We start from the raw sequence: 56,519 nt of genomic DNA on the forward strand, positions 1-56,519 counted from the left end.
GGTAACCCGGCAGGACGCCGGGTTAGCCGCACTGGGCCATGGATGGCCCATTGCGGCGGCCCACGGATCAATGCCGGAGTTCGGGCATGCCGAGCCTAGGCGAGGCACCGAGTGGAGGGGCAGGAGCCTTTGGTTACTTTGGGCTCTTCAAAGTGACTCGCTGTAAGAGCGAAACCATAAGCAGCCGTAACCGCAGCAATGGATATGTACCCCATCCCACTCGCTGTAAGAGCGAAACCGTAAGTGGCTGCACCCGCAGGAACGGATATGTACCCACCCCCCAACCCATTACAATCACCAACCGCTCCCCCCACAGGCCCCCTCTAAATGCCCGCCCTGAACTTCAAACAAGTCGACGTCTTCAGCTCCACTCCGCTCAAAGGCAACCCCCTGGCCGTGGTGTTCAACGCCGACGACCTCAGCGACGAACGCATGGCCACCTTCGCCACCTGGACCAACCTCAGCGAAACCACCTTCCTGCTCAAACCCCGCGACCCCCGCGCCGACTATCGCTTGCGGATTTTCACCACCACTCAAGAGCTGCCCTTCGCCGGTCACCCGACCCTGGGCAGTTGCCACGCCTGGCTCGAAGCCGGCGGCGTGCCTCAGGGCGAGGAGATCATTCAGGAGTGCGAGGTGGGCCTGGTGCGCATCCGCCGTCAGGGCAATCAGCTGGCCTTTCTCGCGCCGCCGCTGCTCAAGTCCGGCCCGGTGGAGCCCGAGGTGCTGGAGCAGGTGCGCCGTGGTCTGCGCCTGGCGCCCGGGGACATCGTGCAGGCGCAGTGGGTCGACAACGGCGCCGGCTGGCTGGCGGTGATGCTCGGCGAACGCCAGCAGGTGCTGGACCTGCAACCGGACTACCCGGAGTTGGTCGGTCTGGCGGTCGGGGTGATCGCGCCCTATGACCCCGAGCGCGATGACAGCGACGCGCAGTTCGAGGTGCGGGCCTTTATCGCCGGTGATGGCATGCCCGAGGACCCGGCCACCGGCAGCCTCAACGCCGGCCTCGCCCAGTGGCTGCTGGGCGCCGGGCTGGCACCGGCTCGCTACCGCGTCAGCCAGGGCCTGAGCATGGGCCGGGCAGGGCGGATTGACGTGGAACAGATCGGCGATGAAATCTGGATCGGCGGCACGGCGCGCACCTGCATTGAGGGACACCTGAGACTTCTCCAAACCAGTGAGCAAGCGTGCGGAAATACACCTTCGCCCACTGATCCGAGGCACCCATGAACGCGCTGAGCCCTGGCGATTTTGCAGGCCCCGGCACGCACAAGCCGGCACGGCTCCGGTGCACCTGGGCCCAGGTTGGGTCCTGCAAGGGCTGGCTGCTGCGGGCCGGCCTGGTGGGTTTGCTGGCCCTTGATCCCCTGCTTTGCAGCGCAGAAACCACGGCGGTCAAACAACAGCCCGGCCCAGCAACCTTGCCTGGCAAGACACCGCGCAGTGAATCCGCGGCCTCAGCCAGCGTGGCGGCCACGCCAGGGGACCAGGGCGTGGCGCTGAATGCCACGTGCAACCTGCCGCTCAAGCCATCCGCCGGCAAGGTCGTGGAAATCTATTGGACCCAGGGCCCGGAGAATCGTCGCGTTGTGGGTCGCGAGGCTGACCATTACGTCGATCTCAATCTGATCGTTCGAACCGTGGGTTACCCGCCTGGCGAGTGCATCGAAGCGACGATTCAGTCCGAAAAGGCTGACGATGAAATTGCCGACAGGGTCAAGAAAATCGTGCTCAGGGGAAAGGTTGACGGCGGCGGCATGGCCTACTTCAAAACGCCTCTGAAGAACTACACCCTCAATTTGCAGGGCAGCGAGCCGCCGTAGTGTGCGCCACCGTGCGGGAACCAAGCGCCGCTGCAAGATTTGTCGCGCGCCGGTTTTCAATGGCGGCTGCCGCTGTTGCGTCAGATGGTCGCAGGCTGGCCGCGTCGAGGGGCCGACACCCCCCTGAATCGCGGGGCCTGGCAGGTATTGTTACGGCATCGGCAAGGCTCTCTTGAGCCGTGCGGGTTTGTACCCTGGCGGCTCTGGGCATAAGCTTTCAGCCTTTTTTCGCCATCGCTCGTGTTATCCCGCGCTCAGCCTTAGGAAAAATCATGTCCAGCCAGTTCCCAGAAGCCCGTCCCCGCCGCCTGCGTCGCTCCGAACAACTGCGCAGTCTGTTCCAGGAAACCGAATTCACCCTCAACGACCTGGTGCTGCCGATTTTCGTCGAGGAAGAAATCGACGATTTCGTGCCGATCAAGAGCATGCCCGGGGTGATGCGCATTCCCGAATCCAAGCTGGCCGGGGAGATCGAGCGCTACGCCCGCGCCGGGATCAAGTCGGTGATGACCTTCGGTGTGTCGCACCACCTGGACTGCGACGGCAGCGACACCTGGAAGGAAAACGGCCTGGTGTCGCGCATGTCGCGCATCGCCAAGGATGCGGTGCCGGAGATGATCGTGATGTCCGACACCTGCTTCTGCGAATACACCGAGCACGGCCACTGTGGCGTGATGCACGGCCATGAAGTGGACAACGACCAGACCCTGATCAACCTCGGCAAGCAGGCGGTGGCCGCGGCCCGTGCCGGCGCCGACGTGATCGCGCCGTCGGCGGCCATGGACGGCCAGGTCCAGGCCATCCGCCGGGCCCTGGACGCCGCCGGTTTCACCCAGACGCCGATCATGGCCTATTCCACCAAGTTCGCTTCGGCGCTCTACGGCCCGTTCCGCGAAGCCGGTGGCAGTGCGCTCAAGGGCGACCGCAAGAGCTACCAGATGAACCCGATGAACCGCCGCGAAGCGGTGCGCGAGTCCCTGCTGGACGAGCAGGAAGGCGCCGACTCGCTGATGGTCAAGCCCGCCGGGGCCTACCTGGACATCATCCGCGACATCCGCGAGGCCTCGCGGCTGCCGGTGGCGGCGTACCAGGTCAGCGGCGAGTACGCGATGATCAAGTTCGGCGCCCAGGCAGGGGCCATCGACGAGCAGCGGGTGGTGCGCGAAACCCTGGGTTCGATCAAGCGCGCCGGTGCCGATTTGATCTTCACCTACTTCGCCATGGACCTGGCCCTGGCCGGGATCTGACCAGGCCCCCGCCGTACCGCCACGAACGTCGTCCGGCGTTCGTGGCTCTTGCCAAGACTTCCGCCTCTACATGACAATGCGATTCATTATCAAATATGAATCCTTATTGTCATGCCCGCCGACGACTTATCCCTGCGCTGTGCCGTCACCGACCTCTACACCCATCACCACGGCTGGCTGCAGGGCTGGTTGCGCCAGCGCCTGGGCAACACCTTCGATGCCGCCGACCTGGCCCAGGACACCTTCGTGCGGGTGCTCAAGGCGCGCAATGCCCTGGAGATCCGCGAGCCGCGGCCCTACCTGTCGCGCATTGCCCGGGGCCTGCTGATCGATCTGTTTCGCCGCCGTTCCCTGGAGCAGGCGTACCTGGAGGCCCTGGCCCTGGTGCCCGAGGGCGAGCATCCGTCGCCGGAGGAGCAGAACCTGATGCTCCAGGCGCTGTTGGAAGTTGATCGCCTGCTGGACGGCCTGGGGGCCAGGGTCAAGCAGGCTTTCCTGCTGTCCCAGTGCGATGGCCTGACCTACGAGCAGATCGCCGAACGCCTGCAGATCTCGGTGCGCAGCGTCAACAACTACATGGCCAAGGCCATGGAGCATTGCTGCCTGATGCAGATGCGGATGCAGTTGTCATGAGTTTTGCCAAGCTGCAACTGAGCGTGGGCGAGCGCCAGGCCATCAGCGGCGCGGCGCGTTGGTATGCGCAGTTGCGCTCCGGCACAGCGAGCGAACAGGAACAGGCAGCCTGGCGCGAATGGCTGGCCGCCGACCCCTTGCATCGCCAGGCCTGGGAACGCATGCAGCAACTGGGCGAGCAGATGTCGGCCTTGCCTGGTGGCCTGGCCGGTTCCACCTTGCGCGGGGCCGGGCGCTCGCGCCGTGAGCTGATGCGCAACCTGATGGTGCTGGCCTCGGCCGGCTCACTGGGCTGGCTGGGCTGGCGCAGCGACAGCGCCCAGCAACTGCTGGCGGACTATCGGACCCAGGTCGGCGAACGCCGCGAAGTGCGCCTGGCGGACGGCAGTGCATTGCTGCTCAACACCGACACCTCGGTGAATGTCACTTTCGACGCTCAGCAGCGCCGGTTGCAGTTGCTCTGGGGCGAGATGCTGGTGAGCGCTGGCGTTGATGCGCTGCACAGGCCATTGCGGGTCATCACGCGCCACGGTGAGGTCCAGGCCCAGAGCGCGCGTTTCGTGTTGCGCAGCGACGAGCGTGAGGATCAGGTGGCGGTGCTGGAGCAGGGCGTGCAGGTCAGCCTGGGTAATGGGGCGCTGGTGCGTCGGGTCGAAGCCGGGCAGCAACTGGCCTTCAACACCCGGAGTTTCGCCGCGCTGCAACCCAACGATGCTTCAGTAGGCGCCTGGCGCCAGGGCAGTATCATCGCCCTCGACCGACCCTTGGGGGGCTTGCTGGCGGACCTGTCGCGCTATCGCCGCGGAGTGGTGCAGTGCGATCCGCAGATTGCCGGACTGAAGGTCTCCGGGGCCTTTCCCATCGATGACACCGATCGCGCCCTGGCGGCGCTTGAGAGCGGTTTCTCGCTGCGCATCGAGCGCTACACCCGCTATTGGGTGCGGGTGTCCCAGCGCCGCGTCGGCTGAAACCAAACGGTAAAAATAATTATTCCGGTCTTTGCACTTTTGCCCATTCTGATCCGGCTCATCCCCCAGTGGATTCATTTTCAAGATCGGGGGAAGGCAAAGCATGTCTGAAGTTCACAAGTCGAAGTTGGCCCAGGCCATCAAGCTCGGGCTCTGGGGCGCGCTGGCGGTGTATGGCGCGGCGCTGCTGCCGTTGACCGCGGTGGCGGCCAGCGAACAGACGGCGGTGCGCCGCTTCGACATTGCCGGCGGTGACCTGACCGAGGTGCTGAGCCGTTACGCCAGCGCGGCCGGCGCGGCGATCTCCTTCGATGCCCGGCAGACCGCCGGCCTGCGTTCGGCGGGGCTCAAGGGTGAATACGGGGTACAGGAAGGCTTTGCGCGGATTCTTGCCGGCAGCGGCTGGCAGGCCGAGCCGCAAAGCAATGGCAGCTATGTGCTGCGCCCCGTGCCCCAGGGCAGCGGCGCCCTGGAACTGGGCACCACCCAGGTGCAGGGCCAGGAGCTGGGGGCCACCACCGAGTATTCCGGTTCCTACACCACCGGCGCGGTGACCATCGGCAAGGGCCAGCACTCGCTGAAGGAAACCCCGCAGTCGGTGACCGTGATCACCCGCAAGATGCTCGATGACCAGAACCTCAACACCATCGACCAGGTGATGGAAAAGACCCCGGGCATCACCCTCTACGACTCGCCCATGGGCGGCAAGTATTTCTACTCCCGGGGCTTTCGCATGACCGGCCAGTACCAGTACGACGGCGTGCCCCTGGACATGGGCAGCAGCTACGTACAGGCCGACAGCTTCAGCAGCGACATGGCCTTCTATGACCGGGTGGAGATCCTGCGCGGCGCCGCCGGCATGCTCAAGGGCGCGGGCGGCACCGCCGGCTCGGTGAACTTCGTGCGCAAGCGCGGCCAGGCCACGCCCCACACCGAACTGACGATGTCCGCCGGCAGCTGGGACAACTACCGGGCCCAGGTGGACACCGGCGGGCCGTTGAACGATGCCGGCACCGTCCGCGGCCGGGCGGTGGTGACTCAGCAGACCCGGCAGTACTTCTACGACCTGGGGGAGCGCAAGGATCAGGTCTACTACGGCGCCCTGGATTTCGACCTCAGTGACGACACCAGCCTGGGCCTGGGCATGGCCTATGAAGACGTTGATTCGCGCCCGTGCTGGGGCGGCCTGCCGCGCTACAGCGACGGCAGCGACCTCAAGCTCGGCCGTTCCACCTGCCTGAACACCGCCTGGAACAACTCGCGCAGCAAGCGCGCGACCTATTTCGCCGACCTGCGCCAGCAGCTCAACGATGACTGGGCGCTGAAGGTGGCCGGGGTCTACAGCCGCAACACCCAGGACGTCGAGTACGCCTTCCCCAGCGGTTCGGTGCCGGTGGGTGCCAGCCGCTCCAGCACCCTGATGCTGGGCAGCATCTATGACTACGATCAGGTGGATTACGGCTTCGATGCCTATGTCGACGGCCACTTCCAGGCCTTTGGCCAGGAGCACGAACTGATATTCGGCGCCAACGCCAGCCGTTCGATCAAGGACGACTTCTACGCCGTGGCCGGCTTGCCGCAGCGGCAGAATGTGCTGGACCCCGATCACCACCTGCCCAAGCCCGATGCCAGCTACTACGAAAGCAACTCCACCCGGGGCGGCCCCACTGATCTGCGGATCCAGCAACAAGGGCTGTATTCCACCCTGCGCCTGAAGCTCGCCGACCCGCTGACCCTGGTCATGGGCAGCCGGGTCAGTTGGTACAAGTCGCAGAACGATTCCGTGGCCTACTGGCGCGATACCCGCACGCCCAGCAGTGCCCGCTCCAAGGAAACCGGCGAGGTCACGCCGTTCGCCGGGGTGCTGTACGACCTCAACGACAACCTCACGGCCTATGCCAGCTACTCCAGCATCTTCACCCCCCAGGGCAGCTATCGGACCCTGGACGGTGCGTCTCTCAAGCCGCTGGTGGGCAAGAGCTATGAGCTGGGGATCAAGGGCGAGTGGTTCGACGGCCGCCTGAACAGCGCCTTCAGCCTGTTCCGCACCCTTCAGGAGGATGCGCAGCAGGACGACCCGGCCTGCCCGGACAGCACCTGCTCGCTGAACTCGGGCAAGGTCCGCGCCCAGGGCGTTGAAGCCGAAGTCAGCGGCGAGGTGATCGAACGCCTGCAACTGCTGGCCGGCTACACCTACACCCAGACCAAGATCCTGGAAGATGCCGACAGCCACAACGACGGTTTGGCGTACAACAGCTATGTGCCGCGACACCTGCTGCGGGTCTGGGGCGATTACCAGTTGGGCGGTGCCCTGGAGCGCTTCAATGTGGGCGCTGGGGTCAATGCCCAGAGCGACAACTACCGGGTCTCGCCCACCAGCGGCAAGCACATCAGCCAGGCCGGCTATGCGATCTGGAACGGCCGCATCGGTTATCGCATCGACGACACCTGGTCCCTGGCGCTCAACGGCAACAACCTGCTGGACAAGCGCTACTACACCACCATCGGCACCGAAGGCTTCGGCAACTTCTACGGCGATCCGCGCAACTTCACCCTGTCGGTCAAGGCCGAATTCTAAGGGCCCTGGCGTTCGCGCAGGCTTTCTGCGCGAACGCTTCAGGCCGTGGGCGGCGCGGCGTCGAGCGCAGCCCTGACGCGGCGCAACCGCGGCTAGGGGGCCGGCGCCCATGCATGTGCAACCCGATGCCCGGTCCCGGCTGCGCAGTGCGCAGTGCGCCGAGCGCGGATCAGCGCGGTTTGACGGCGGCCGGGCTGTTCTGCGGGGAGATCTCGCGTTCGCGGAAATAGCGCTCCAGCACCCGCGGATCGGCCGAACGTTCGGCCAGGGCCACGTAGGTGTCCGGGCGCAGCAGGTACAGGGCATTGCGCGCCAGCCCCGCGCGGGCATGGGCCGAGCGCCAGTCGAAGATCCGCAACGGCACCCGGTGTTCGGCGCACCAGTCCTGCACCGCGTTGCTGGTGACGCCATAGACGTGCACCTGCCAGCCCAGATAATCGAGGCTGTCGAAGTTGTCATGCTCGCCGTCGCGAACCCAGGGCAGGCGGTCGCCGCCGTGCACCGGGCCGACGCCGCCGGCGCTCAGGGGCATGCCCCGGTAGTTGAGGGTGATCTGCGACACGGTGCGAAAGAGAAATTCCCGGGCACTGTCGAAGGCGGCGATCTTCGGCAGCAGCAGGGGCGCCAGGCGGGTGCGTACCAGGTAGGCGACCGGGCCGTCGGCGGTGGCGAAGCTGAACACCCGGTCGGTGGTGGCCACCAGGCGCCGGGCAAACTCCATGCGTTCGATTTCATAGCTGTCCAGCAGGCTTTCGGCGCTCTTGCCGCTGAGTACCGCTGCCAGTTTCCAGGCCAGGTTGATGGCGTCGCCGATCCCGGTGTTCATGCCCTGGCCGCCAGCGGGGCTGTGCACGTGGGCGGCATCGCCCAGGAGGAACACCCGGCCGCAGCGAAACTGCTCGGCCACCCGGTGGTGCACCTTGTAGGTGGAGAACCAGTTGACTTGGGTGACGTTGACCTTGAGCTGATGCATGGCGCGCTGGCTGACGTCTTCGAAACGCAGGTTTTCCGGGTGCTCGGCGCGCTCGTCACGCACGGTGCCGATCAGGCGCGCACGGCCGCTGTGGGCCAGGGGAAATACCGCAAGAAAGTCGGCGTCGTCCAGGTCCACGTGCAATTGACCGTCGATGCTCGGGCCGTCGGCCTCGACATCGGCGACGTAGAACACCTGCTGGTAGGTGCCGCCGGGGAACCCCGTGCCCAGGGTCTTGCGCACCGTGGAGCGGGCGCCGTCGCAGCCGGCGAGGTAGAAGGCCTGGCAGTGTTCCTCGCGGCCGTCGGGGCCACGCAGGCGGGCGTTGATCAGGTGGCCGTGGTCGGTGAAGGCCAGCAGTTCGGTGTCTCGCTCGATGCGCACGCCCAGCAGTTCCAGGCGCTCGATCAGCAGTTGCTCGTGCTCGTCCTGGGGAAAGATCTGCAGGAAGGGGTAGGGCGTCAGGTCTTCGCCGATGGCGTTGAACGGCAGTTGCGCGGCCCGCTCGCCGCGGACCCAGAGGTTGACCGCCGGCACGTGGTGGCCGCGTTCGACGATGGCCTGGGTCAGGTCCAGCTGGCGGTACAGCTCCAGGGTCCGGGCCTGCACCGCCAGGGCCCGGGAAGTGCTGCCCGGGCCCGAGGTCTTGTCGATGATCCGTACCTTGACCCCCTGCTGGCGCAGCCAGAGCGCCAGCACCAGGCCGGTGGGGCCGGCGCCGATGATCAGTACGTCGCTGCAGTTCATGTGTTTGCCCTCGTTAGGAGATCAACGTCATGCCTCTGGCTGCGGGCGGCGCCTGCCGCGGGGTCAACGCTGGGCGAAGGCCAGGTTCAGGCCCAGTCCCGCAAAGCTCGCGGCAAAGCTGCGGCGCAACCAGTTCTGCACCTTGGGCGACTCGATCACCGCAGTGCGGAACAGATTGGCCAGCAGGCCGTAGAGCACGAACACGAAGAAGGTCATGGCCATGAACACGCCGCTCAAGAGCAGCATCTGCGGGATCGGGTCGCTGCCGTCATGGGCGATGAACTGGGGCAGGAAGGCCAGGAAGAAAATGGTCAGCTTGGGGTTGAGGATATTCAGCAGGCAGGCCTTGAGCATCAGCGCGCCGGCGCCGTGGCTGACCGTGTTGCTGTCTACCGCAAAGGCCGAGCGATCACGCCAGGTGGCATAGGCCAGGTACAGCAGGTAGGCGACCCCGGCGAACTTCAGGCCCTGAAAGGCCAGGGCGCTAGTGTGCAGGATCGCCGACAGGCCGAGGATCGAGGCCAGCAGGTGGGGGACGATCCCGGCGGTGCAGCCGATGGCGGTGAACAGGCTGGCGCGCTTGCCGGCCACCAGGGCGGTGGAAATGGTCAGGATCACGCCGCTGCCGGGAATCAGCACGACAATCAGACTGGTGAGCAGAAAATCCAGGGTCAGCATCCGGGTGTCACTCCATTGAGGGCGGGGTCATCAAGGTACACCCAGCCACACCGCCAATAGAAGGATTTTAGCCTGTAGCCGCTGCTGAGCCTGCGAAGCTGCGCGAAGGTCCGCAGGACCTTGCCTGGCAATCCCCAGCCAAACCGCTATCGATCCTGAGAACCCTGCGTCCCTACGGGCCGTTCGCAGCCTGCGGCAGCGGCTACAGGGGCGTGGCGGGAACAGCGCTGGCATTCCTTGGTCGAACGCCTCGTGCCGCTGCTTTACTTGCACGGTCCTCGCCCAGCCATCTCGCGGAGTCCCATGATTTCCCACCGTCTTCTAAGTTGCCTCCTGGGCCTGTCGCTGCTGGCCGGTTGTGCCAGCTCGCGCGGCCCCCAGGCGCCGACGCTGACCCCGGAGCAGACCCAGGCGCGGATCCTGCGCCTGCTGCCGGCCCAGGTCAGCGACCGCCCGGGCTGGGCCCGGGATATCCAGGTGGCCTTCAGCGCCCAGGGCCTTGAGCCGAGCCCGAGCAACCTGTGCGCGGTGCTGGCGGTGACCGAGCAGGAATCGACCTTCCAGGTCGACCCGACAGTGCCGGGCCTGGGGCGCATTGCCCGGGAGGAAATCGACCGCCGCGCGGCCAAGGTGCATGTACCGGCGCTGCTGGTCAGCGCGGCCCTGCAGGTGCACGGCCCGGACGGCCAGTCCTACAGCCAGCGTCTGGCCAAGGCCCGCAGCGAGAAGGAATTGAGCGCGATCTTCGATGACTTCATCGGCATGGTGCCCCTGGGCCAGACCCTGTTTGGCGGCTTCAACCCGGTGCACACCGGCGGGCCGATGCAGGTCAGCATCGAGTTTGCCCAGCAGCATGCCCAGGGCTATCCGTACCCGGTGCAGGGCACGATCCGCCATGAAGTCTTCAGTCGCCGTGGCGGCCTGTACTTCGGCATCGCCCACCTGTTGGGCTATCCGGTGGACTACCCGCAACCGCTGTACCGTTTTGCCGACTTCAACGCCGGCTGGTACGCCAGCCGCAATGCGGCGTTCCAGGCCGCGGTCAGCCGCCTCAGCGGGATCAAGCTGGCGCTGGATGGCGACCTGATCCGCTACGACTCGCTCCTGCCTGGCAGCACCGAACTGGCGGTGCGCAGCCTGGGCAAACAGCTGGGGCTGCGCAACCCGCAGATCCGCGCCCAACTGGAAAAGGGCGACAGCCAGGCCTTTGCACAGACCGAGCTGTACCGCCAGGTGTTTGCCCTGGCCGATCGAGCGGCGGGCCGACCCGTGCCGCGCCAGCAACTGCCGGGCATCGAACTCAAGAGCCCGAAGATCACCCGCCAACTGACCACCGCCTGGTTCGCCAAGCGCGTGGACGAGCGCTACCAGCGCTGCCTGCAACGGCCGCTGTAACCCCAAGGGCCTGCCCGTTGTCGGAGCTGGCTTGCCAGCGAAGGCGTCCGTCAGGGCGCTGCAAGGCTTGCGGTCCTGTTCGCCGGCAAGCCGGCTCCTGCGGTTGGGCGCAGAGGTGTGCCTGCCTGCCGTAGGAACTGGCTTGCCAGCGGAGACGCCCTTGACAGCGCAGCAGGACTCACAGGCCTCTTCGCCGGCGAGTGCCGGATGATTGAGCCGCTTGTCAGGCACTTGGGCCGCGTGGCAGGATGCGCCATGAATTTTTTCCGCCTCGACTCCCGCCTTCATCACCATCGACCTCATTTCAGGGGCCGTGGTCGCTTGTGCGCGTCGAGCCGTCAGTTATCGAGAGAACGCGATCACTGACCGTCGATGAAAAAAACCAAAGGCGCCCTGTAAGGCGCCTTTTTTATTGCCTGTCAAAAACCAAGAGGAAACACCCATGACCATGCTCCGTGGCACTCGAATGATCACCGGCCCGCAAGCTGCCGCCCTACGCACCCTGGAAGGACGCTTCCGGAGCTGGCTTCATCGAAGCGGGTGCTGAAGAAGTCATAGTCCCGGCGCTGTGGGGCCAGGACACCTTTATCGAAAAGGCCGGCGGCAGTGAAGTCATCGGCCAGATGTGGGCCTTCAATGACAAGGCCGGACGGCCCTGCTGCCTGATTCCGGAAGCCACTGCACTGTTCCAGGAAACCGCCCGCGAGCTGTTGGCAGGACGGGAGCAGGCGATCTTTTTCTACGTCGCTCGCTGTTATCGCTATGAACGGCCGCAAGCCGGGCGGTATCGAGAATTCACCCAGTTGGGCCTGGAGATACTGGGGCCCGAACCCTTGCAGGCGCTGGAGCGCGCGCGGGAACTGTGCGTTGGCTTTCTGGATGCCCTGGGCCTGGAGTACGAGCTCAACCTCGGGGTCAAGCGCGGCCTGACCTACTACCTCAATGGCGAAGGTTTCGAGGTGCGTTGCCCGCAGTTGGGTGCGCAACAGCAAGTGGTAGGTGCCGGCGCCTACCGCGAAGGTGCCGGATTCGGCATCGGCCTGGAGCGCCTGCAACTGGCGCTGCAACCCCAGCCGTAGGCGCTGGCTGGCCAGCGAAGGCGCCGTTGGGAGCGCTGCAGGATTCGCCGGCCTCTTCGCCGGCGAGCCGGCTCCTACGTGGCCTTGCGCGGTGTGTGGGCTAACCGTAGGAGCTGGCTTGCCAGCGAAGGCGCCCGCAAGGGTGCCGCAAAACTCAGGGGCGGCGACGCACGAACTTGCGCCATAGCCAGACCCACAGCAGTGCCAGCGGGAAGGCCAGGATCACGAAGGGCAGGGCCTGGCTGCCTTTCTCCAGGGCTGCGGCAGTGCCCTCGGCCAGGTTGTCCGGCAGGTCGCGCAGGGCGCGCTTGAGGCTTGAACCGCGTTCTGCGCCGTCACTGGGCAGGAAGTTCAGGGTCAGGCGGTTGGTGTCCAGGCGACGCTGGTGTCCGGCGGCGGTCTGGGCCAGGGCCTGCAGGTCATTCTCGATGCCCGCCTGCTCCTTGCTCAGGGCGATCAGGTCGCTGACGCTGATGTCCTTGCGCGCCGCCAGTTCATCCAGGCGCTGTTGCTGGGCCTTGAGTCGCTGTTGCTGGCGTTGCACATCGGCCACGGCGTCGGCCAGGTCTTCGGCGCTGGTGACCCGCTCGCCCAGTTCGGCCCCTTCGGACGCCTGCTTGACGATGGGTTCGACACCGTCCGGGGCGATTCGCAACACCACCCGAGCGCGGTACTTGCTCTGTTCCAGAAGCAGGATGTTGCAGGGGCCGAACTGGGCCTTTTCGCAGGACTCGCGGGTTTGTTCCAGGTGCGGGCCGATCTGTTCGGCGGGCAGGGACAGGGTCAGTTCGTGTTCGTAGGCCAGCAGGGCGCCAGCCTTGCCCTGGGCGCCGCCGAGGGCCACCGCGGAGCTGTTGTGATCACTGGGGGAACAGGCACTGAGGGCCAGGGCGCCGAAGAGGGCAAAGGCCAGTCGACGGCGGATGGCAGGGTGATCGTCCTGATGTTGCATGGAGGCTCCTTGAGTACTTGAAACTGCGGCTAGGGCGCAGGTGCGCATCTTACTGCTGTTCCCAGGATCACCACGATCGCGGCGCAACTTATTTTCGCCAATTTGCCTGGCTGATGCTCATAGGCATCGTGGTCAATCAGGGCTACACCTGTCGTCCTGGGCAACCCTCTGTCACCCAGCGGTTCAAGGAGAGCCTCATGAGCCAATCGGACATTCCCCCGGGCTTCAGTCCCTGGCCTCGCAGCAGCCCGATGCTGGAGCTGATCGGCCCGGTCTATGGGCGTGGCAGTGGCCGTGAACTGCGCCTCGGCCTGCGCGCCGACACCCGCCACGCCAACGGCCGGGGTACGGTGCATGGCGGCATCATCGCCACCCTGGCGGACATCGGCATGGGCTACGCCATGGCGTTCTCCAGCGAGCCGCCGTTGCCGCTGATCACCGCCAGCATGACCCTCGACTACCTGGGGGCGGTGCAGGTCGGGGAATGGATCGAGGTGCGCCTGGAACATGCCAAGCGCGGCCGGCAGATGGCCTTTGCCACCGTGGTGCTGCGAGTCGGCGAGCGTGAAGTGGCCCGGGCCAGCGGCGTCTTCGCCGTCCCAACCGCAGCCCTGTAGCCGCTGCTGAGCCTGCGAAGCTGCGCCAAGGTCCGCAGGACCTTGCCTGGCAATCGCCAGCCAAACCTCTATCGATCTTGAGCACCCTGCGTCCCTACGGGCCGTGCGCAGCCTGCGGCAGCGGCTACAGTTGCTTCCAGTCCAGGCCGAAGCGCGCCAGGTATTTGCGCAGGCGGTCGGCGTCGTTGGGGTTGGCCTTGCCCAGGCGTGACACGCCGAATAGCCGGCGCCCGGCGTCCGACAGGCTGTCGGCGCGACGGCATTCGGCAATCACCGCCTTGAGCTGCAGACGGTCGAACAGGTCCAGCTCTACCTCGTCGCCCAACAGCGCCTGCAGTTCATCCTCGGCATTTTCCAGGCCCCAGGCGTGGCGCAGGCGCTGGATTTCCTCCTCGACCTGGGCCTGGTCGATGCGTCCGCTGTCGGCCAGGGTGGCCATGCGGGTGATGGAGGCCGACAGCTCGCGGAAGTTGCCCAGCCAAGCTGCTTCGCTGGAGCTGGCAAAGGCCAGGTAGCGGCGCCGCGCCTCCAGGTTGAAACGCACCAGTTGCCCTTGCTCCCGGGCGTGACGCTCCAGTTCGAAATCGATGTTCGGCTCGATGTCCTCGCGGCGTCCCGCCAGCCCCGGCAGGTTGAAGGTCCAGAGGTTGATCCGCGCATACAGGTCTTCGCGGAACAGGCCCTGGGCCACCCGGCCGCGCAGGTCGCGGTGGGTGCCGGCGATGATCAGGAAGTCACTCTCCACTTCCTGGTCCGCGCCCATGGGGAAGAAGCGTTTTTCCTCGATGGCCTTGAGCAGCATCGCCTGTTCGTCCAGTCCCAGCTCGCCGATCTCATCAAGAAACAGCATGCCGCTGTGGGCCGCCCGCAGCAGGCCGTCGCGGGCGTTCTGGGCGCCGGTGAAGGCGCCCTTGATATGGCCGAACAGCGCCGACATGGCACCGTCGCCGCGCAGGGTGGCGCAGTTGACTTCAACAAAGCGTCCCTGCACCTGGTGCCGGCCGCGCTTGAGTTCATAGATGCGCCGGGCCAGGAACGACTTGCCGGCACCGGTGGGGCCGATCAGCAGCATCGGCGCCTTGGAGCGCACGGCGACCCGCTCGATCTGCTCGATGGAGCGGTTGAACGCCGGGTTGCGAGTGGCGATCCCGGACTTGAGGAAGGCCAGGCCTTCCAGGCGCTTGTGGGCAAAGCGCGAGGCGATGCGGTCGTAGCGCGACAGGTCGAGGTCGATCAGCGCATGGGTGCCGGTGGCGTGTTCGCTGGGGTCGCGGCGCCGGGCTGGCGAGGTCTGGATCAACCGGGCCGGAAGGTAGCGCGCCTCGGTCAACAGGAACCAGCAGATCTGCGCCACGTGGGTGCCGGTGGTGATGTGCACCAGGTAGTCCTCGCGCTCGGTATCGAACGGGTAGGCGTTGGTGAAGTCGTGCAGGGCGCCGTACACCTCTTCAAAATCCCAGGGGTTGTTCAGGCCCATGGGGTGCAGGCGCACCTCGGTTTCCGGCGACACCTGGCGCACGTCGTTGGCCACCCGTTCGGCCAGGCTGATATCCCGGGCGTCCAGGCCGTGGATCAGTTCCAGGCGGTTGATCAGCACGTCCTGCTGCTGGCACAGGCCGACCGTGGGCCGCCAATGGCTCCAGCGGTTGGCACCCTTGCCGACGCGATCGAGGGTGGAACCGACAAAACCAATGGCGACCGTGGGCTTGCTCGACATGTTTATACCTGAAGATAAAAAGCGATAAGCAAAGATATAAAATTATCGAGGCGTTTGTCTTGTTGAATGCTCAGTGAAAAAGCGATTAAAAATAAAAACGTTATAAATCAATAATTTAAAAAATAATTTGCCGGAAAAACAAAACCTGGCACAGCAGCTGCAATGTATCTGGCAACGAACGAGACAACAGAGCGAGACGCCAAGATGGCCAACTTCCAGCTGTTCAACACCCAACAGGCAAAAGCGCCAGTGAGCACCACCCTGAACGCTTCCAAGGCCGGGGCTTATGCCTACAACGCCAAGCATCGCCTGGCCCAGCTGGCGGTCACCGGTTGCCTGAACTCGACCTTCTACACCTCGCCTGAAGGTCAACTGGACGCGGTGCTGCAACTGGTGAGCCAGCTGGACAGCCGCTTCGTCGCCCAGGCCGCCCGTTACGCTCGGCAGCAAGGCCATATGAAGGACATGCCGGCGCTGCTGCTGGCGGCGCTGACCGCACAACGCTCGGCCCTGGTGCCGGAGCTGTTCGCCCAGGTGGTGGACAACGGCAAGATGCTGCGCAACTTCGTGCAGATCCTGCGCAGCGGCGTGACCGGGCGCAAATCCCTGGGGTCGCAGCCCAAGCGCCTGGTGCAGAACTGGTTGAACAGCGCCAGCGAGCGTCAGCTGTTGCAGGCCTCGATCGGCACCAAGCCGTCCCTGGCGGACGTGCTGAAGATGGTTCATCCCAAGCCAAGCGATGCCTGGCGCGAAGCCTTCTTCGCCTGGGTGATCGGCAAGCCGGTGGATGTGCAGGCGCTGCCTGAGCTGACCCGCGACCTGCTGGCGTTTCGCAGCGGGGCGATAACCCAGGTGCCGCAGGTGCCGTTCCAGTTGCTCGGCAACGAGACACTGAGCGCCGAACAATGGGCGGCGCAGGCCCGCAACATGGGTTGGCAGGGGCTGCGCATGAACCTCAACACCCTGGCCCGCCACGGCGCGTTCCAGGTGCCGGGTTGCAGCGAGTACGTGGCGGCGCGGCTGGCGGATGCCGATGAAGTGGCCAAGGCCCGGGTTTATCCGTACCAACTGCTGGCGGCCTACCGCATGGCTGGTGAGGACGTACCGCAAGCGGTCCGCGAGGCGCTGCAGGATGCCCTGGAGCTGTCCCTGGCCAACGTCCCGGCGCTGGCGGGCCACGTGGTGGTCTGCCCGGATGTCTCGGGCTCGATGCACAGCCCGGTCACCGGCTATCGCCAGGGCGCCACCACCGCGGTGCGTTGCATCGATGTGGCGGCACTGGTGGCGGCCGCGGTGTTGCGCAAGCAGCCGGCGGCGCGGGTCATGCCGTTCGAGCGGGGGGTGGTGAACATCCACCTCAACCCGCGGGACAGCGTGATGAGCAATGCGCAGAAGCTGGCGAACATCGGCGGAGGCGGGACCAACTGCTCGGCGCCCCTGGCGCAACTGGCCAACGCCAAGGGCCGCGTGGACACCCTGATCCTGGTCTCGGACAACGAGTCGTGGATCGATGCGCGGCGCCACGGCGCCACGGAAACCATGCGCCAGTGGGAGCGGATCCGGGCCATCAACCCGCAGGCGAAGCTGGTGTGCATCGATATGCAACCCGGCGCCACGACCCAGGCGCCAGACCGCGAGGACATCCTCAACGTCGGCGGCTTCAGTGACGCGGTGTTCGATGTGATCGAGCAGTTCACCGCGGGCAACTACGGTGCGCAGCACTGGGTCAAGGCGATCGAGGCGATGCCGCTCTGATCGCTGGAACATGAGATAAACCGTGCGCCGGCCAGCCGGCGCACACCACAGATTTTTTTGCTCATTGGCCCTGAATGCCGCTGTGACTACATCCAAAGGCGTCTCAGCAACTCTTGTCAGGGCCGGTGACGGTACGAATGCCAGTGGCTGTACATATTGGTTAAGCCGGTTCGAATCCGGCGATCAGTCACTCCTTTTGTCGTGCCACCTTTTTTGCAGTTTTTGCGACGAATGCGGATGGAACTACATCCAAGGTTCGAGATGCGGGTTCGATTCCCGCCGGTGCTGGAAAACGGCGCCGTGGTTCAATGGTCAGAACGCGAGTGCACCGTTTCATCGACTCCTTGTCGTCGCATCTTTTCCCCCCGCCTCGGCGGGATGGCAGCGAATGCCACGGGTACTACATTTTGTCGCGGGTTCGAGCCCCGCCAGCCGCAAGGCTGTAGCTCAGTCGGTAGAGCAAATGTGCCCGTTCCCTTGTCGCTGCCCGCAGGCCAGGCCTGCACCGATTGACCCGGCGAATGCCGGTGGAACTACAGGACAGCGTGGTCGCGGGTTCGAGTCCCGCGCACCGCAAGGTGCTAGCTCAGAGGCAGAGCGCGCTGCATGTTCCACCTTCACTGGTCGCCGTCTGTACCGAACACCGCAACGCCGTAGGAGCTGGCTTGCCGGCGAAGAGGCCCCTGAGACCGTCTGCTGCGCCCCGGCTCCTGCACACCCTATTGAACAAGGCCGAATCAGCGGCCACAGGAAAAAGAGTCAACGACATGGAACACAAGACCTACCAACTGCTGGAAGTCGCCAACGGCAAGCCGATCAAGATGTGGACCCAGGGCGTGCCCGTGGAAAACGAAGCGCGCCAGCAATTGATGAACACCGCGAAGATGCCGTTCATCTTCAAGCACCTGGCGGTGATGCCCGACGTGCACCTGGGTAAGGGATCGACCATCGGTAGCGTGATCCCCACGGTGGGCGCGATCATCCCGGCGGCGGTCGGGGTGGATATCGGTTGCGGAATGATCGCCGCCCGTACCTCGCTGACCGCCTCGGACCTGCCGGATAACCTGGCCGGATTGCGTAGCGCCATCGAGGCGGCGGTGCCTCACGGTCGTACTTCGCCCCGTAGCGGTCGCGATAAGGGCGCCTGGGGTGACGTACCGAATCAGGCCGACCAGGCGTGGGCGGCGTTGCATCCGCGCTTCAAGGCGATCACCGATAAGTACCCGGCCCTGGCCAACAGCAACAACCGCAAGCACCTGGGAACCCTCGGCGGCGGTAACCACTTCATCGAGGTCTGCCTGGATGAGGCCAACCGGGTCTGGTTCATGCTCCACAGCGGTTCCCGCGGCGTCGGTAACGCCATCGGCAACCTGTTCATTCACCTGGCCCAGGCCGATATGCGCCAACATATCGCCAACCTGCCGGACCGCGACCTGGCCTACTTCGAGGAAGGCAGCCAACACTTCGACGACTATGTGGAAGCCGTGGCCTGGGCCCAGGATTTCGCCCGGCAGAACCGCGAGCTGATGATGCAACTGGTGATCCAGGCCACCCGCCAGGTGATCAGCAAGCCCTTCGAAGTGGCGCTGGAGGCCGTCAACTGTCACCACAACTACGTGCAGAAGGAGCGCCACTTCGGTGAAGAGGTGCTGGTGACCCGCAAGGGCGCGGTGTCGGCGAAGAAGGGCGAGCTGGGGATCATCCCGGGGTCGATGGGGGCCAAGAGCTTCATCGTTCGCGGGCTGGGTAACGAGGAGGCGTTCTGCTCCTGCAGCCACGGCGCGGGGCGTACCATGAGCCGCACCAAGGCCAAGAACACCTTCACCCTGGCCGACCAGATCCGCGCGACCGCCCATGTGGAGTGCCGTAAGGACGAAGCGGTGATCGACGAAATCCCGATGGCCTACAAGGACATCGACCAAGTGATGCACGCCCAGCGCGAGCTGGTGGAAGTGCTGCACACCCTGCGTCAGGTGGTGTGCGTTAAGGGGTAGAACAATGGACGACATGGACGCCTTGATAGCGGCGCCGCCCGGCTGGCAGTACCAACTGAGCGACTACGAAGCCCGCCGCGTGCGGGAGGTGATGGAGGAGTTGGACCGGCACAGCGCCTGGCTGGAACTGAGCCGCTTTGGCAACGGTTTCGTTCGTCAGGCCGCCGTGCGCGGCCTGGCCGCACAGCCTTCGGCCGAGGCCCTGGCGGCCTTGCTGGAGCGCCTCAACGATTGGGTGCCCCAGGTACGCCAGGAGGCTGCCGCGGCGATCGAGGGGTATCTGGCACCCGAGCGCGCCGAGCTGCTGTTGCAGAGTCTGAAGCCGCTGCTGGCCCTGGCCGGCAAACAGCGCGCGGACCACGGCGCGACCCTGGAACGGGCGCGTGCGGTGCTGCAGCTGGCCCAGGTACGCGAAGAAGTTGAAGCGGCTTTTGCCGCTTGCCGTGGCAAGGCCGCGCGCTTTGTCTTCGAGCTGTTGCTCGAAGGGGCGCCGGATCGGACGGCGCTGCTGGCCCGGGCTTTGCGCCACAGCGAAGTCAGTGTGCGGCAGATGGCGGTGGATGCCTGCGCCGAGCTGCCGGCCGCACAGGCCGTGCCCCTGCTGGAAGAGGTGATGCACAGCTGCGGCGCCAGTGTGCGGGTCAAGGCGCTGCGCTTGCTGCTGCCGTTGCTGGCCGATCCTCGCGAGTATCTGAGTCAGGCCTTGCTGGACCCTTCGGGGGCCTTGCGTTGCCTGGCCCATTGGGCCGCGCCCCGTCACGGGCTGGACCCGCACGAGGTATTGCTGCAGCGGCTGCAACAGCCGGCACCACGGAACAAGCGTGCTTGGCTGGGCCTGTTGGGGCTGGTCAAGGAGCTGCAGGAACCCATGGCCGACGCCATGGTGCGACAGGCCCTGGCCTCGCCGGCCCCGAGTGTGCGCCGGCTGGCCCTGCAGACCCTGGGCGAGCGTGGCATGGCCGAGCAACTGGCGGCCCTGGACGACGCCTCGGACAAAGTCTTCAACTGCGCCCTGGGCCTGTTGCACGAGCAACCCTGGGCAGTCTTCGACGAGGTCCTGGAGCAGCGTCTGGACCAGCACTGGCACGACCTGCCGAAGGCGCGGCGCTGGGCCCTGCTGGCTCTCAAGCCGGGCTGGCGCCAGTTGGAATACCTGCTGTGGCGCCTGGGGCAGGGCGGCAGCGAGGCCGCCTATTGGCGTGAGACTCTGGCGCGCTGGTGCGATAGCCGCTACGGGATGTTCGATCCGGTCACCCCCAAGCCGCTGCGCGAAGCCATGTTGCAGCGTGTGCAGGCGATGGAGGCAGCCGGTGAATTGCCCGCAGGTTCAGCCAAGCGCCTGCTTTGAAAAATGGAGAGAGCCTTTATGCAGCCGCGGCCACTGTTGACCCGGATGGAAGATGAACACTGCCGCGCGCTACGCCAGCTACTGAAAGAGGTGTACTGCGTCTTCGATTTTGTGGTGCTGGCGGTCGAGCCCGAGGCTGAGGTGGATCAAGCCCTGCATCGCCAGGGCTTGCAGCACCTGTACCTGCAACTCATGGCCGAGCGCCGCGAGCGCTGGGAAATACTGCGCCAGGACCCGCGCTATGCCGACGTCGGCCTGACGTCGATGCGCTGGGAGCAGGAGCGGGCGGTGCCTGAGGCGCTCGGCCAAGAACAGGTCCGGCAGCTGGTCTGCGAAAATTTGGAGCCGCAGGAGTGGGCCTTGTTCCAGGCGTTTTACGACCCGCCGTATGGGACGCAGTTCCCCGGCGGCATCGAGCAGGCCCGGCAGGCGTTCGGCCACTGGTTGCAGGTGTTGGGGCTCGACCCCGCCGAGGGGCCGCATGTCATCAACTGGGTAGGCAACCTGGAACTGGACTTTCTGGCGCCGGACATGGGCCCGCACCTGCTGCCCTGGAGTGACTATTTCGACGAAGGCCTGGAGTGGTGGGGCGTCTGGTGCCTGACGGTGTGGAACCCCGTGCGCCGGACCCTGAGTGTGCTGGCTGCCAGCGCCACGGATTGAACAAGGAAAAAGGATCATGGAACACCTGAAGCACCATCCCCTGAGCCGCGCCATGCGCGAACGGGTATTGGCCGAGCTGGCGCGGATCGAGCGCGAGCGCAATGTGCAGGTGCTGTACGCCTGCGAATCCGGTAGTCGGGCCTGGGGCTTTGCCTCCACCGACAGTGATTACGACGTGCGTTTCGTTTATGTGGAAAAGCCCGAATGGTTCATCCAGGTGGATGCCGGGCGCGACGTGATCGAGCGGCCCCTGGATGACGAGCTGGACATCAGCGGCTGGGAACTGCGCAAGACCCTCGGGCTGTTGCGCAAGTCCAACCCGACCCTGCTGGAATGGCTGGATTCGCCCCTGGTGTATCGCAGCGAGCCGGCCGCCGCCGCGCGCCTGCGAGAGCTGGCGGAGGCGTTCTACAGCCCGCCGGCGGCGCGCAATCATTATCTGTCGATGGCCAAGAAGAACTTTCGCGGTTACCTGCAAGGCGAAAGCGTGCGTTTCAAGAAGTACTTCTACGTGCTGCGGCCGTTGCTGGCGGTGCGCTGGATCGACCAGGGTCGCGGCCGACCGCCGATGACCTTTGCCGATCTGCTGACCACGGTCGAGCATCAACCACTGCTGGACGAGGTGGCCGAGCTGCTGGCCTTGAAACGCAGCGCCGAGGAGTCCGCCTACGGGCCACGACGCCCGGCACTGCACGCCTTTATCGCCGCCGAGCTGGAGCGCCCGGTGCCGAAGCTGGCGCGCACCCATGAAGACAACGCGTTGCTGGACGCTTACCTGCGGGAAACCGTCCGGCACTACGCCTGAGGAATGAGATGAAACAGGATGTAATCGAACTGGACGGCGCCATCGGCGGCGGCCAGGTACTGCGCAGCGCCTTGAGCCTGTCGATGCTCAGCGGCAAGACCCTGCGTATCCATAATATTCGTGCCCGGCGCAGCCGCCCGGGGCTGCTGCGTCAGCACCTGACGGCGGTGCAGGCCGCGGCCCAGGTCTGTGGCGCCAAGACCTCGGGGGTCGAACTCGGCTCCCAGGCCCTGACCTTCGAACCGGGGCCGATCCGTGGCGGCGACTACCGCTTTGCCATCGGCACTGCGGGCAGCTGCACCCTGGTGCTGCAGACCCTGCTGCCGGCCTTGTTGCATGCGCCGCAGCCCAGCCGTGTGAGCATCAGCGGCGGCACCCACAACCCCCTGGCGCCACCGGTGGATTTCCTCCAGCAGGCCTGGTTGCCGTTGCTGCGGCGCATGGGCGGGCGGGTGGAACTGCAATTGCTGCGCCACGGCTTCGTCCCGGCCGGCGGTGGTGAGCTGGAGGCCTTTGTTCAACCGTCGGTGCTGCAGCCCCTGCACCTTGAGGAGCGTGGCGCTCTGTTGGGGAGTCGGGCCTGGGCGCTGAGCGCGGGCCTGCCCGAGCATGTGGCCGAGCGCGAGTTGCGTCGGGTGCACAATCGCCTGGAACTGCCTCGGGAGCACCTCACCCCGGTGCAGCTGGATGAACAATACGGCCCGGGCAATGTGCTGTTGCTGGAGTTCACCTTCGAGCACCTGACCGAGCTGTTCAGTGGTTTCGGCCAGAACAGCCTGCGGGCGGAAAAGGTCGCCGACATCGCCATCGATCAGGCCCGGGACTGGTTGGATTCCGGCGCGGCGGTGGCCGAGCACCTGGCCGATCAACTGCTGCTGCCCATGGCCCTGGCCGGTGGCGGCAGCTTTACCACGCCGCGCATGACCGAGCATCTGGAGAGCAATATCCGGGTGATCGAAGCCTTCCTGCCGGTGCGCATCGAGTCGCGCTTGCTGAGCGAGCAACGGCTGCGCGTGGAGTGTCACGCGCTGGTTTGACCTGTGTAGAGTGCTTCGGTCATCAAGGAGGTTGTCGCTATGTATCACTTGTACGGAGGCCGGGGCAGCGGTTCGGCCATCGTCGAGATCGCCCTGGAGTATTGTCGGGCGCCGTATCGCAGCATCGAGGCTGCGCCCTGGGAGGACAGCCCCGGGCGCGAGGCCCTGGCGCGGCTCAATCCACTGTTGCAGATTCCCACCTTGCAACTGCCGGATGGCAGCATCCTCACCGAAAGCGCGGCGATCCTGATCCACCTGGGCCTGGAGTTTCCCGACTCCGGGCTGCTGCCTGCCCAGGCATCGGCCCGGGCTCAGGTGATTCGCGGCCTGGTGTACATCGCCGCCAACTGCTATTCGGCCATCGGTATTCTCGACTACCCGGAGCGCTGGATCAGCGACGCCGACGAGCCGCTCAAGGCGCGAGTGCGCAGTGCCACGGCCGATCGCCTGTTGCGCAGTTGGGAGGTGTTTGCCCAGCAGTTCGCTGCACGACCCTTCCTCGGTGGCGCGGCGCCGGGTGCCCTGGATATCCAGGCGGCGGTGGTGTCCCGCTGGTCCGGCGCCCGTGAACATCTGCGCGGCAGCCATCCCGATTTTTTCGCCCTGCTGCAACGCATCGACCACGAGCCGCCCATCGCCGCGATCCTGGCCCGCCACTGGCCCTGCGCATCCTCATCGTAGGCGCTGGCTGGCCAGCGGAGGCGTCCCTTACAACGATGCAGGGCTCAAGGGCCTCTTCGCCAGCAAGCTGGCTCCTACAGGTGTGTGCGGTGCGGCGGATGATCGTAGGAGCTGGCTTGCCAGCGAAGGCGCCGGCAAGAACGCCGCATAGCCCAGGGCTCTGTTCGCCGGCAAGCCGGCTCCTGCAAGGGGCGGGCAGTAGTCAGGAAGTGGAGGGCAGTGGGTGAAAGTCATCGGTATGCGGGCGCAAAACTCTTATACTCCGGCGCTTTATTTTCCCTAGCCAGCCAGAGGAACGCACCGTGGCCAACGAACCCGATCAGGATTTCTTCAACCGCGCCGACGCCATCATCGAGTTGACCAACTCCCACATCGCCGACAGCAGCCGCGGCAAGGCCAGCGCCTCGCTGATGTATGCCAACGCGCGCTTCAGCGCCTGGGTCAGCGCTTGCGGTTGCCGCAATGTCGAGGAACTGGTGGCGGCCAGGCAACAGGCGGTGGACTATTTCGTCGAGGAATTCCGCCTGATGCTGGAAGAGAACCTCACCGACTACGTCGAGAACTTCGGCCGGTACATGACCGGCACGCAGGAGTGAAAGACCCGCTGCCGACGTTGCCAAAACAGCGGATTGTGTGATCCGCGTCACTCTTTGCTCAAGTGATCCGTGCTCCTGGTCGATAAGCTCTGATTGCCTATTGATATGGAGTTCGTCATGGCCTTGCTACCGGTTCGTCTGTCTCATCGTTTGACCCTCGGCAGTGTCCTGCTGTTGCTGTTCACGGCGTTGGCGGTTTTTGCCGTGATGACCTTGCGGGGGCAGCCCAGAGTGGTGGCGGCGAGCTCGGCATTGATTGAACAGACCGGCAGCGCCATCGTCCGCCAGCTGGCCTTGCAGTTGGCGGGGATCGAGGGCGTGACCGCCAGCATGGCCCATCTGCTGGAAGGGCTGCCCAAGGAGCAGGCGCTGGTCATGGCCACCTTGCCCAAGCTGATCGACCACGAAGGCGACAAGGCGATTGCCGGGGGCGGTATCTGGCCGGAACCCAATGCCTTCACCCCTGGGGTCGAGCGCCGCAGTTTCTTCTGGGCCCGCAGCGACGCCGGGCCCCTGGCGTTCTCCGATGACTACAACGCTGCCGGCAGCGCCGGCTATCACCATGAAGCCTGGTACACCGGCGCGCGCAACAGTGCGCCGGGGCGTTGCCTGTGGTCCGAGGCCTACCAGGACCCGGTGACCCGGGTGCCGATGACCACCTGCAGCGTGCCCTATCGCCAGGATGGCGCCTTCGCCGGGGTCGCCACCATCGACCTGCGCCTGGATGACCTGGCGCGCTTCCTCAAGGAGCAGGGCTCGGTCACCGGCGGCTATGCCTTCGCCCTGGATCAGGCTGGCAACGTGCTGTATTTCCCCGAGGCCCAGGCTGGCGCCGACGGGCAGATGCTCAGCTTCGAGGCCTTGAGCAAGCAGCAGCCCTGGTTGCATCCGGTGGCCGAGGCCCTGGCCAAGGCAGCGCCTGGCGGGCAGGTGCGCAGCCTGGATCTGGCAGAGGATGGCCGACTGCGGGAAGCGGCGCGGGTCAGCCTGTTCAGCATGCCCGGCAGTGGCTGGACCATTGGCCTGGTGACCCCGGAGCAGAAGGTCACCGGCCTGGCCCGGGCCATGACCACCGAGATCCTGGTGTTCCTGCTGCCGTTGCTGGCGCTGCTGTTGTTCTTCGCCTGGCTGGTCGGGCACAAGCTGATTGCCCAGCTGGAGGAAACCACCCAGCAGATCGATGCCCTGGGCCGTGGCCAGGCCACGGACAACGCCGAGTTACACGTGGCCCGGGCCGATGAGATCGGCGCCTTGCGCGGCGCGGTCAACCGCTATGCCGGGCAACTGCGGCAGATGCTGCACAAGATCGCCAGCGAAGCCCAGCAGTTGCAGAACGAAGCTGCGCGCCTGGGGGAGCTCAGCAGCACCCTGGCCCAACGCGCCGAGCAGCAACGCCAGGAAAACACCCAGTTGGCCACGGCCATCACCGAGATGTCCTCCAGTGCCCTGGAAGTGGCGCAGAACACCAACAATTGCGCCGACACCGCGCGCCAGTCCCTGGTGGTGGTGCAGGACGGTCAGCAGCGGGTCGCGGCCAACAGCCAGTCGATCCAGCAACTGTCCACGGAAATGGCCGAGGCCACCGCGGTGATCCAGCGCCTGGAGCAGGACAGCCAGCAGGTCGGCGCGGTGCTGGATGTGATCAAGGCCATCTCCGAGCAGACCAACCTGCTGGCCCTCAACGCCGCCATCGAGGCGGCCCGGGCCGGCGAGCAGGGCCGCGGCTTTGCCGTGGTGGCGGATGAAGTGCGGACCCTGGCTGGCCGGACCCAGACGTCGGCCAACGAGATCAGCGGCATGATCAGCGATTTGCAGCAGGCGTCACGTCAGGCGGTCCAGGCGATTCAGGCCGGTGAGGCGCGGACCCGTGAAGCGGTGGGCGAGGCCTCCGGCGCGTCGCAGGCACTGTCGAGCACCGTCACCAGCTTCGACGATATTTCCCAGCGCGCGCAGCAGATTGCCGTGGCCGCGCAGCAGCAGAGCCATGTGACCCAGGAGATCAACGAACTGGCGGTGCGCATCCACGGCATCAGCGAGGACAACGCCCGGGACGCCCAGGCCCTGGACAAGGTCAGCGAGGCCATGCAGGCCCTGTCCGGACGCTTGTCGCACCTCAGCCAGGGCCACAGCTGAGGCATTGCCTGCCCGGGCCGTCAGTGGTCCGGGCGGGTTTCAGTCCCCCCCGGGCCGCAGTCGCTGGCCCGTTTCAGGCCTGGCTGGACATCATCAGCTTGAGGTTCAGCAACAGCCCCAACGACACCCAGCCGACCCCCAGCAGGCCATTGATCAGGGGCTTGCCGGGAGCCACGCGGGTGGCCAGGAGACGGGCGATGGCGGCGCCGATCAGCGCGCCGGGAAAGTCCAACAGGTAGAACAGCCAGCCCATGGTGTCCTCCGGGGAGCTGATCCACAGGCTGAACAACTGCAGGTGCGCGGCCAGGGCCAGGGCCACGCCGGTGAACAGCGCCGGCGTGGGCCGGGTGCACAGCAGCAGGCCGAGGATCAGCCCCTGGGGCAGCCAGTAGGCGGCGAAGTTTTCCCAGAAGTACTCCATCGGTTGCCCGGCCCGGACGATGGCCAGGGACAGCCCCCAGAGCAGCGCGGCTGCAGCGGGCAGATGATTTGGGGAGAGCAGACGCAAGGTGCGGGCAGGCATGCAGGATCTCGGTAAGGCGACAGGGGATCAACCGTGCTTGCGGTTGGGAATCATGGCCATCAGCGCGAAGCTGCGGCTCCGGGCCGAGGGGGGCAGACGCTCGGCAAGCCGCGCCACCCTGGCTTGGCTCAGGAGCGTGCCCAGGGTGATGGGGCGCTTCAGATCGGCTGCGGACGGCGGCGGAATCTATCACAGTGCGATCGCTGACATGGCGTTACCTGCATGAGTCTGCTGGGGTCTGATGTGCCGCCTGCTCCGACCGGCTGTCAGAGCCGCTCGGCGAGGCTTGTCGGCCGCCGCGGCCGCGCTAGGCTTTGCCTGCACCCCCCACCAAGGAGCAGGTCACCGTGAGCACACTTCGCACCCCCTCTTTAGGCCCGATCGTCGGGCACACCACCGACAAGTCCTGCCGTCTATGGATCGCCGCTTCCGATGCCCTGGACGAGAAGGGCGTGGCGGAGGACATCCGCACCATCGGCGTGATTGGCGTGGTGAGCAGCAACGGCCGGGTCGCGGCGGACAACATCTTCTACTTTCGACTGCGACGCGAGTATCACCGTACCGGCACCTTCAATCTCGGGGTCGACACCAGCCTGTGGGGCAGCGAGGCCGCGCGCAAGCAGCTCAAGCCCTTTGAGCTGACGCCGGGCACCCGTTATCGGGTGCGCATGGCATCGCTCAACGTCGATGACGCGGGCAACAACGATGATGATGTGTCCAGCGAGTCGGTGGTGCAGCGCCTGCCCGACCCCGGAGCCTGGGCCAATGACCTGAACCGCACCGGGGCCGACAAGATGTACGTCGAAGCCGAGTTCACCACACGGGCCAGTGCGGTGCCCGGCAAGGCCTCGGCCCTGAGCTTTCTGCTGGGCTCCTGCCGCTACCCGGGGCTGCTGTGGAAACGCAAGAACTCCGACACGATCTTCGGTCCGATGCTGAGCGAACACGCCGACGCGCAGATGGTGCTGATGGTCGGCGACCAGATCTATGCCGACCTGTTCAACCGCCTGGTGCCGGTGGGGCTGGCGGACACCTTCGAGGAGTTCGAGGAGCGCTACCACAGCGCCTTTGGCTCGCCGAACATCCGCCAGTTGCTGGCCCACATGCCCACCTACATGATCCTTGACGACCACGAGATCGAGGACAACTGGACCCAGGACCGGATCCGCAAGGACCGTGACAAGCGCCTGCTGTTCAACCTCGCCATGGGCGCCTACATGAGCTACCAGTGGAGCCATGGACCCCGCTTTGCCGACAGCTATGTGCATGGCCGGGCCATGACCGGTGACGACAGGTACCTGCAGCAGTTGCAGACCAACCAGCTGTTCTACGACTTCTCCTGTGGCCACTACCCGTTCTTCGTCCTCGACACCCGTACCCAGCGCTTTCTCGACGATGTGCCGGACGCCCTGGAGGACAACCACCTGCTGGGCCGCCCCTCACTGCACCCCAGCGAACCGGGTCAGCTCGACCGCTTGTGCGCCTGGCTGCGGCACATGCAGGAGGATCGCGGCAACGTGCCCAAGTTCGTGGTCACCTCCAGCGTCTTCGTACCCAATGGCGTGGACACCGTGGGCACCGACAGCGATGCCGTGCGCCACAAGAACGACAGCGACTCCTGGTCGGCTTTCCCCACCACGCGCCGCGCCGTGCTGGAAACCCTGGTCGAGCATCAGGTGCAGAACGTGGTGTTTCTCTCCGGGGACATTCACTGCTCGAACATTTCCCGCTTGCAGTTCAGCGCCGCGGGGCAGGGGCTCAAGTGCTACGCGGTGACCTCGTCGGCGTTCTACTGGCCGTTTCCCTTTGCCGACGGCGATCCGGCCGGGTACGTGCACGACTCGACGGCGCCGCAGACGCCGGACAGCTTTGCGCTCTTCGACGGTACGCAGAGCATGGACTACCAGACCTGGGCCTTCACCCAGGCGGACAACTTTGCCCGCCTGGACCTGAAGCCCGATGACGCCCAACTGGTGGTGCAGTTCTACGGCGCCGACGGTGAGCCGCTGGTGACCCGCAAGCAGGACGACAGCGTGGACAACCAGGCGCAACGGCTGCAGCTGGAACCCTGGTAGCGGGGCGTTACAGCCCCAGTTCCAGCGCCAGCAGGTCCGCCAGCGGCTGGCGCCGGCGGATCAGCTTCGGCTGGCCGTTGGCGAACAGCACTTCCGGCAGCAGCGGCCGGCTGTTGTAGTTGGAGGACATGCTGGCGCCGTAGGCGCCGGTGTCGTGCAGCACCAGCAGGTCGCCGACCTGGGCCTGGGGCAGCAGGCGCGGGGTCAGGCATTCGTCGTCCTGGGTGAAGATATCGCCGGACTCGCACAGCGGGCCGCCGACCACGGTCAGCTGTTGCGGGCGCTGCACCGGCTGGCCGCTGGCGTCCAGCAGGCTCATGCCGTGGTAGGCGCCGTACATGGCCGGGCGCATCAGGTCGTTGAAGCCGGTGTCCACCAGCACGAAGTGATGCTGGCCGGCGGTCTTCACCACCCGCACTTCGCTGACCAGGCAACCGGCCTCGGCCACCAGGAAACGTCCCGGTTCGATCTCCATGCGCACGCCGTGGCCCAGATAGGCCTCGATCTCCTGGCGCGCGACCTTCCAGGCATTGGCGTAGCGCTGCACGTCCACCGGGGTGTCGCCCTCGCGGTAAGGCGTGGACAGGCCGCCGCCAATGGAGAACGCCTCGATGTCGTGGTCCAGGGATTTCACCGCCGCCACCATGGCCGCGCCCACTTGCTCCAGGTGGTCGTAGTCGACCCCGGAACCGATGTGCATGTGCAGGCCCACCAGATGCAGGCCGTGCTGGCGGATCACCGCCAGGGCTTCGCCGACCTGATCGTGCCAGATGCCGTGCTTGCTGTTCTCGCCGCCGGTGTTGGTCTTGCGGCTGTGGCCGTGGCCGAAGCCCGGGTTGATCCGCAGCCACACCCGATGCCCCGGGGACTGTTCGCCGAGTTGACGGAGCATGTCGATGGAGCCGGCGTTGACTTCCACTTGCAGCTCCACCACGCGCTTGAGGGTGGCTTCGTCGAACAGGTCGCAGGTGAAGACGATGCCGGCATCCAGCGGGCTGAAGCCGGCCAGCAGGGCACGTTCGATTTCTCCCAGGGACACCGCATCGACCCGCACCCCGGCTTCGCGGATCAGGCGCAGCAGGTGCAGGTTGGACGAGGCCTTCTGGGCGTAGCGCACCACGTCGAAGGCCTGCAATTGGGCGATGCGCGCCTGGATGGTGGCGGCGTCATAGCACCACAGCGGGGTGCCATATTGACGGGCGGCGGCAGCGAGTTGAGCGGGGGCGAAAGGAATGGCCATGGGGATTGCTGTCTGTGGTCAGTGAGAGTGGTTGCAGCATGCCGATGATTGGCTATTCAATAAAATATCTATTCTTTGTTGCTCGATTCAGTTTTGATATGGGCTGATCGATCGAACGAGCCTCTGTTGATGGACATCTCCCTGCGCCATATCGAAGTCTTCCGCGCCATCATGCAGGCCGGCAGCGTCACCGGCGCCGCGCGCCTGCTGTTTACCTCGCAACCCACGGTCAGCCGCGAACTGGCGCGGCTGGAAAGCCTTTCCGGGCTGCGCCTGTTCGACCGCGAAGGCGGGCGCCTGCTGCCCACGGCCCAGGCCCTGCTGTTGCTGGAAGAAGTGGAGCGGGCCTATGTGGGGCTGGAGCGAATCAACAGCGTGGCCCAGTCGATTCGCCGTTTCGAACACGGCCAGTTGAGCCTGAGCTGCCTGCCGCTGTTCTCCCAGACCTTGCTGCCCCGAGTCTGCAAGCGCTTTCTGCAACAGCACCCGGGGATCGGCCTGAGCATCACTGCCCAGGAATCGCCGCTGCTGGAAGAGTCCCTCAGCGCCCAGCGCCATGACTTGGGCCTCACCGAAAGCGAGCACCTGCCCCGGGGTACCCAGGGCGAGTTACTGTTCTGCGCCGACATGGTCTGCATCCTCCCGGACGATCATCCGCTGCTGGCCAGGCCACGGCTGGCTTCGGAGGATTTTCGCGGGCAGAACTTCATCAACCTCTCGGGCCTGGATATCTACCGCCAGACCCTGGACGAGCACTTCCGCCAGGCCGGGGTCGACCGCCGGGTGGTGGTGGAAACCACCAACGCCGCCTCGGTGTGCGCCATGGTGCGGCAGAAACTGGGGGTGGCGATCATCAACCCCTTGAGCGCCATGGAGGAAGTGGGGCGTGGCTTGGCGATTCGTCCGCTGCAGCTGTCGGTGCCGTACCGGGTGATGCTGATCCGCCCGGATTACCGGCCGTCATCGAGTTTTGTCGAGGGCTTCTGCGAGTCGTTGCGGGGGGAGGCGCGGCGCCTGGATGAGCAACTGAGCAGGCTAGTGCAGGCGCTGTAGCTTGTATTGTGGCGAGGGAGCTTGCTCGCGCTCGGTCGCGTAGCGGCCGCAACAGCTGAATTCGCGACAGGTCGGATGAGACGCGAATTCAGTGCTTGGGAAGGCTGTGCCTTCCCGCGGGAGCAAGCGCCCTCGCCACAGGGGAAACCCTAGCGTTCGATGGCCAGCGCCACGCCTTGACCGCCGCCGATGCACAGGGTCGCCAGGCCTTTTTTGGCGTCGCGCTTGAGCATTTCATGCAGCAGGGTCACCAGCACCCGGCAGCCCGACGCACCAATCGGGTGGCCGATGGCAATCGCGCCGCCGTTGACGTTGACCTTGCTCGCATCCCACGCCAGCTCCTTGCCCACCGACAGCGATTGCGCGGCGAAGGCTTCGTTGGCTTCGATCAGGTCCAGCTGGTCCAGGGTCCAGCCGGCCTTGTCCAGGCAGCGGCGGGTGGCCGACACCGGGCCGATGCCCATGATCGCCGGATCGACCCCGGCGTTGGCGTAGGCGGCGATCCTGGCCAGGACTGGCAGGCCCAGGGCCCGGGCCTTGCTGGCGCTCATCAGCATCACCGCGGCGGCGCCGTCGTTCAGCGCCGAGGCGTTGCCGGCGGTCACCGTGCCATCTTTCTTGAACGCCGGCTTGAGCTTGGCCAGGGCCTCGGCGGTGGTGCCGGGGCGTGGCTGCTCGTCGGTGGCGAAGGTCAGCGGTTCGCCCTTGCGCTGGGGAATCTGGATCGGGGTGATCTCGTCGACAAAGCGCCCAGCCTCGATGGCGGCCGCGGCTTTCTGCTGGGAAGCGGCGGCGAAGGCGTCCTGGGCTTCACGGCTGATGCCGTACTTGTCCACCAGGTTCTCGGCGGTGATGCCCATGTGGTAGTCGTTGAAGGCGTCCCACAGGCCGTCGCTGATCATGCTGTCGATCATCTGGCTGTGGCCCATGCGCAGGCCGGTGCGGGCGCCGGGCAGCACGTAGTTGGACAGGCTCATGTTTTCCTGGCCGCCGGCGATCATCACTTCGGCATCGCCGCAGCGGATGGCCTGGGCAGCGAGATGCAGGGCCTTGAGACCAGAGCCGCAGACCTTGTTCAGGGTCATGGCCGGCACGGCGTGGGGCAGGCCGGCCTTGATCGCGGCCTGGCGCGCGGGGTTCTGCCCGGCGCCGGCGGTGAGCACCTGGCCCATGATCACTTCGTCGACCTGGGCCGGGTCGATGCCGGTCTGGGCCAGCAGTTGGCGGATCACCGCGGCGCCCAGGTCAACGGCGGGAATGCCCGCCAGGGAGCCCTGGAAACTGCCCACGGCGGTACGGGTGGCGGCAACGATAACGACGTCTTGCATGGTGGGGCTCCTTAGGCGAACTGCATTTCAGGCACGTGGTCCGGCACGATCAGCTTGCCGGCGGTCTTGCTGACGATCTCCTCGACGCTGACCCCGGGGGCGCGCTCCTTGAGGATGAAGGCGCCGTTCTCGATCTCCAGGTAGGCCAGATCGGTGAGCACGCGCTTGATGCACTGGGCGCCGGTCAGCGGCAGGCTGCAGCGGTCGAGCAGTTTGGATTCGCCGTCTTTCGAGGCGTGGGTCATGGTCACGATGATGTTCTCGGCACCGGCCACCAGGTCCATGGCGCCGCCCATGCCCTTGACCAGCTTGCCGGGGATCATCCACGAGGCGATGTTGCCTTGCACGTCCACTTCAAAGGCGCCGAGCACGGTGAGGTCGATATGGCCGCCGCGGATCATCGCGAAGGATTCGGCCGAGGAGAAAATAGAGGCGCCGATGCGCGCGGTCACTGTCTGTTTGCCGGCGTTGATCATGTCGGCGTCGACTTCGTCCTCGGTAGGGAAGGCGCCCATGCCCAGCAGGCCGTTTTCCGATTGCAGCATCACTTCCATGCCGTCGGGGATGTAGTTGGCCACCAGGGTCGGAATGCCGATGCCGAGGTTGACGTAGAAGCCGTCCTGCAGTTCGCGGGCGACGCGCTGAGCCATTTGTTCGCGGGTAAGAGCCATGTTTGTTGTCCTTTTAGTCGGGCTGGGGAAGGGCGATCACTTGCGCACGGTGCGCTGTTCGATGCGCTTCTCGAAGGTGCCGCAGATGACCCGGTCGACGTAGATGCCGGGGGTGTGGATCTGCGTCGGGTCCAGCTCGCCCGGCTCGACGATTTCTTCCACTTCGACCACGGTGATCTTGCCGGCGGTGGCCGCCAGGGGGTTGAAGTTCTGCGCGGTGTGGCGATAGACCACGTTGCCGAAATGATCGGCCTTCCAGCCCTTGACGATGGCGAAGTCACCGGTGATGGACTCTTCCATCAGGTAGGTGCGGCCCTTGAATTCGCGGGTTTCCTTGCCTTCGGCCACTGGGGTGCCGACGCCGGTGGCGGTGAAGAAAGCCGGGATGCCGGCGCCGCCGGCGCGCATTTTTTCCGCCAGGGTGCCTTGGGGAGTCAGCACCACTTCGATCTCGCCGCTGAGCAGCTGCTTCTCGAACAGGGCGTTTTCCCCGACATAGGAGGCGATCACCTTGCTGATCTGGCGGTCTTCCAGGAGCACGCCCAGGCCGAAACCGTCGACCCCGCAGTTGTTCGACACCACGGTCAGATCACGGGTGCCGCGACGCTTGATCTCGGCGATCAGGTTCTCGGGGATCCCGCACAGACCGAAGCCGCCGGCGATCACGGTCATGCCATCTTGCAGACCTTCCAGGGCTTCCTTGTAGGACGCCACGCGCTTATCGAAACCTGCCATTTGCACCATCCTCTTTCTTGTTCGTTGGCGGCTGGCCAGCCGTTTGCGGATCAGTGTTGCGCTGCACGATTGATTTGTTAAGTTGATTTTTAAGGTTGATTGATTGGAGAAGCAGCATAATCAGCTGCAAGCTGCAAGCTGCAAGCTGCAAGCTGCAAGCTCCAGGCTACAAGCTTGCGGCTTGAAGCTTATAGCTTGCCGCTGCCCTTCTGAGGATGAGAGATGACGGTTAAACAGATTCGGGCCTTTCTGGCGGTGGCCCACAGTTTGAGTTTTGCCCTGGCCTGCGAGCGGCTGCATCTGTCGCAGTCGGCCTTGAGCCTGACCATCAAGGCTCTGGAAGAAGGCTTGGGTGGGCGCTTGTTCACGCGCAATACGCGCAATGTGGCCCTGACTCCGGAGGGCGAGGCCCTGTTGCCGCTGGCGCGGCGTTTGATCGCCGATTGGGACAACGCCGAGGATGAGTTGCGCCAGCGGTTCACCCTGCAACGCGGGCGGGTGACGGTGGCGGCCATGCCGTCCTTTGCCGGTAATCTGCTGCCGCCGATTCTCAAGCACTTTCGCGCGCGCTACCCCCAGGTCAACGTCACGGTCAACGACGTGGTCAATGAGCAGGTGCTGGAGATGGTCCGCGACCGCGAGGTGGAGTTGGGGGTGGCCTTCGAGCCGCAGGACAGCACTTCCTTGCTGTTCACGCCGTTGTATATCGACCGTTTCGTGGCCGTGGTACCCAAGGATTCGCCCCTGGCGCAGCGCAGCCGCATCGACTGGCAGAGCCTGCTGCAGGAGCCCTTTATCACCCTGCAGCGGCCGTCCACGGTGCGGGTGATGCTGGAGGACCATCTGCGGGCCCGGGGCGTGCAGTTGCCGGTGGAATTTGAAAGCCATCAGTTGGCGACCGTGGGGCGCATGGTCGCCAGCGGCCTGGGCGTCAGTGCCGTGCCGGCGCTGTGTGCCCAGCATATGCGCGAGTTGGGCGGGCATTGCCTGACCCTGGACGAACCGGTGGTGGAGCGGGCCATCGGTATCCTCACCAAGCCGGGGGAGGAGTTGTCCACCGCGGCCCAGGCGCTGTTCGACATCCTCCGCCAGGACAATCTCGGCAAGCGCCTGGGCGCCGCCGATTCAGCGCAGCAGGCGCTCGGCCAGTAGCGGCAGGAGTTGGTCGCAGGGCTCGCCGAGCTTGAGGTCCAGCAACTCGTCGGCGCGGGTCTTGCCGAAGTTGATGGCCAGCAGTGGCTTGCCCTGGTCCGCCACCGCCCGACACAGGCGAAACGCCGAATACGCCATCAGTGACGAGCCCACCACCAGCAGGCCGGCGGCCTCGTGTACCGCATTCAAGGCCCGGGCGGCGGTGATCTGGGCCACGTTCTCGCCGAAGAACACCACATCGGGCTTGAGCCGCTGGCCGTTGCAGTAAGGGCAGCGGGGCACCTGGAAGCGTTCCTCGAAGGCCGGGTCCAGCAGGGTGTCGCCATCCGGTGCCGGCACCGCGTCGACACCGGTCAGGTACGGATTGAGCGCCTGCAACTGCTGCTGGATGGCATCGCGCTGGCTGCGTTGGCCACAGTCCAGGCACAGCACCCGGTGCAGGCTGCCGTGCAGTTCGATGACGTCCAGGCTGCCGGCCTGATCGTGCAGGGTGTCGACATTCTGGGTGATCACCCCGGCGATGCTTCCGGCCGCCTGCAATTGCGCCAATGCCTGGTGCGCGGCGTTGGGCCGGGCCTGGCGGATGCGCGGCCAGCCAAGCATGGCCCGGGCCCAGTAGCGGCGGCGGGCTTCGGGCTGAGCGAGGAACTCCTGGTACATCATCGGTTGGCGGCCGCGGCGCACGCCGTCGTTGTCGCGGTAGTCGGGGATGCCCGAAGGGGTGCTGATGCCGGCGCCGGTGAGGACCATGAACGGCTTGCCGTGCATGGCGGCGGCCAGTTGTTCGAGCGGCGCGGCGGTGGGTCGATCAATCATGGAAGGCGCTCGTCTGCAGAGGGGACGGCTATCAGGAATAGACGCAAAACCCCGGGGATGCCAGGGTTTGCGTCGACCACCGGGCGCTCGGGCCGGTGGGCGTCAACCTACAGGCGGAACACGCTCACCTGCTGCTCCAGGTTCTGCGCCAGTTGCTGCAGGGAGCGGGCGGTTTCGCTGGTTTCCTCCACCGCCTGGCTGTTCTGCTGGGACATCTGGGCGATGCGCTCGACATTGCGCGCCACATCCTGGCTGGCGGCGGTCTGCTCCCGCAGGGCCAGGGAGATCTGGTCCACCACCCGCACCACATTGCCGGACGAGGTGCGGATATTGACGATGGCCTCACCGGCCTGCTGGGCCAGTTCGACGCCGCTTTTCACCTGATTGACCCCCACGTCCATGCTACTCACCGCTTCCCGGGTGCCTTGCTGGATCTTGCCGACCATCTCGGTGATTTCCTGGGTCGAATTGGCGGTGCGCTGGGCCAGCAGGCGCACTTCATCGGCGACCACGGCAAAGCCGCGGCCCTGTTCCCCGGCGCGGGCGGCTTCGATGGCCGCGTTCAGGGCCAGCAGGTTGGTCTGCTCGGCGATGCCCTTGATCACCCCGACAATGCTGGAGATCTGCTCGGCGTGCTGGCCCAGTTCACCGATCTGGGTGGCTGAGGCCTGCACGGTTTCGGCGATCAGGCGCATGCTGCCCAGGGTGTCCTGGATCACGCTGCCGCCTTCCTCGGACTGGCGCCCGGACTCGCTGGACAGGGCGTGGGCATCCCCGGCGTTGTCCGCCACATGGTTGATGCTCACGGTCAGTTCTTCCACCGTGGCCGCCATGGAAGAGGCCGAGTGGGACTGTTCCTGGGCCGAGGCCGAAAGCTGCAGCGAGGCACTGGAAATGCTCTGGGAGGCGCTGACCAACTGGTCGGCCCCCTGCTTGATCTGACTGATCATGGTCCGCAGGCGCTCCTGCATGGCGGCGAAGGCGTGCAGCAGGTTGCTCACTTCATCACGGCCGGTGGCGCTGATGCTGCTGTCCAGGCGTCCGGCGGCGATGGCCTTGGCCACGTCCACGGCCTGGCGTATGCGCCCGACCAGGGTGCTGGACAGCGACCAGGCGACCAGCATCGCCAGCACCGCCGCCAGCACGCCGCCGCCGATCAGGATCGCCAGGGCCGAGGCCTTGGCCTGGTCCATGGCCTGGCTGCGGGCGTCTTGCAGGCTTTTTTCTGCTTCGCGCAATTCACTGGTGAGCTGGCGCATGGCGTCCATCTTGGCCTTGTCGCGCCCGGCGCTGATCTGTTCGGCCATGGCGGCGGCCGGCTGGCTGCCGGCATTGATCGCCCGGCGCAGGGCCAGGTTGGCCTGGATATCGTCGCGCAGCCACTGATCATGCAGGGCCTTGAGTCGTTCCAGGCGCGCCTGCTGCTCGGGATTGTCGGCGGTGCTGCTCTTGATCCGCGCGTAGTCCTCGGCAAAGGCCTTCTCGCCTTGCTCCAGGGGTTCGAGGAAGCTGTCGCGGCCGGTCAGGGCATAACCGCGCATGCCGGTCTCGACATTGATCAGGCTGCGCAGCAAGGCATCGGACTGGTTCAGGACCTCGTAGCTGTGGATGTTGCTTTTGACACTGCTGCTGACCTGATCGAAGCCGCGCAGGGCCGCCAGCACCAGCAGCAGGAGGATCAGCAGGACGACGCCGAAACCGGCATAGAGCTTTTGCGAAATGCTCAGATTGGAAAACATAGGAAGGAGCGCTCCTAAACCGTTGACTGAATGCTTCACAGGGCTGTGTCTCGACGAGGCAGCGTGATAGCTCAATGATGTTCAAATGACATCAACGGTCCGACTTTTCCTGTACAAAAAAAGTTTCATGTACAAGAAAATATTTTTTGTGGAGCTTGTAGAAGGGCGCATCGAGCGTCACCCGAAAGGGCGCCGCTCGATGCTCGGCGGGGTCAGCTGGAGTGGGCGTTGCTGTCGTCCTCGGGGTCGACGCCCTCGGCCTGTCCGGGCAACTCGGTGATCACGCTGAAGTCGCTGACTTCCACCGCGCCCAGGCCGTAGCCCAGCAGGTGGAAGGAGAAGGCCTTGCGGGTTTGCGGGTTGTCGAAGCTGAAGTCCATCTGCAGCGGCTGGTCGGGGGTCACCAGCATTTCTTCCGGCAGGCCCAGGGGCACGTCCTGCTCCAGTTCCTTGCCCTTGAGCAGGATGTAGGCGTTCTGCTGCGGGTCGGCGGAGCGCACGGTGAAGCGCACCCGGGTTTGCGAACCCTTGGGCATTTCCAGGTACTGGGCGCCGATCAGGTTGTCGGCCCAGTCGTCGTTGATCTGCGCCTTGAGCGGGATGATCGCCGGGCTGCCGAACTGATAGTGCTGGTTCAGTGGCGACTGCAGCAGGCTGCGGTCCAGGTGCGCGGCCCGGGCAGTGATCTGCCGAGCCCGCAGGCCGCCGTACTGGCCCTGCAGGCTGGCGCTGTCGGCGATGAAGCCGCTGCTTGAGTAGTAGCGGCAGCGCTGCTGGAAGTCGCACTCGGTGAAGGTGCCCTGGCCGTCGTGGTAGCGCAGCTTGCCGTTGGTGTAGGACATGATTTCCCGGCCCTGGGCGTAGTCGCGGAACAACGAGCGGCCGCTGAGGCTGGCGGGCACCGGCAGGCCGAAGTAGTCCAGCACCGAGGCGCTGAGGTCGACGTGGCCGTAGGTCCCGGACTTGAGGTGGGGCAGCAGGTCCTGGTCCGGGGCCAGCATCAGGTTGAAGCCCCAGGACGAGGCCAGACGCACGCCGTCGATGCCGTGGGATTCATCGGAGGTGATGATCACCAGGGTGTCCTTGAGCACGCCCTTGCGCTCCAGCCCCGTGAGGAACTGGTCGATGGCGTCGTCCAGGTAGCCGACGGCGGCTTGCTTGGGCGTGTCATAACGCTCCAGGTAGTCCTCGGGGGCCGAGTAGGGCTGGTGGGTGCCGACGGTCAGCAGGGTGAGCATCCACGGCTTTTTGTTCTTCTTCAGTTGATCGACGTAGCTCAGGGCGCCTTCGAAGAAGGCCTTGTCGTCCTTGCCCCAGGGGAACTCCAGGTAGTTGTCGTTCTTGAACCACTCCAGGCCATGGGTCGAATCAAAGCCGATGTGCGGCATGATCTTGTCCTTGGCCATGAAGCGCAGGCCGGCGCCCTGCAGGTAGTGGGTGTTGAAGCCGAACTTGTGCATCTGCGCCGGCAGGCAGGCCTGGTTGCGCTGGTTCTGGGTGAGCATCTCGACGCCCTTGGGGGTGCCGTTGTCGAGCTTGTCGTAGTCGCCGCAGAGCATGGCGTACAGGCCGCGAATGGTCTGGTGGCTGTGCAGCACGTAGTCCGGGGTGTTCATGCCGCGCTCGGCCCAGGCGCTGAGCTTGGGCATCAGGTCTTCCTGGTAGCGGCTGTTCAGGGCCTCGCGATTGGTGCGGATATAGGCCCCGGGAATGCCTTCCAGGGTGATCAGCAGCACGTTGCGCGCGCGCCCGGCGCTGGGCAGCAGGGGTTGGCCTTCAAGGTCCAGCCGGGTCAGGCCGGTCATCACCGGTGGCACGTCGGCGACATCACCTTGCAGCCAGTCTTCGATGCGCATCTGCGCCTGGCCGGTGGCGGTGGCCAGGGCCTGGTGGGGCAGGTTGAACAGCTGCCACTGATCGGCTTCGCTGGGTTTCAGGTACTGGGTGGTGCCATGGGCCAGGAGCAGGCCCAGCGGCAGGGCCCACAGCGCCCGTGGCAGGGCCGGGAGTCGCACCCCGCGACTGCTGCGCTGGACCACCAGCCACAGCACCAGCCCCAGCAGCAGGCTCAGCCCCAGCTCGGGGTGGGTCAGGCCGCCACCGGTGGAGTTGCCGACAAACTGCGGGTCCACCAGGTAATGCAGGTCGGCGAGGTTGGGCATGCGCCCCACGGCGCTCACCAGCTCGGCGCTGACCAGGGTCAGCAGCGCCCACACCAGCAGCACCGGCAGCGCCAGCCACCAGCGGCGGCGGTACAAGAGCAGGGTCAGCAGGCTGGCGCTGGCCAGGTCCGACAGATAGCCCTGCGGGTTGGACCAGCCCAGGGCCAGGCGCGCGCCCATCGGTACCAGCAACAGCAGGCCGAACAAGGTGCACAGGGGAGCAAGAGGGTGTTGTAGGCAACGACGGATCAACTTCACAAATAACCTGCCTGTCATCAAAGCTTCACGCAAATGTGCGCAATGGTAACAAGAGCGACAGCTCAGACGTTTCTTATTAGTGGGGGGAATTTATTTCCAGGCGGCCTGAGAATTAGCCTGGAGATGCTCAAGATCGGGCTGAAGGCCCGTATTCAGGTGTCTTATTGCGGCTGCGGCCGGGTCTGATGGTGGCGGGATTTACTATTTCAGGGTGTTAAAAAGCCGCCGTCTACGGATCAGCTCAGAAGCGCAGACGGCCGCACGGGCGGTGCATGGCGTGCGGACCCGTTCGCCTGCGGGGTCAGACCACGGTGCCGAAGGCGCTGCCCACGGCGGCGGTGAGGCCCATGGCCAGGGCGCCCCAGAGGGTCACGCGCCAGGCGCCCGTTAGCACCTTGGCGCCGCCGGTGTGGGCCGCCACGGCGCCCAGGCCAGCGAGGAATATCAGGGACATGCCGGCGATCCACGGCACCACGCTGTGCGTCGGGGCAATGAAGGTCACCGCCAGGGGCAGCGCCGCGCCCACCACGAAGCTGGCCGCCGAGGCCAGGGCCGCCTGCAGTGGGTTGGCCGCCAGGGCCTCGCTGATGCCCAGTTCGTCGCGGGCGTGAGCTCCCAGGGCGTCGTGGTCCATCAGTTGCACCGCCACCTGGCGGGCCAGTTCCGGGTTGACCCCGCGGCTCTGGTAGATGTGCGCCAGTTCGTTGAGTTCGGCCTGGTGATCGCTGGCCAGTTCGGCCCGTTCCCGGGCCAGGTCGGCCTGTTCGGTATCGGCCTGGGAATGCACGGACACGTATTCTCCGGCGGCCATGGACATGGCCCCCGCCACCAGCCCGGCCATGCCGGTGACCAGCAGCGTGCCGTGGCTGGCGCTGGCGGCGGCCACGCCGATCAGCAGGCTGGCGGTGGAGACAATGCCATCGTTGGCCCCCAGGACGGCGGCCCGCAGCCAGCCGATACGGTCGTTACGGTGCAGTTCGCGGTGTCGGTGCATGAATTTCATCGGCAATGGACTCAGGTAGAGAGGACTGAACAACGGGTTGGGGTGGACCTTGGTATCAGCGGGTCTGGATGTCGGCCTGCAACTGTCCACCGACAATCGACACTTCCCGCAACTGCTCGCCGTCGCGGATCACAAACAGGGCATCCATGCCGCGCTCCTGGGCCAGCTGTGGCCCTTCGATTTCGCCCAGCACCAGCAGCGCGGTGGCCCAGGCGTCGGCCAGCATGCAACTGCTGGCCACCACGCTGACCGAGGCCAGACGATTGCGCAGGGGTTCGCCCGTCGTCGGGTCAAGGGTATGAGCGTAGGCCTGTCCGGCGATGTCCACCCACCGGCGGTAGTCGCCGGAGGTGGCGATGGCCGCATCTTCCAGCTCCATCACCCCCATGACCTGGCGTTCGCCGCGCAGGGGTTTTTCAACGGCCACGCTCCAGGGCTGCCCTCCGGGCTTGCGGCCGCGGGCGCGCATTTCGCCATCGATCCCCACCAGGTAGTCGCGGATGCCCGAGGCTTCCATGGCCCGGGCCAGTTCATCGACGCCAAAGCCCTTGGCGATGCCGTTGAGGTCCAGGCGCAGTTTGCTGCGCTTGCGCAGGCGGTGGCGCCTGGGTTCCAGCACCAGGGCGCTGGCGGCCGGGCTGCGGCGCTGCCGGCCCAGTTCACGCAGTGCCGGCAGGTCCAGGGTCCGCGACACGGGACCAAAGCCCCAGCTCTGGACCAGATCCCCCACGGCGATCTCGAAGGCCCCATGCGATTGCTCGCTGACCCGCAGCGCGGTGGTGATGACGTTCATCAGCTCCCGCGGCACGCTGATCCAGCGATGCCGGGGCGCGGCGTTGATGCGGTTGAGATCGGACTGCGGGTTCCAGCCCGACATCTGCTGCTCGACCCGCGCCACGGCCTGGGCCAGACGCTCGCCGAGGTCCTGGGTGGCGAAGCCCGGGGCGGCGTAGAACAGCGCGCTGTAGCGGCTGCCCATGGTCGGGCCGTTGAGGCTGTAGCGCTGCAGTCCGGTGGTTTCAGTAGACATCTTCACGGTAACGTCCTTGGGCCTTGAGGGTCAGTACGCTGAGGTCGAGCGGGGCCAGCACTTCGTCCAGGGCCTGCATCACGCCCTTGGCCATGTCCCGGCTGCCGCAGACCAGCACCTGGGCGCCTGTTTCCACCAGGCGGCGCAGGGCCAGGGCATCGGCCAGCAGCCGGTCCTGCACGTAGCCGCGCTCCTGGACCTGGGAGAAGGCCGCGCGCAGGGCGGTCAGGCGCCGGTCGGCCAGGTAGCCCTTGAGCTCCGGCTCGTAGAGAAAATCCGAGGCTGGGTGGCGCCCGCCCCAATACAGGTGCATCGGCTGCCGGGCCCGATTGCCGCGGATGAACCCCGCCAACGGGCCGATGCCGGTGCCGGCACCGATCAGGATCACCGGTTGCGCGCCTTGGGTGGGACGAAACTGCGGGTTGGGCTGGATGAACCCCGCGATCCGCGCGCCCGTCTGCAGTTCATGGAGAAAGCCCGAGCACAGGCCGCCCGGGTGCTTGCGCACGCAGATCTCCAGCACCCCGTCGGCGCGGCTGCTGGCCAGGGAATAGAAGCGGGGCTGGGTCGTGCCGGGAGGCAGGATGCCCACCAGATCGCCGGCCTGGAACTCGGGCAACGGCTGCCCGCTGCCGTCGGCGGCCTTGAAGCGCAGGATCCGCGTCGGCGCCTGGACCTGATCGCCATAGGCCACCGACTCCACCAACTGCCACTCATGGCAGGGCAGGGCACGGGCCTGATGCTGCAGGTCCAGGGGCAAGCCCAAGGCCTGTCCCAGGGCCTGGCCCCAGCGCTGGAATGCCTGGGGCGACTGGCGATGGATGCTTTCCAGGGGCAGCAGGCACTGCGCGGTAGTGGCCTCCAGGGCGTTTTGCACCTGCTCGGCAAAGCCGCAGAAACGTGGGAACTGCCGGTCGCCAAAGCCCAGCACGGCGTACTCCAGGCCGGGCGCCAGCGGCTGCTGTTGCAGGCGCGCGAGGAAGCCTTGGGCCGAAGCCGGGGCATCGCCGTCGCCGTGGGTGGCGGTGAGGATCAGCAACTGCCGGGCCTTGGGGTAGTCGCTGCGCAACTGGTTCATCGGCGCGCTGTGGACTTGGCGTCCCGCCGCCGTCAGGGCCTGTTGCAGGGTCCGGGCAAAGCCCCAGGTGCTGTTGCTCTCGCTGCCCACCAGGATCACGCAGTCGGCGGCGTCGGCCGGGCAGTTGTCGTCGATCGCCACCGCGTCGCGACGTCGGCGCCACCACAGCCACAGGCCGGTGAGGCTCATCAGGGGCACCCCCAGGGCGCCCAGGCCCAGCAGCAGGCCCAGCCACCACAGGCCTTCTCCGGTGTGCAGTTGATAGATGAACCCGGAGAGCTGCTGCATTCCGCTCTCGGGCTGGAAGGCCAGCAGGGCGCCGTTGGCCGGATCCACATAACCTTGGCCGCTGCGGGTGTGCAGGCTGAACAGATCCTGGGGGCTGTCAGGGTCGGGGTAGACCAGCTCGCGCAGGTCGTTGAGGTTCACCGCCTGCAACGCCGTGAGGCTGGCCACCGGCAAGGCCGGGCCGGTGCTGATCGGGGGCAGTTGGCCCTGGCCGTCGTCGGCGATCAGGCCCAAGGTGCCGGCCGACAGGTACAGCCCGCTCAGGGCCGAGAGCAGCAGGCCAAGGATCGTCAGGCGTCCGACCTCGGCGTGCCAGCGCTGGCTGAAACTGCCGCGCAACGGCCGCAGCAGCTTGCCCCAGCCACCGGCGCGGCGGGCCAGCAGCACAGCGCCGGACGCCGACAGCAACAGCATCGCCAGGGCGCCCAGGGCCGCCACGATATGCCCCGGGGTGTCGAGAAACAGCGAGCGGTGCAGTTCCTTGACCCAGCGGGCCAAGGCCGAGGGCGTGTAGGGCGCCAGCAGCGCGCCGGTCTGTGGATCGACGCGGCTGGCCAGGATCTGGCCATGCTCGCGGTGATAGACGATCAGCGTGCCCGAGGGCGTGCGGCGGATCTGCTCGATCCCGCCCAGCTGGCCGGCCACGCGCCCGGCCAGTTGCGCCACGCTGATGTCGGCCGCCGCCGCGGGCGCCTGCAGGCGTTCCAGGGCCGGGTTCAGCGCCAGGGTTGCGCCGCTGATGGCCAGCAGCATCACCAGCAGGGCGGCCAGCAGTCCGGGGATTGAGTGCAACGAGCGCAACATGGTCGGGCCTCCTCGGGGCGCAGGGCTTACAGGTCGTAGCGCAGCGACTGCACGTAGGTGCCGCCGCTGGCGGGCTGGCCGCTGCCCTTGAGGGTCAGGGGCAGGACCATGTCGGCGCGGACATCGCGCTGATCTTCCACGGCGCTGTCGATGCGGATCTGATACCCGGCATCAATCAGGCTGTCCGCCAGATCGGCGCTGACGGTCAGGGTTTCGCCGCTGCCGACGCTGGCGCCGGTGACGCCGTCGTACTGGCCGGCGGCCGCGCCGCCACTGCGGGCCCATCCCGACAGATGCTTGTAGTACTTGGCCTTCTTGCCGGCGACCCACAGGGTCTTCTGGTAGGCGCCGCTGGCGTCGGTGAGGTAAATCGCCAGGTAGGCGCCGTTGCCGCTGTAGGGCTTGAGCTGGGTGGTCAGGGTCACTTCACGGGCCTGGGCCAGTGTCGGCAGGGCCAGGGCCGCGGTGAGGCACCCGGCGATCACGAGCTTGTTCATGAGGCTGTCCTTTTTGCTGAATGTGGCCGCAGCCTGGGCCGTTTAGCTGACAGCAACCTGAAGGCCTGGAAAAAACTTCGGCCCCGGCGCTGTCGCGTACCCGGGCTTTTGCTGATCTGTCTCGCATCGCGCGGGCGCGCCACTGGCTACCCTGAGCGGGCTGGCGGTTTCTTCAGATTCGCGTCAGGTTCAGCGGTTAAGGTGCAGCACCACACAGGTCAAGGGAGAGCGTCGATGCGGGTGTTATTGGTCGAGGATGCGGCAGGGCTGGGGGACGCGGTGCGTGAGCAGATTGCCGACGATGGCCACGCCGTGGATTGGGTGCAGCGTCTGGAGCAGGCCCGGGCCAGCGTCGCCAGTACGCCCTACGACCTGATCCTGCTGGACCTGATGCTGCCCGACGGGCGCGGCCTGGAATTCCTGCGCCAGCGCCGCAGCGCGGGGGACGTAACGCCGGTGATCATCCTTACCGCCCAGGACCAGATCTCCGAGCGCATCGCCGGGCTCAATGCCGGGGCCGACGACTATCTGGTCAAGCCCTTCGACCTGTTCGAGCTGTCGGCGCGGGTCGCCGCGGTGGCCCGGCGCTACAGCGGCAACCCCAACCCGCAGATCCGCCTTGGCGAGCTGCAAGTGGACCTGAACGCCCGCACCGTGCAGCGCGGCGGCAGCATCATCGACCTCACAGCACGGGAATGGGCGGTGTTCGAAGCCTTTGTCCAGCGCCCCAGCGCCTTGCTCTCCAAGTCCCAGCTGGAGGAGCGGCTGTATGCCTTCGGTGCGGAAATCGAAAGCAACACCATCGAGGTCTACATCAGCCGCCTGCGCAAGAAGCTCGGCCGCGAACTGATTGAAACCGTGCGCGGCATGGGCTACCGGCTGATGCCCGCATGAAGCGTCCCATCAGCCTGCAAAAACGCCTGAGCCTGGGCCTGACCCTGGGCATGACCCTGCTCTGGCTCGGGGCCACCGCCGGCACCTGGCTGGTGGTCCAGCACGAGCTGGACGAAACCTTCGACAGCGCCCTGGAAGCCACTGCCCAGCGCATCCTGCCGCTGGCCGCGCTGGAGATCGGCAACCGCCGTGGACCACGTCGGGCGCGGCACGTGGCGACCCTGAAGATGGACAGCGAATACCTGACCTATCTGGTGCGCGACGCCGAGGGGCGAATTCTCATGCGTTCCCACGACGCCAAGCTGAAGATCTTCAGCCACCGCCCAAGCCCCGGCTTCAGCACCACGGACAAGTACCGCCTGTACAGCGCCAGCATCGAGAACGGCTCGATCGTCATCGAGATCGCCGAGCCCCTGGCCCACCGCCGCGAGGCCTCGCGGGAGGCGTTGCTGGCCCTGCTGTTGCCCCTGCTCGGGCTGATTCCCATCAGCCTGCTGGGCACCTGGCTGTTCGTGCGCATCAGCCTGCGCAGCGTGCTGGCTTACCGGCGTGCGGTGGAATCCCGCGGCGTGGGCGACCTGTCGCCGATCCAGGTGGCGCACCTGCCAGCGGAAATCGATCCCTTGGCCGAAGCGGTCAATCATCTGCTGGAGCGCCTGCGCAAAGCCCTGGAAGCGGAGCGCAGCTTTACCGCCAACAGCGCCCATGAACTGCGCACGCCCCTGGCCGCGACCCTGGCGCAGATCCAGCGCCTGCGCCAGGAAGCCCCGCAGGGGCCGTTGCAGGTGCGGGCGGCGAAGATCGAGAACGCCCTGCGGGAACTGGCCAGGCTCTCGGAAAAACTCATGCAACTGGCCAAGGCCGAAGGCGGCGGGCTGCTCTCGCAAACCCCCGAGGACCTGATTCCGTTGCTGGCCCATGGCGTCGAGGAATGGAATCGCGGCGCGGCCGCGCGGATCCGCCTGCAACTGCCGGAAGCGGCCCGGGTGTGCACTGCCATCGACCCGGACGCCTTTGGCATCCTGCTGCGCAACCTGATCGAGAACGCCTTGAAGTACGGCGATCCGGCCCAGCCGGTGGACGTCAGCCTCAGCGCCGACGGTTGCTTGCGGGTGATCAATGGCGGACCGCTGGTGCCGGCGGACGTGCTGCAACGCCTGACCGAACGTTTTGTGCGGGGCAACAGCGAGGCTAGCGGTTCCGGGCTGGGGCTGGCGATTGCCCAGAGCATTGTCCACGGCGTCGGTGGCCAACTGCACCTGGCCTCACCGGCCAACGGCCGTGACGAGGGTTTTGAAGTTCGCGTGCATTTTCCCCTGGAGGGGCCGACCCAACCTTAGGCGCTGGCTGGCCAACGAAGGCGTCGGTTGGAGCGGGGCCCTGTTCGCCGGCAAGCCGGCTCCTACGTGAGCGGGCGTCTGTAGGAGCTGGCTGGCCAGCGAAGGCGTCGGCTGGGGCGGTGCAGGGCTCGCGGGGCTCATTCGCCGCGGATGTATTGCTCCAGCTGGCGGATCAGGTCGGCCTGTTCGGCAATGGCTTCCTTGACCAGGTCGCCAATGGACAGCAGCCCCAGCAACTGGCCGTTCTCCACCACCGGCAGGTGGCGCAGGTGGTGGTCGGTCATGATGCTCATGCAGGTTTCCACGTTCTGGTGGGAGTCCACGGTGATCACCGGCGAGCTCATGATGGCGCTGACCGGGGTGCCCACCGAGGAGCGCCCGTGCAGCACCAGCTTGCGCGCGTAGTCACGTTCGCTGATGACCCCGACCACTTGACCGTTCTCCAACACCGGCAAGGCGCCAACGTTTTTTTCGGCCATCAGCATCAGCGCTTCCAGGACCATCTGGTGCGGGGCTATGGTGTGCACTTGCTGGTTGTGCTTGGCCTTGAGTTTCAGCAGTTCTGCGACGCTCTTCATGGGGCGCTCCGGTGGTTCTACGTGGGGCGGCGATGCGCCGCCCTGAGGGGTTTCTAAAGAATCGTAGAGACTCGGCCAACCGGCAAGGCTGAAAACGGCAGATAAACGGCGAAAAACGTCAGCCCGGGGATTTTTTTTCAGCACGGCCCCGATAAAGGGGCCGCGGCCGTCAGTGGAAGCGTTGCAGGGAGAAGCTTTCCAGGTCGATTTCGCTGCGCCCGTCCACCTGCAGCTGGGCCAGGGCTTCGCCAATCGCCGCCGAGTGCTTGAAGCCATGGCCGGAGCAGGCACTGACCACGGTGACGTGGGCCATGTGCGGATGGCGGTCGATGATAAAGCCCGAATCCGGGGTCACGGTGTAGGCGCAGACGCTGGCCTTCACCAGCTCCGGCGCCAGCCCGGCCATGTGCGGGGCCACCAGCTCGCGGAACAGGCGCTGGGCATCGGCATCGCTGGGTTGGCGGTCGAGGCTGTCCGGCTGGCTGCTGGCGCTGTACTGCTCGGTGGCGATCTTCACGCTGCCTTCGCCGGGAATCGGCGGGAAGCCATAGCAGGTGTCGACATCGTCGGCGCTGTGGAGGATGAAGCTCGGCGAGCGGGCCGGGTAGTGTTGCGGCTCATCGAGGCGGAACCAGTACAACTGCTGGCGACAGACCCGCAGCAGCGTATCGAAGGGCGCCCCCAGCAACTGCGCCGACCACATGCCGGCACTGACGATCACCTGCCGGGCGCGGACTCGTGAACCGGCGCAGATGACCTCCGCGCCCTCGGCGTCGGGCTTGAGTTGCAGCACCGTCTGGCCGGTGATCAGGGTCGCACCCAGTTGCCGGGCCCGGGTCAGTTGCGCGTCGATGCAGCGTTCCGGGCGGACAAAACCGCCGCCGGGTTCGAAGTAGCCCCGGGCGCTGTCGGCCAGCGGGGCGAACTGCGGGAAGCGCCGGCGGATCTCGGCGGCGTCCAGCACCTGGTGCTCGATGCCATAGTGCCGGGCCAGGGCGATGCTGTTGTCGGTGAAGTCGCGGGCATCCGCCGGGCGCTGCGGGTCGGTGCTGGCGGTCATCACCAGCACCCCGCATTGCTCGAACAACGGCACGTCCAGTTCGGCCTCCAGCTCGCGCCAGATCTGCTGCGAGCGGATCGCCAGGGGCACATAGGCCGCGCCTTCGCCCACCGCCTGGCGGGTGATGCGGGTGTCGCCATGGCTGGAACCCTGGTCATGGGGCGGGGCGAAGCGGTCGATGCCCGCCACCTTGACCCCGCGCTTGGCCAGTTGATAGAGGGTGGCGGCGCCCATGGCGCCCAGGCCTATGACGACCACATCGAATTGGGGTGTCTGCACGACAAGATCCTTGAAAAGTGAAGGCTCAGCGACGGTTGAGAGTGGCCAGGGTCATGGGCGCGATGATCCGGTGGAACGGCGCCACCGGCAGCATGTACAGGCGCCCCAGGCGGTTGTGCGGGTGCACCACGGTGCTCAGCACCACCGGGCGCAGGCCCTCGGCGGTCAGGGGTTGGAGGTTGAGCGACAGGTGCACGTCCAGGTGCTTGTCGCGATCCACCACCAGCACCTCGTCGGGACTCTGGGAAACCAGGGTAAAGATGCCGACCCGGTCGCCGGGCTGGTAATCCGCGTCCGGGCGCGCCAGGTCGATGCGGGTCAGGCGCCCCAGGTCCTTGAGGCCGAACAGCTGCACCACGCGGTTGCGCAGGCCCATCAGGCGGTCGATCCAGGCCGGAGTCTGGCTCATCAGGTTCAGCAGGTGGCGCATGGCGCTGCGTTCGGCATCGTTGGCGAATGTGCGGCGGCAGTCGATGAAGGTCGCCCCCGGGGCCAGGGCGGCGATGCTCGAGTCATGGGGCAGCGGGCAAGGGTGTACGGCGGACTTCATCGGTGCAGCTCCCTGAAGGATGGCGGCCTTGGCTGGATGCCGATCAGCCGCGCCGGAAGCGGCAGAAAATACCACTTCCTGGGGCGCGGAACTTGCTGTTGTGTCGCGGCCGGTTGTCGCTGGGCCATGGTCGCCATTGCCGACGCGCAGGGCTTCGGCGGTTATCCGCACGGCGCGGGCCGGTGCATGCACGAGCAGGTGATCCTGCGACCGGCCGCGCGGCTTCAGTGCTCGGGCGGGTGCTTGCGCTCCAGCCAGCCGATGCTCTGCTTGCCGTAGCCGGTGCTGTCCAGCAGGCGCCGGGCATCGAACCATTGCTGGCCCTCGTGCTCCTGCCATTGCTGGCCCCAGCTGTTGAGTACCTTGAGGCCCTCCTGGCACTGGCCCTGGGGCGTGCACAGGCGAGCGTGACCATAGGCCACCAGGCTGTGCTGGTACTGCTCGGGGCATTTTTTCTGCTTGGCATCGCGGTACAGGCAGACGTTGGCGATGATCACCGAGTTGCCGGCATCGATGGCCTGGGTCAGCGCCGGGTACAGGCCGGCGAAGTGCTTCTGTTGGCTCGTTTCCGGCAGGGCGCGGATCTGCAGCTTGTCCTTGAGTTCGAACAAGGCCCGGCGGCTGAGGCGCCGGCATTCAGGGGGGATGATGATGGCCGAGAAAAAGCCGCCGAAGTGCGGCTTGCCCAGGGCCTGGGCGATGCCTCGGGCGTCGCGGGGGGTGGCATAGATAGCCTGGAGCTCGGCCACCTGGGCTGGGCTGGCGACACAGTCGGTACAGGGGGCCTTGAGCCGATGCTGTTGGTAGAAGTCCTCCAGGGCTTTGAGCACCGCGCGCTGGGCCTTGACGTCCGCGGCGGTAATGGCGCCGCTGGGCACGAACTTGTCCTTGAACAGTTTCTCCTCGGAAAAGCACGCCTGGGACACCACGGTGCCGACCATCAGCGCGGCGTTTTCCAGGGTGTAGAGCGGGTCGCCGCCCTCGTCGATGTCCTCGTAGCAACTGTGTTCCTCACGCGATTTGCGCAGAAGCCTGCAAGGCTTCGCGCATTCGCGCGTTCAAGATAGTGACGAGCTTGCGCATGGCTGCAACCAGCGCCAGTTTCTTCGACTTGCCTCGACCAACCAGCCCCTCGTAAAACGCTTTGAGGACAGGGTCATATCGAATCGAACTCAAAGCCGCCATGTAGATCACCGCTCGTGGACTAGCACGCCCACCCCAGGTAATCCGTCTTCCATGGGACCTACCGCTATCCCTGGCCAGGGGCGCCACACCGTATAGCTTGGCGATAGCCTTGCGATCCAAATAACCCAGTTCAGGCATGTCGCAAACAAGCGTCGAGAGAACAACTGGACCAACGCCTTTGATCGTCGAGGCTACTTGCGCTTGCAGCGTCCCTTTGAGCTGCTCGGCAATCTTAACGTCCAGCTCATCTCGATCAGCTTCCAAGCGCTGGATGTTGCGCTCGAGCATATGGCGCATGGCCGGATGCTCAGTCAGACGACGCCGCTGCTTTTCAGCAGCCAACATTTGTACCACTTGCTGACGGCGCCGATGACAAGCGTGCAGGAACTGAGACTTTTCGCTCAGCGGCTGATAACGATTGAGCTTGAGAACACTGGCCATATGGGCAAGCACGCTGGCATCCAAGCGGTCCGTTTTGGCCAACTGGCCTGTGGACCGCGCAAAGTCCCGGGCTTGTCGAGGATTGACCCTGACCATGGGTAAACCTGCGTTATAAAGGGCTTCCAGTGCCTTCAGCTCATAGCCGCCGGTGGCCTCAAGTACGACTTGCTGAGGAGCAAATGGGGCTAGCCAGTCAATGATTCGCTGCCATCCTGCTGGGTCATTGGTGGTGAGCAGTTGGGGCTTATGTCCGTCCACCTTTACATCCAGGGTGTCCTTGCTGACATCGATACCGGCACCTATGCAGCCCATGATGATCTCCTCTAGTCTTGAGACGTCGAGAGTTCTCCTCGGCAGCCCAGCCTTATCTTCGAGTGTCGGCTCGAGCAACTGTACGGGCGTCGCTGAGGAGATATCGGCGTGGAGACCTTGCTACGAGGCGATCGTTTGGATCTAGGAGCTAGCGATCGTCCACGCCGACTCTCGACACCTAATTTGGCAGACCTAGAACAGATAAGGAGCCGACGCTGTCCACCTCGCCCGTGGGCTTGCGGCCATAGCGCGCCATGTCCAGGGGTGCTGCCAGCTGGTGCTTGTCGATCCGCGTGCAATCTTCTTTGGCCGCCTGGCATTGGTAGTAGTTGAACACCGCCGCCGCGCTGTGGCTGAAGCACAGGCCCAGGCCCTGTTGGGAGGTGGCCAGGGGCATGTTGTCGAGGAGGTGCAGGCTGTTCGGGGCGGGCGTGGCCGCCGCCGGCAGGGGCACCAGCGCCAGCAGCGGTGGTGCGGCATGCAGGTGCAGCGGAATCAGGACCGGAATCAGGGCTGGAATCAGCCAAGGCGCGCGCCGGGGTGCAGGCATGTCGAAGGACCTGTGTTGCAAAGTGGACGAGGTGGGGTTGGAGCCATGTCGGCTGAATCTAGCCAAGGCACTGGTTCGCTGCCAGTGGGTGGCATGAGGGTTGGCGGTTTTTGTGTGCCTGGCGAGTACGCGGACCTTCCCCGCAGGACCCTCTGCTGCCTGGATCGTCTATGCCGGGCCAGCTATTCGTGCCTGCGCCAGCGGCTGCAGGGAACGCAAAAAAGGCGCCCGAAGGCGCCAAGGATTCACCCCAACCGAGGGAGCCGGGTGAAGCCGTTCGCAGGAGTGTCGCGGTGGTAAGGCGCGACGTGAACGGAAAAAGGGGAGCGCTGCCCGCCAGCGGCGGGCGGCTTGAGTCATTTGCCCAGCTTGATCCTGGTCCAGCCGCGGTTCATCACGCGTTGGATGGCAATCGGCTGGTCTGGCACCGCGTACAGGGTGGCCAGCACCTCTTGCGGCGGGTAGGACGCCGGGTCGTTGCGGATCGCTTCGTCCACCAGCGGCGTGGCCGCGGCGTTGGCGTTGCTGTAGCCGAGGCTGTTGGTGACTTCTGCGATGATGTCCGCGCGCATCAGGAAGTTCATGAACAGGTAGGCGTTGTCGACGTTGGTGGCGTCCTTGGGGATGGCCATCATGTCGTAGAAGCTGCCGGCGCCTTCCTTGGGAATGCTGAACGCGACCTTCTCCTTGTTGCCGGCCTCTTCGGCGCGGGAACGGGCTTGCAGCACATCGCCGGAGTAGCCCACGGCCACGCAGATGTTGCCGTTGGCCAGGTCCGAGATGTACTTGGAGGAATGGAAGTAGGTCACCGAGGGCCGGATCTTCATGAACAGTTCCTGGGCTTCGAGGATCTGTGCCTTGTCCTTGCTGGTCACCGGGTAGCCCAGGTAGTGCAGGGCGGCCGGGAGCATTTCGGTGGGCGAGTCGAGGAAGCTGATGCCGCAGGCCTTGAGCTTCTCGGCGTTCTCTGGCTTGAACAGCAGGTCCCAGGAATTGATCGGGGCATCAGTGCCCAGGGCCGCCTTGACCTTGTCCGGGTTGTAGCCGATGCCGATCGAACCCCACATGTAGGGGAAGGCATGGGCGTTGTCCGGGTCGCTGGCGGAGGCGTTTTTCAGCAGCACCGGGTTGAGGTTCTTCCAGTTGGGCAGCTTGGACTTGTCCAGCTCCTGGTAGACCCCGGCCTTGATCTGCTTGGCCAGGAAGCTGTTGGACGGCACCACGATGTCGTAGCCGGACTTGCCGGTGAGCAGGCGCGCTTCCAGGGTTTCATTGCTGTCGAAGACGTCGTAGGTGACGTGGATGCCGGTTTCGGCCTCGAACTTCTTCAGGGTGTCCGGGGCGATGTAGTCCGACCAGTTGTAGACGCGCAGCACCTTGTCGTTGGCTTGAGCGCCGGTAATCAGTGCGCCCATCAAGGACACCGAGAGCAGGGTTTTGGCGAACAGTGTCCTGCCAGGCATTTTCATTACTACAACTCCATTTCTTATTGTGCAGATTGCTGCGTGTGCAAGGTGGATATCGGTGTGGAGGCTTTCGCCAGCAAGCTGGCTCCTACAGGTTTGTGTTGTCTGTAGGAGCCAGCTTGCTGGCGAAGAGGCCGTCAGGCCGTTGCCGGCGCTCGTACCGCGGGTTTTTTCGCCGCCGGTGGCTGCCAGGATTCGTTGGCGGTGAACTCCATGGCTTCCTGGATCGCCCGCTTGCGGGCCGCTTCGGCGCGGCGGCCGAAGTACCAGACCAGGAAGGTCACCAGCGATACCGCCAGCAGGATCAGGCTGGCCACGGCGTTGATCTCGGGTTTGACCCCCAGGCGCACCGCCGAGAACACTTCCATCGGCAAGGTGGTGGAACCCGGACCGGAGACGAAGCTGGCCAGCACCAGGTCATCCAGGGACAGGGCGAAGGACATCATGCCGCCGGCCGCCAGTGACGGCGCGATCATCGGGATGGTGATCAGGAAGAACACCTTGAACGGGCGCGCGCCCAGGTCCATGGCCGCTTCTTCGATGGACAGGTCCAGCTCCCGCAGGCGCGCGGAGACTACCACGGCTACATAGGCAGCGCAGAATGTGGTGTGGGCGATCCAGATGGTGACGATCCCGCGCTCCATGGGCCAGCCGATCAATTGCGCCATGGCCACGAACAGCAGCAGCAAGGACAGGCCGGTGATCACCTCGGGCATCACCAGCGGCGCGGTGACCAGGCCGCCGAACAGGGTGCGGCCCTTGAAGCGGGTGACTCGGGTCAGCACGAAGGCCGCCAGGGTGCCCAGGGCCACCGCGGCAATCGCGGTGTAGCAGGCGATCTCCAGGGAGCGCGCCACCGAGCCCATCAGTTGCTGGTTGTCCAGCAGGCCGACGTACCACTTGATCGACCAACCGCCCCAGACCGTCACCAGCTTGGAGGCATTGAACGAGTAGATCACCAGGATCAGCATCGGCAGGTAGATGAACAGCAGGCCCAGCACCAGCATCAGTTTGGAAAATTCGAAGCGTTTCATGCCCGTGCCTCCATCTCTTTGGCCTGGCTGCGGTTGAACAGCAGGATCGGAATAATCAGGATCGCCAGCATCACCACCGCCAAGGCGGAGGCCACCGGCCAGTCACGGTTGTTGAAGAATTCCTGCCACAACACGCGGCCGATCATCAGGGTTTCCGGGCCGCCCAGGAGTTCCGGAATCACGAACTCGCCGACCACCGGGATGAACACCAGCATGCAGCCGGCAATGATGCCGTTCTTGGCCAGGGGCACGGTGATCTTCCAGAAGTTGTTGAAGTTGCTCGACCCCAGGTCGGAGGCGGCCTCCAGCAGGCTCTGGTCATGCTTGACCAGGTTGGCGTACAGCGGCAGCACCATGAACGGCAGGTAGGCGTAGACCACGCCGATATACACGGCGGTGTTGGTGTTGAGGATTTCCAGCGGCTGGCTGATCAGCCCGGTCCACAGCAGGAAGCTATTGAGCAGGCCGTTGTTGCTGAGGATGCCCATCCAGGCGTAGACGCGGATCAGGATCGCGGTCCAGGTCGGCATCATGATCAGCAGCAGCAAGACGTTCTGCGCTTCCTTGCTGGCCTTGGAAATGGCGTAGGCCATGGGGAAACCCACCACCAGGCACATCAGGGTGCTCAGCAGCGCCACCTTCAGCGAGCCCAGGTAGGCCGAGAAATACAGCTCGTCGCCGGCCAGCATGGCGTAGTTGCCCAGGTTCAGCAGCAGCTGGAATTTCTGTTCGGCGTAGCTGTAGATCTCCGAGTACGGCGGGATCGCCAGGGCCGCTTCCGAGAAGCTGATCTTCATCACCAAAAAGAACGGCAGCATGAAGAACAGGAACAGCCAGAGGAAAGGAACGCCGATCACCAGCTTGCGACCGCTGGGCAGCATGCGGAACAGTTTCTGATTGAAAGTGCTCATGCTCGAAGTCCTCATGCCCGCAGTACCACGCCGCTGTCGTCTTCCCACCAGACGTAGACTTGGTCGTCCCAGGTCGGCCGCGCGCCACGGCGCTCGGCGTTGGCCATGAACGACTGGACGATCTTGCCGCCGGGCAGCTCGACGTAGAACACCGAATGGCCGCCCAGGTAGGCGATGTCGTGCACCTTGCCCTTGGACCAGTTGTAGCGGGCGTCGGGCTTGAGGGTGGTGACCAGCATCTTTTCCGGGCGGATGGCGTAGGTCACCGACTTGTCCTGCACCGAGGTGCTGACCCCGTGGCCGACGTAGATCTGCTGCTCAAGGTCCGGGCAGTCGATGATGGCGTAGCCTTCCAGGTCTTCGGTGACGGTGCCGTCGAAGGCGTTGACGTTGCCGATGAACTCGCACACCAGGCGGCTTACCGGCGCCTCGTAGATGTCCACCGGGCTGCCGGTCTGGGCGATCCAGCCCAGGTGCATGATGGCGATGCGCTGGGCCATGGTCATGGCCTCTTCCTGGTCGTGGGTCACCATCACGCAGGTCACGCCCACGCGCTCGATGATTTCCACCAGTTCCAGCTGCATCTGCGAGCGCAGCTTCTTGTCCAGGGCACCCATGGGTTCGTCCAGCAACAGCAGCTTGGGGCGCTTGGCCAGGGAACGGGCCAGGGCCACGCGCTGGCGCTGGCCACCGGAGAGCTGGTGCGGCTTGCGCCGGGCGTACTGGGTCATGTGCACCAGCTTGAGCATTTCCTCGACCCGGGCCTCGATCTCGGCGGGTGGCAGGCGGTCCTGCTTGAGGCCGAAGGCGATGTTCTGGGCCACGGTCATGTGGGGGAACAGGGCGTAGGACTGGAACATCATGTTGATCGGCCGCTCATAGGGCGGCATGTCGGTGATGTCCACGCCATCCAGCAGGATGCGGCCTTCGGTGGGGCGTTCGAAGCCGGCGAGCATGCGCAGCAGGGTGGATTTGCCGGAGCCGGAACCGCCCAGCAGGGCGAAGATCTCGCCCTGGTGGATCTCCAGGGACACATCGTCCACGGCCA

General features: G+C 65.6%; 49 protein-coding genes (1 of these 49 running past the window's edge). 23 read left to right on the forward strand and 26 right to left on the reverse strand.

Translation table 11 applies throughout. The features are described from left to right. The first annotated feature begins 327 nt into the window (after positions 1-327). From GWQ44_RS25605 to GWQ44_RS25630, 6 genes are all read left to right on the forward strand, one after another. Positions 328-1,230, forward strand: coding sequence for a PhzF family phenazine biosynthesis protein (locus GWQ44_RS25605; protein WP_275928533.1), 903 nt, complete (start codon positions 328-330; stop codon positions 1,228-1,230). Next, positions 1,227-1,823: a hypothetical protein gene (locus GWQ44_RS25610; protein WP_275928534.1), complete on the forward strand. Its 597-nt coding sequence runs from the start codon at positions 1,227-1,229 to the stop codon at positions 1,821-1,823. The genes GWQ44_RS25605 and GWQ44_RS25610 overlap by 4 nt, the downstream gene beginning before the upstream one ends. A 272-nt stretch (positions 1,824-2,095) precedes the next feature. Next, positions 2,096-3,070, forward strand: a complete 975-nt coding sequence (gene hemB, locus GWQ44_RS25615; RefSeq protein ID WP_047303488.1) for a porphobilinogen synthase — start codon at positions 2,096-2,098, stop codon at positions 3,068-3,070. A gap of 111 nt (positions 3,071-3,181) precedes the next feature. Then, entirely contained in the window at positions 3,182-3,703 is a 522-nt protein-coding gene (locus GWQ44_RS25620) for a sigma-70 family RNA polymerase sigma factor (protein WP_016962996.1), read from the forward strand. Further along, positions 3,700-4,671 carry a FecR domain-containing protein gene (locus GWQ44_RS25625; RefSeq protein ID WP_275928535.1) on the forward strand — a complete coding sequence of 324 codons (972 nt, stop codon included), beginning with the start codon at positions 3,700-3,702 and terminating at the stop codon, positions 4,669-4,671. Before GWQ44_RS25620 ends, GWQ44_RS25625 begins: the two co-directional genes overlap by 4 nt. 103 nt (positions 4,672-4,774) lie before the next feature. After that, positions 4,775-7,249 carry a TonB-dependent siderophore receptor gene (locus tag GWQ44_RS25630; protein WP_275928536.1) on the forward strand — a complete coding sequence of 825 codons (2,475 nt, stop codon included), beginning with the start codon at positions 4,775-4,777 and terminating at the stop codon, positions 7,247-7,249. A gap of 169 nt (positions 7,250-7,418) precedes the next feature. Here the strand turns inward: GWQ44_RS25630 and GWQ44_RS25635 are convergent, their stop codons facing one another. Then, positions 7,419-8,969: an FAD-dependent oxidoreductase gene (locus tag GWQ44_RS25635; protein WP_275928537.1), complete on the reverse strand. Its 1,551-nt coding sequence runs from the start codon at positions 8,967-8,969 to the stop codon at positions 7,419-7,421. A 63-nt stretch (positions 8,970-9,032) separates the two neighbouring features. Next, entirely contained in the window at positions 9,033-9,647 is a 615-nt protein-coding gene (locus tag GWQ44_RS25640; protein WP_016962992.1) for a LysE family translocator, read from the reverse strand. 303 nt (positions 9,648-9,950) lie between these two features. On the opposite strand from GWQ44_RS25640, the gene GWQ44_RS25645 reads away from it, so the two are divergent. Both GWQ44_RS25645 and GWQ44_RS25650 read left to right on the forward strand, forming a co-directional pair. After that, on the forward strand, positions 9,951-11,042 hold the full coding sequence (locus GWQ44_RS25645) for a DUF1615 domain-containing protein (protein WP_275928538.1): 1,092 nt from the start codon (positions 9,951-9,953) through the stop codon (positions 11,040-11,042). Positions 11,043-11,527: 485 nt separating this feature from the next. After that, on the forward strand, positions 11,528-12,121 hold the full coding sequence (locus GWQ44_RS25650; protein ID WP_275928621.1) for an ATP phosphoribosyltransferase regulatory subunit: 594 nt from the start codon (positions 11,528-11,530) through the stop codon (positions 12,119-12,121). A 154-nt stretch (positions 12,122-12,275) separates the two neighbouring features. On the opposite strand, the gene GWQ44_RS25655 is transcribed toward GWQ44_RS25650, so the two are convergent. Further along, complete coding sequence (locus GWQ44_RS25655) at positions 12,276-13,073, reverse strand: DUF4349 domain-containing protein (protein ID WP_275928539.1); 798 nt, start codon at positions 13,071-13,073, stop codon at positions 12,276-12,278. 197 nt (positions 13,074-13,270) lie between these two features. Between GWQ44_RS25655 and GWQ44_RS25660 the strand changes: the two genes are divergently transcribed. Further along, positions 13,271-13,690 (forward strand): PaaI family thioesterase, encoded by a 420-nt coding sequence (locus GWQ44_RS25660; RefSeq protein ID WP_275928540.1) that lies wholly within the window; start codon positions 13,271-13,273, stop codon positions 13,688-13,690. Between the two features lie 124 nt (positions 13,691-13,814). On the opposite strand, the gene rtcR is transcribed toward GWQ44_RS25660, so the two are convergent. Beyond that, on the reverse strand, positions 13,815-15,407 hold the full coding sequence (gene rtcR / locus GWQ44_RS25665) for an RNA repair transcriptional activator RtcR (protein ID WP_275928541.1): 1,593 nt from the start codon (positions 15,405-15,407) through the stop codon (positions 13,815-13,817). A 204-nt stretch (positions 15,408-15,611) separates the two neighbouring features. Here rtcR and GWQ44_RS25670 point away from each other — a divergent pair, with 204 nt between their 5' ends. The 9 genes from GWQ44_RS25670 to GWQ44_RS25710 all read left to right on the forward strand — a co-directional run bounded on the left by GWQ44_RS25670 (position 15,612) and on the right by GWQ44_RS25710 (position 26,419). After that, positions 15,612-17,162: an RNA-binding protein gene (locus GWQ44_RS25670; RefSeq protein WP_275928542.1), complete on the forward strand. Its 1,551-nt coding sequence runs from the start codon at positions 15,612-15,614 to the stop codon at positions 17,160-17,162. Between the two features lie 767 nt (positions 17,163-17,929). Continuing rightward, positions 17,930-19,156: an RtcB family protein gene (locus GWQ44_RS25675; protein ID WP_275928543.1), complete on the forward strand. Its 1,227-nt coding sequence runs from the start codon at positions 17,930-17,932 to the stop codon at positions 19,154-19,156. Positions 19,157-19,160: 4 nt separating this feature from the next. After that, positions 19,161-20,504 carry a PBS lyase gene (locus GWQ44_RS25680; RefSeq protein ID WP_275928544.1) on the forward strand — a complete coding sequence of 448 codons (1,344 nt, stop codon included), beginning with the start codon at positions 19,161-19,163 and terminating at the stop codon, positions 20,502-20,504. Positions 20,505-20,522: 18 nt separating this feature from the next. Then, a complete protein-coding gene (locus GWQ44_RS25685; protein ID WP_273923151.1) occupies positions 20,523-21,167 on the forward strand; it encodes a hypothetical protein in 645 nt (214 codons plus the stop codon). Between the two features lie 16 nt (positions 21,168-21,183). Beyond that, on the forward strand, positions 21,184-21,972 hold the full coding sequence (locus GWQ44_RS25690; protein WP_275928545.1) for a nucleotidyltransferase domain-containing protein: 789 nt from the start codon (positions 21,184-21,186) through the stop codon (positions 21,970-21,972). A gap of 8 nt (positions 21,973-21,980) precedes the next feature. Then, entirely contained in the window at positions 21,981-23,009 is a 1,029-nt protein-coding gene (gene rtcA / locus GWQ44_RS25695) for an RNA 3'-terminal phosphate cyclase (RefSeq protein ID WP_275928546.1), read from the forward strand. Positions 23,010-23,048: 39 nt separating this feature from the next. Then, complete coding sequence (locus GWQ44_RS25700) at positions 23,049-23,690, forward strand: glutathione S-transferase (RefSeq protein ID WP_253165993.1); 642 nt, start codon at positions 23,049-23,051, stop codon at positions 23,688-23,690. Positions 23,691-23,992: 302 nt separating this feature from the next. Beyond that, positions 23,993-24,286 carry a DUF3144 domain-containing protein gene (locus tag GWQ44_RS25705; protein ID WP_016962980.1) on the forward strand — a complete coding sequence of 98 codons (294 nt, stop codon included), beginning with the start codon at positions 23,993-23,995 and terminating at the stop codon, positions 24,284-24,286. Between the two features lie 117 nt (positions 24,287-24,403). Beyond that, on the forward strand, positions 24,404-26,419 hold the full coding sequence (locus GWQ44_RS25710; protein WP_275928547.1) for a methyl-accepting chemotaxis protein: 2,016 nt from the start codon (positions 24,404-24,406) through the stop codon (positions 26,417-26,419). Positions 26,420-26,492: 73 nt separating this feature from the next. Here GWQ44_RS25710 and GWQ44_RS25715 read toward each other — a convergent pair whose 3' ends face one another. Next, the gene (locus tag GWQ44_RS25715; protein ID WP_275928548.1) at positions 26,493-26,942 is read right to left on the reverse strand and encodes a hypothetical protein; all 450 of its coding nucleotides are present in this window, start codon (positions 26,940-26,942) and stop codon (positions 26,493-26,495) included. A 347-nt stretch (positions 26,943-27,289) separates the two neighbouring features. Here GWQ44_RS25715 and GWQ44_RS25720 point away from each other — a divergent pair, with 347 nt between their 5' ends. Then, positions 27,290-29,017, forward strand: a complete 1,728-nt coding sequence (locus GWQ44_RS25720) for an alkaline phosphatase D family protein (RefSeq protein WP_275928549.1) — start codon at positions 27,290-27,292, stop codon at positions 29,015-29,017. A 7-nt stretch (positions 29,018-29,024) separates the two neighbouring features. Here GWQ44_RS25720 and lysA read toward each other — a convergent pair whose 3' ends face one another. After that, complete coding sequence (gene lysA / locus GWQ44_RS25725; RefSeq protein ID WP_275928550.1) at positions 29,025-30,257, reverse strand: diaminopimelate decarboxylase; 1,233 nt, start codon at positions 30,255-30,257, stop codon at positions 29,025-29,027. A 129-nt stretch (positions 30,258-30,386) separates the two neighbouring features. On the opposite strand from lysA, the gene GWQ44_RS25730 reads away from it, so the two are divergent. Further along, positions 30,387-31,310 (forward strand): LysR family transcriptional regulator, encoded by a 924-nt coding sequence (locus GWQ44_RS25730; protein ID WP_016962974.1) that lies wholly within the window; start codon positions 30,387-30,389, stop codon positions 31,308-31,310. A gap of 149 nt (positions 31,311-31,459) precedes the next feature. On the opposite strand, the gene GWQ44_RS25735 is transcribed toward GWQ44_RS25730, so the two are convergent. From GWQ44_RS25735 to GWQ44_RS25745, 3 genes are read right to left on the reverse strand one after another with little or no spacing between them, the layout of a single operon-like run. Then, positions 31,460-32,638: an acetyl-CoA C-acetyltransferase gene (locus tag GWQ44_RS25735; protein WP_016962973.1), complete on the reverse strand. Its 1,179-nt coding sequence runs from the start codon at positions 32,636-32,638 to the stop codon at positions 31,460-31,462. An 11-nt stretch (positions 32,639-32,649) separates the two neighbouring features. After that, positions 32,650-33,309, reverse strand: a complete 660-nt coding sequence (locus GWQ44_RS25740; RefSeq protein ID WP_016962972.1) for a CoA transferase subunit B — start codon at positions 33,307-33,309, stop codon at positions 32,650-32,652. 36 nt (positions 33,310-33,345) lie between these two features. Continuing rightward, positions 33,346-34,044 carry a CoA transferase subunit A gene (locus GWQ44_RS25745; protein ID WP_275928551.1) on the reverse strand — a complete coding sequence of 233 codons (699 nt, stop codon included), beginning with the start codon at positions 34,042-34,044 and terminating at the stop codon, positions 33,346-33,348. A 222-nt stretch (positions 34,045-34,266) separates the two neighbouring features. Between GWQ44_RS25745 and GWQ44_RS25750 the strand changes: the two genes are divergently transcribed. Further along, the gene (locus tag GWQ44_RS25750; protein ID WP_275928552.1) at positions 34,267-35,196 is read left to right on the forward strand and encodes a LysR family transcriptional regulator; all 930 of its coding nucleotides are present in this window, start codon (positions 34,267-34,269) and stop codon (positions 35,194-35,196) included. Here the strand turns inward: GWQ44_RS25750 and GWQ44_RS25755 are convergent. From GWQ44_RS25755 to GWQ44_RS25785, 7 genes are all read right to left on the reverse strand, one after another. Further along, positions 35,170-36,012, reverse strand: a complete 843-nt coding sequence (locus GWQ44_RS25755) for an NAD-dependent protein deacetylase (RefSeq protein WP_199011627.1) — start codon at positions 36,010-36,012, stop codon at positions 35,170-35,172. The two genes, GWQ44_RS25750 and GWQ44_RS25755, sit on opposite strands and share 27 nt — an antisense overlap. Before the next feature lie 107 nt (positions 36,013-36,119). Then, complete coding sequence (locus tag GWQ44_RS25760; RefSeq protein ID WP_275928553.1) at positions 36,120-37,751, reverse strand: methyl-accepting chemotaxis protein; 1,632 nt, start codon at positions 37,749-37,751, stop codon at positions 36,120-36,122. 212 nt (positions 37,752-37,963) lie between these two features. Then, positions 37,964-40,189 carry an LTA synthase family protein gene (locus GWQ44_RS25765; protein ID WP_275928554.1) on the reverse strand — a complete coding sequence of 742 codons (2,226 nt, stop codon included), beginning with the start codon at positions 40,187-40,189 and terminating at the stop codon, positions 37,964-37,966. 283 nt (positions 40,190-40,472) lie between these two features. After that, positions 40,473-41,174, reverse strand: a complete 702-nt coding sequence (locus tag GWQ44_RS25770; RefSeq protein WP_275928555.1) for a VIT family protein — start codon at positions 41,172-41,174, stop codon at positions 40,473-40,475. A gap of 55 nt (positions 41,175-41,229) precedes the next feature. Next, complete coding sequence (locus GWQ44_RS25775) at positions 41,230-42,204, reverse strand: FAD:protein FMN transferase (RefSeq protein WP_275928622.1); 975 nt, start codon at positions 42,202-42,204, stop codon at positions 41,230-41,232. Next, the gene (locus GWQ44_RS25780; RefSeq protein WP_275928556.1) at positions 42,194-44,374 is read right to left on the reverse strand and encodes a PepSY domain-containing protein; all 2,181 of its coding nucleotides are present in this window, start codon (positions 44,372-44,374) and stop codon (positions 42,194-42,196) included. Before GWQ44_RS25780 ends, GWQ44_RS25775 begins: the two co-directional genes overlap by 11 nt. 26 nt (positions 44,375-44,400) lie before the next feature. Next, on the reverse strand, positions 44,401-44,871 hold the full coding sequence (locus tag GWQ44_RS25785) for a DUF2271 domain-containing protein (RefSeq protein ID WP_275928557.1): 471 nt from the start codon (positions 44,869-44,871) through the stop codon (positions 44,401-44,403). A 234-nt stretch (positions 44,872-45,105) separates the two neighbouring features. Between GWQ44_RS25785 and GWQ44_RS25790 the strand changes: the two genes are divergently transcribed. Together GWQ44_RS25790 and GWQ44_RS25795 are read left to right on the forward strand one after the other, a co-directional pair. After that, a complete protein-coding gene (locus GWQ44_RS25790; RefSeq protein WP_047303545.1) occupies positions 45,106-45,765 on the forward strand; it encodes a response regulator transcription factor in 660 nt (219 codons plus the stop codon). Then, positions 45,762-47,105: an ATP-binding protein gene (locus GWQ44_RS25795; protein WP_275928558.1), complete on the forward strand. Its 1,344-nt coding sequence runs from the start codon at positions 45,762-45,764 to the stop codon at positions 47,103-47,105. Before GWQ44_RS25790 ends, GWQ44_RS25795 begins: the two co-directional genes overlap by 4 nt. 137 nt (positions 47,106-47,242) lie before the next feature. Here GWQ44_RS25795 and GWQ44_RS25800 read toward each other — a convergent pair whose 3' ends face one another. The 10 genes from GWQ44_RS25800 to potA all read right to left on the reverse strand — a co-directional run. Beyond that, on the reverse strand, positions 47,243-47,683 hold the full coding sequence (locus GWQ44_RS25800; RefSeq protein ID WP_016963450.1) for a CBS domain-containing protein: 441 nt from the start codon (positions 47,681-47,683) through the stop codon (positions 47,243-47,245). A 169-nt stretch (positions 47,684-47,852) separates the two neighbouring features. Beyond that, positions 47,853-49,022 carry an N-methyl-L-tryptophan oxidase gene (gene solA / locus GWQ44_RS25805; RefSeq protein ID WP_275928559.1) on the reverse strand — a complete coding sequence of 390 codons (1,170 nt, stop codon included), beginning with the start codon at positions 49,020-49,022 and terminating at the stop codon, positions 47,853-47,855. A gap of 25 nt (positions 49,023-49,047) precedes the next feature. Further along, positions 49,048-49,572 (reverse strand): DUF2867 domain-containing protein, encoded by a 525-nt coding sequence (locus tag GWQ44_RS25810; RefSeq protein ID WP_016963448.1) that lies wholly within the window; start codon positions 49,570-49,572, stop codon positions 49,048-49,050. Positions 49,573-49,796: 224 nt separating this feature from the next. Then, positions 49,797-50,513 (reverse strand): hypothetical protein, encoded by a 717-nt coding sequence (locus tag GWQ44_RS25815; protein ID WP_275928560.1) that lies wholly within the window; start codon positions 50,511-50,513, stop codon positions 49,797-49,799. Between the two features lie 70 nt (positions 50,514-50,583). Then, positions 50,584-51,510, reverse strand: coding sequence for a transposase (locus GWQ44_RS25820; protein ID WP_275928561.1), 927 nt, complete (start codon positions 51,508-51,510; stop codon positions 50,584-50,586). Positions 51,511-51,688: 178 nt separating this feature from the next. Beyond that, a complete protein-coding gene (locus tag GWQ44_RS25825; RefSeq protein WP_275928562.1) occupies positions 51,689-52,060 on the reverse strand; it encodes a hypothetical protein in 372 nt (123 codons plus the stop codon). A 356-nt stretch (positions 52,061-52,416) separates the two neighbouring features. Next, complete coding sequence (locus GWQ44_RS25830; RefSeq protein ID WP_345894556.1) at positions 52,417-53,523, reverse strand: polyamine ABC transporter substrate-binding protein; 1,107 nt, start codon at positions 53,521-53,523, stop codon at positions 52,417-52,419. A gap of 140 nt (positions 53,524-53,663) precedes the next feature. After that, the gene (locus GWQ44_RS25835; protein ID WP_275928563.1) at positions 53,664-54,560 is read right to left on the reverse strand and encodes an ABC transporter permease subunit; all 897 of its coding nucleotides are present in this window, start codon (positions 54,558-54,560) and stop codon (positions 53,664-53,666) included. After that, the gene (locus tag GWQ44_RS25840) at positions 54,557-55,438 is read right to left on the reverse strand and encodes an ABC transporter permease subunit (protein WP_164990763.1); all 882 of its coding nucleotides are present in this window, start codon (positions 55,436-55,438) and stop codon (positions 54,557-54,559) included. Before GWQ44_RS25840 ends, GWQ44_RS25835 begins: the two co-directional genes overlap by 4 nt. Positions 55,439-55,482: 44 nt before the next feature. Beyond that, positions 55,483-56,519, reverse strand: the 3' portion of a protein-coding gene (gene potA / locus GWQ44_RS25845; protein WP_060838662.1) for a polyamine ABC transporter ATP-binding protein. 106 nt of this gene lie beyond the right edge of the window; 1,037 of the gene's 1,143 nt are visible here — the last part of the coding sequence; the start codon falls outside the window, past its right edge — the gene reads right to left on this strand; it ends in the stop codon at positions 55,483-55,485.

This window comes from Pseudomonas sp. 3MA1 (assembly GCF_029237275.1).
GTDB lineage: Bacteria > Pseudomonadota > Gammaproteobacteria > Pseudomonadales > Pseudomonadaceae > Aquipseudomonas > Aquipseudomonas fluorescens_AP.

Bases quoted from the DNA above. Each gene is read 5' to 3' on its own strand.
- GWQ44_RS25605 (WP_275928533.1), top strand. From the start codon at position 328: ATGCCCGCCCTGAACTTCAAACAAGTCGACGTCTTCAGCTCCACTCCG.
- GWQ44_RS25610 (WP_275928534.1), top strand. From the start codon at position 1,227: ATGAACGCGCTGAGCCCTGGCGATTTTGCAGGCCCCGGCACGCACAAG.
- hemB (WP_047303488.1), top strand. From the start codon at position 2,096: ATGTCCAGCCAGTTCCCAGAAGCCCGTCCCCGCCGCCTGCGTCGCTCC.
- GWQ44_RS25620 (WP_016962996.1), top strand. From the start codon at position 3,182: ATGCCCGCCGACGACTTATCCCTGCGCTGTGCCGTCACCGACCTCTAC.
- GWQ44_RS25625 (WP_275928535.1), top strand. From the start codon at position 3,700: ATGAGTTTTGCCAAGCTGCAACTGAGCGTGGGCGAGCGCCAGGCCATC.
- GWQ44_RS25630 (WP_275928536.1), top strand. From the start codon at position 4,775: ATGTCTGAAGTTCACAAGTCGAAGTTGGCCCAGGCCATCAAGCTCGGG.
- GWQ44_RS25635 (WP_275928537.1), bottom strand. From the start codon at position 8,969: ATGAACTGCAGCGACGTACTGATCATCGGCGCCGGCCCCACCGGCCTG.
- GWQ44_RS25640 (WP_016962992.1), bottom strand. From the start codon at position 9,647: ATGCTGACCCTGGATTTTCTGCTCACCAGTCTGATTGTCGTGCTGATT.
- GWQ44_RS25645 (WP_275928538.1), top strand. From the start codon at position 9,951: ATGATTTCCCACCGTCTTCTAAGTTGCCTCCTGGGCCTGTCGCTGCTG.
- GWQ44_RS25655 (WP_275928539.1), bottom strand. From the start codon at position 13,073: ATGCAACATCAGGACGATCACCCTGCCATCCGCCGTCGACTGGCCTTT.
- GWQ44_RS25660 (WP_275928540.1), top strand. From the start codon at position 13,271: ATGAGCCAATCGGACATTCCCCCGGGCTTCAGTCCCTGGCCTCGCAGC.
- rtcR (WP_275928541.1), bottom strand. From the start codon at position 15,407: ATGTCGAGCAAGCCCACGGTCGCCATTGGTTTTGTCGGTTCCACCCTC.
- GWQ44_RS25670 (WP_275928542.1), top strand. From the start codon at position 15,612: ATGGCCAACTTCCAGCTGTTCAACACCCAACAGGCAAAAGCGCCAGTG.
- GWQ44_RS25675 (WP_275928543.1), top strand. From the start codon at position 17,930: ATGGAACACAAGACCTACCAACTGCTGGAAGTCGCCAACGGCAAGCCG.
- GWQ44_RS25680 (WP_275928544.1), top strand. From the start codon at position 19,161: ATGGACGACATGGACGCCTTGATAGCGGCGCCGCCCGGCTGGCAGTAC.
- GWQ44_RS25685 (WP_273923151.1), top strand. From the start codon at position 20,523: ATGCAGCCGCGGCCACTGTTGACCCGGATGGAAGATGAACACTGCCGC.
- GWQ44_RS25690 (WP_275928545.1), top strand. From the start codon at position 21,184: ATGGAACACCTGAAGCACCATCCCCTGAGCCGCGCCATGCGCGAACGG.
- rtcA (WP_275928546.1), top strand. From the start codon at position 21,981: ATGAAACAGGATGTAATCGAACTGGACGGCGCCATCGGCGGCGGCCAG.
- GWQ44_RS25700 (WP_253165993.1), top strand. From the start codon at position 23,049: ATGTATCACTTGTACGGAGGCCGGGGCAGCGGTTCGGCCATCGTCGAG.
- GWQ44_RS25710 (WP_275928547.1), top strand. From the start codon at position 24,404: ATGGCCTTGCTACCGGTTCGTCTGTCTCATCGTTTGACCCTCGGCAGT.
- GWQ44_RS25715 (WP_275928548.1), bottom strand. From the start codon at position 26,942: ATGCCTGCCCGCACCTTGCGTCTGCTCTCCCCAAATCATCTGCCCGCT.
- lysA (WP_275928550.1), bottom strand. From the start codon at position 30,257: ATGGCCATTCCTTTCGCCCCCGCTCAACTCGCTGCCGCCGCCCGTCAA.
- GWQ44_RS25730 (WP_016962974.1), top strand. From the start codon at position 30,387: ATGGACATCTCCCTGCGCCATATCGAAGTCTTCCGCGCCATCATGCAG.
- GWQ44_RS25735 (WP_016962973.1), bottom strand. From the start codon at position 32,638: ATGCAAGACGTCGTTATCGTTGCCGCCACCCGTACCGCCGTGGGCAGT.
- GWQ44_RS25740 (WP_016962972.1), bottom strand. From the start codon at position 33,309: ATGGCTCTTACCCGCGAACAAATGGCTCAGCGCGTCGCCCGCGAACTG.
- GWQ44_RS25745 (WP_275928551.1), bottom strand. From the start codon at position 34,044: ATGGCAGGTTTCGATAAGCGCGTGGCGTCCTACAAGGAAGCCCTGGAA.
- GWQ44_RS25750 (WP_275928552.1), top strand. From the start codon at position 34,267: ATGACGGTTAAACAGATTCGGGCCTTTCTGGCGGTGGCCCACAGTTTG.
- GWQ44_RS25755 (WP_199011627.1), bottom strand. From the start codon at position 36,012: ATGATTGATCGACCCACCGCCGCGCCGCTCGAACAACTGGCCGCCGCC.
- GWQ44_RS25760 (WP_275928553.1), bottom strand. From the start codon at position 37,751: ATGTTTTCCAATCTGAGCATTTCGCAAAAGCTCTATGCCGGTTTCGGC.
- GWQ44_RS25765 (WP_275928554.1), bottom strand. From the start codon at position 40,189: ATGACAGGCAGGTTATTTGTGAAGTTGATCCGTCGTTGCCTACAACAC.
- GWQ44_RS25770 (WP_275928555.1), bottom strand. From the start codon at position 41,174: ATGAAATTCATGCACCGACACCGCGAACTGCACCGTAACGACCGTATC.
- GWQ44_RS25775 (WP_275928622.1), bottom strand. From the start codon at position 42,204: ATGTCTACTGAAACCACCGGACTGCAGCGCTACAGCCTCAACGGCCCG.
- GWQ44_RS25780 (WP_275928556.1), bottom strand. From the start codon at position 44,374: ATGTTGCGCTCGTTGCACTCAATCCCCGGACTGCTGGCCGCCCTGCTG.
- GWQ44_RS25785 (WP_275928557.1), bottom strand. From the start codon at position 44,871: ATGAACAAGCTCGTGATCGCCGGGTGCCTCACCGCGGCCCTGGCCCTG.
- GWQ44_RS25790 (WP_047303545.1), top strand. From the start codon at position 45,106: ATGCGGGTGTTATTGGTCGAGGATGCGGCAGGGCTGGGGGACGCGGTG.
- GWQ44_RS25795 (WP_275928558.1), top strand. From the start codon at position 45,762: ATGAAGCGTCCCATCAGCCTGCAAAAACGCCTGAGCCTGGGCCTGACC.
- GWQ44_RS25800 (WP_016963450.1), bottom strand. From the start codon at position 47,683: ATGAAGAGCGTCGCAGAACTGCTGAAACTCAAGGCCAAGCACAACCAG.
- GWQ44_RS25810 (WP_016963448.1), bottom strand. From the start codon at position 49,572: ATGAAGTCCGCCGTACACCCTTGCCCGCTGCCCCATGACTCGAGCATC.
- GWQ44_RS25815 (WP_275928560.1), bottom strand. From the start codon at position 50,513: ATGGTCGGCACCGTGGTGTCCCAGGCGTGCTTTTCCGAGGAGAAACTG.
- GWQ44_RS25820 (WP_275928561.1), bottom strand. From the start codon at position 51,510: ATGGGCTGCATAGGTGCCGGTATCGATGTCAGCAAGGACACCCTGGAT.
- GWQ44_RS25825 (WP_275928562.1), bottom strand. From the start codon at position 52,060: ATGCCTGCACCCCGGCGCGCGCCTTGGCTGATTCCAGCCCTGATTCCG.
- GWQ44_RS25830 (WP_345894556.1), bottom strand. From the start codon at position 53,523: ATGCCTGGCAGGACACTGTTCGCCAAAACCCTGCTCTCGGTGTCCTTG.
- GWQ44_RS25835 (WP_275928563.1), bottom strand. From the start codon at position 54,560: ATGAAACGCTTCGAATTTTCCAAACTGATGCTGGTGCTGGGCCTGCTG.